This window comes from Pantoea sp. SGAir0183 (genome assembly GCF_043545505.1).
Window position 1 is genome coordinate 3847493 of record NZ_CP028053.1, and the last position, 57001, is coordinate 3904493.

A 57001-nucleotide genomic window follows, 5' to 3' on the forward strand; every position below is an offset into this window, starting at 1 on the left:
CGGACGGTCAATCAGACGTGAAATCAGCGTTTCACCTTCGCTTGGACGACCTTCGCGACGGAAGAAGCTGCCCGGGATACGACCAGCAGCGTAAGTACGCTCCTGATAGTTAACGGTCAGTGGGAAGAAGTCCTGGCCTGGTTTGGTTTTTTTCTGGCCAACAACGGTGACAAAAACAGCGGTGTCATCCATGCTCACCATAACGGCGGCAGTCGCCTGGCGAGCCATCATGCCGGTTTCCAGCGTGACGGTATGTTGACCATATTGGAATTTGCGTACGATCGGATTAAGCAAAATCAAAGTCCTTAACATCGGGGCAGTGCTATCTTGAGCCTGCCATTAATTACCGATCTCCGTTGCATCCTCGCGACTAATGACAACCCTTAACCGCCCCTGCGGTAAAGCCTCTCATTAGCCGCGCGAACCTCTGCAAACAAAGATCACACCCAACAACAATACATGAGTTTGCTCAGGATTGCTGCGCATTGCTCGAAAAAAGGGGCCATAAAGGCCCCCTTTTCATGAAACTCGCACAAATCTGATCGCCAAAGGGGTTTTAGCACACATTTGTGGCATCCCAGACGATCCGATTTTAAGACTTAGCGACGCAGACCGAGGCTTTCGATCAGGCTGCTGTAGCGTGCAACGTCTTTACGCTTCAGGTAGTCCAGCAGCTTACGACGCTGAGATACCATGCGCAGCAGACCGCGGCGGCTGTGGTGGTCTTTTTTGTGCTCAGAGAAGTGGCCCTGCAGATGGCTGATCTGCGCGGTCAACAGTGCAACCTGAACTTCAGTTGAACCGCTGTCGTTAGCACCACGACCATATTTAGCAACGATCTCTGCTTTAGCTTCTACGCTTAGAGACATAATAAACTCCAGTTAAATGAATGTATGGGCGCCGATCTCTAATTCAGCATCCCGCTTTAAAGCCGCGCTATTCTACTCTTCGCCAGAAGGCAACGCAAATGCCCTTAATGAAAAGCGCACGACTTAATTCTGATACTCAACCACTAAACGGCGTGGAGCAATCCGGCCATCGTCGGCCACTTCTGCCATACCGATAAACTTGCGAGTTTCACCTTCGGTGACGCGAACCAGCCCCTGGTCAGGTGCCTGACTTGCATGCACCGGCTGGCCCTGTTTAAAGTAGGCCGCCACATCCGCTGACAGGTTGACCGCAGGAAAATCCGCAGCCGGACTGTCCATGGGCAGCAGCAGAGGATCGAGCTGTAACGCCAGATCGTCGCCTGAGGCGTTCGCCTCTGCCTGCAACGCCTGAAGCTGCTCCAGCGTGACCATTCTTTCGAAGGGATAGCGTGCTACCTGCAAACGACGCAGCATGATGACATGCGCACCGCAGCCCAGCTTTTCACCCAAATCGTCAATAATGGTACGGATGTACGTACCTTTAGAGCAGTGAATTTCCAGCTCAAGCTCACTGCCCTGCCAGCGAATAAACTGCAAGTCATACACGGTGATCGGCCGGGGCTCACGTTCGATAGTGATGCCTTCGCGGGCATATTCATACAGTTTCCGGCCCTGATGTTTTAATGCTGAAAACATCGATGGCACCTGCATAATGTCACCACGAAAACTGTCCAGTGCGGTATCCAGATCGGCCTGGGTAAAGGTCACGGGACGGGTTTGTACCCGGTTCCCGTCCGCATCGGAGGTATCGGTACGTTCACCTAACCGGGCAATCACGCGATAACGCTTATCGGAATCCAGCAGATACTGCGAGAACTTGGTGGCTTCACCCAGACAGATCGGCAACATGCCGGTTGCCAGCGGATCAAGTGCACCGGTGTGTCCTGCACGGTTAGCGTTAAAAATGCGCTTCACCTTCTGCAGAACATCGTTAGACGACATGCCTTGTGGCTTATCCAGCAACAAAACGCCATGGACGTCGCGACCGCGACGACGAGGACGACTCATTACGCCTCCTCGTCATCATCCGTGGTTTCTGGACCACGACGCTCAACGTCTTTTTTCACCACGTTAGTCACGAGGTTGGACATGCGCATCCCTTCAATCAACGAGTTATCGTAGAAGAAGGTCAGTTCAGGCACGATACGCAGGCGCATGGCTTTACCCAGCAGCGTACGGATATAACCCGAGGCTTCTTTCAACGCTTTCAGGCCATTTTTTACGGCTTCTTCATCTTGATCGTTGAGGAATGTCACAAACACTTTGGCGTAAGCGAGGTCACGTGATACCTCAACACCCGAAACGGTCACCATCATGCCAAGGCGTGGATCTTTAATCTCACGCTGCAGAATCATCGCAATCTCTTTTTGCAGCTCCTGTGATACACGCTGCGGACGGCCAAATTCTTTCGCCATTTTTATTTCTCCCAAATAATTCGGGAGGCCAGCGGCCTCCCAAATTGCATCATCAACGCCAGGACTTAAGCGATGGTGCGTTTAACTTCAATCACTTCGAAGACTTCGATCATATCGCCGACACGAACGTCATTATAGTTCTTCACGCCGATACCGCACTCCATGCCGTTACGCACTTCGTTAACGTCATCTTTAAAGCGACGCAGTGATTCAAGCTCACCTTCGTAGATCACCACGTTATCGCGCAGTACGCGGATTGGATTGTGACGCTTGATGTTACCTTCCGTCACCATACAACCTGCGATAGCACCAAATTTCGGTGATTTGAACACGTCACGCACTTCAGCCAGACCGATGATCTGCTGTTTGTACTCTGGTGCCAGCATACCGCTCATTGCGGCTTTCACTTCGTCAATCAGGTTATAGATGACGGAGTAGTAACGCAGATCCAGGCTTTCAGCGTCGATGACGCGACGCGCAGATGCGTCCGCACGGACGTTAAAGCCAAGGATAATCGCGTTAGATGCGGCTGCCAGCGTCGCGTCGGTTTCGGTGATACCACCTACGCCTGAACCCACAATCTTCACCTTCACTTCGTCGGTGGAGAGTTTGAGCAGGGAGTCGGAGATCGCTTCCACAGAGCCCTGAACGTCGGCTTTCAGCACGATGTTCAGTTCAGATACTTCGCCTTCGGTCATGTTAGCAAACATGTTTTCCAGCTTAGATTTCTGCTGACGTGCCAGTTTCACTTCGCGGAATTTGCCCTGACGATACAGTGCCACTTCACGGGCTTTCTTCTCGTCACGCACCACGGTCGCTTCATCACCTGCCGCCGGAACACCGGACAAGCCGAGGATCTCAACCGGGATAGACGGACCCGCTTCCATGACTTCACGTCCCAGTTCGTCACGCATTGCACGAACACGGCCGTATTCGAAGCCACACAGAACGATATCGCCTTTGTTCAGCGTACCTTCGCGTACCAGAACGGTCGCAACCGGACCACGACCTTTGTCGAGGAACGATTCGATCACAACGCCGCTGGCCATACCGGCACGAATGGCCGTCAGCTCAAGCACTTCTGCCTGCAGCAGAATCGCGTTCAGCAGATCGTCAATACCGGTACCCGCTTTCGCAGAGACGTTGACGAACATGTTTTCGCCGCCCCACTCTTCCGGAATGATGCCGTACTGTGTCAGTTCATTTTTAACACGATCCGGATCGGCTTCTGGCTTATCGCACTTGTTGACAGCAACCACAACCGGCACTTTCGCGGCTTTGGCGTGCTGAATCGCTTCGATGGTTTGTGGCATCACACCATCATCTGCCGCCACCACGAGGATAACGATATCCGTTGCCTGCGCACCACGTGCACGCATCGCGGTAAACGCGGCGTGGCCCGGGGTATCCAGGAAGGTGATCATACCGTTGTCGGTTTCGACGTGGTATGCACCGATGTGCTGTGTAATCCCGCCCGCTTCGCCAGAGGCGATTTTGGTCGAGCGGATGTAATCCAGCAGTGAGGTTTTACCGTGGTCAACGTGGCCCATAATGGTCACAACCGGCGCACGCGCTTCCTGCGCTGCATCGGTATCACGATCGTCCATTACCGCTTCTTCCAGCTCGTTTTCACGACGAAGGGTCACCTTGTGGCCCATTTCTTCGGCAACCAGCTGTGCGGTTTCCTGGTCGATAACCTGGTTGATGGTCGCCATAGCGCCCATTTTCATCATCGCTTTGATGACCAGTGAACCTTTAACGGCCATTTTGTTAGCCAGTTCAGCAACGGTGATGGTTTCGCCAATCACCACATCGCGGTTAACCGCCTGTGCTGGCTTGTTGAAGCCCTGCTGCAGAGCGCTTGGCTTACGATGCTTACCACCTTTACCACCACGAACCTGCGCACGGGCTTCTTCGCGGTCGGTTTTGGCTTCTGAATGCTTGTTGCCTTTTTTCACCGGACGCGCGGCTTTAGCACTGCGCGTGCGGGCACGACCCGCTTCGACCTGACGATCGTTCTCGTCTTCGGCCTGACGGGCATGTGTTGAGGTGGTGACGTGATAGTCGCCCTTATCCTCTTCTTCAGGCTTTTCCCATTCAGCCGCTTTTTCTTCGGCTAAACGGCGGGCTTCTTCCGCGGCGAGGCGGGCAGCCTCTTCCAGCTTACGACGCGCTTCTTCTTCCGCTTTACGCTTCAGTTCAGCGGCTTCAGCTTCACGACGTGCTTTATCGGACTGGGCGGCCTTGGTCACTTCGTCGGTAGGTTGATTAGTCACTTTCTCATTTTCCGCTGCTGCACGCTTAGCCTTTTCAGCGGCTTCGCGCCTGGCTTTCTCTTCGGCTTCACGTTGCGCTTTTTGTTCCGCTTCACGACGCGCCTGTTCAGCGGCCTCGCGTTGCGCCTGCTCTTCCGCTTCACGCTGCGCCTCGGCTTCTGCTTCTGCCTGGGCTTGCTCAGACTCTGCATCACCTTTTACATACGTGCGCTTTTTGCGGACTTCGATTTGCACCGATTTACTTTTACCCCCGGTGCCAGGAATATTCAAGGTACTACGCGTTTTGCGCTGCAGGGTCAGTTTGCCTGAACCGGCCTGACCATGCTTCAGGTGAGACAGTAAGGTTTCTTTCTCATGCTGGGTCACCGCATCATTTTCAGACTTTGGGATCCCCGCATCAGCAAACTGCTGTACCAGGCGATCGACCGAAGTCTGAATTTCTGCTGCCAGCGATTTTACGGTTACATCTGTCATGCTGTTCCTTCCTGTTATTACGCGTCATCGCCGAACCAGCAGATATTGCGTGCGGCCATAATCAGCGCGCCAGCTTGCTCATCAGTCAGCCCTTCAATATCAGTCAGATCGTCAACACCTTGCTCAGCAAGGTCTTCCAGCGTGCAAACGCCTTTGGATGCCAGGCGGAAAGCCAGTGCACGATCCAGACCCTCAAGATTCAAGAGGTCTTCTGCAGGTTCCTGATTCCCCAGGCTCTCTTCTTTAGCCAGTGCCAGGGTGGTTAACGCATTTTTTGCTCGTTCACGCAGGGCTTCAATGGTCTCTTCGTCGAGGCCGTCGATTTCCAACAGCTCGTTAATTGGCACATAGGCCAGTTCTTCCAACGATGAGAAGCCCTCTTCCACCAGAATGGTGGCGAACTCTTCGTCGATGTCGAGATGTTTAGTGAACATATCGATCGCTGCATGGGCTTCAGCCTGATGCTTCGCCTGCAGGTCATCGACGGTCATCACGTTCAGCTCCCAGCCACTCAGCTGTGAAGCCAGACGCACGTTTTGGCCATTACGGCCGATCGCCTGGGCTAGATTGCCAGCCTCAACGGCGATATCCATCGTGTGGTTGTCTTCATCAACCACGATTGACGCCACATCAGCCGGAGCCATGGCGTTAATAACAAACTGTGCCGGGTTGTCGTCCCACAGCACGATATCGATACGCTCGCCGCCCAGTTCACTGGACACGGCCTGAACACGCGCACCGCGCATACCGACGCAGGCACCCACCGGATCAATACGTTTGTCGTTCGTTTTTACTGCAATTTTAGCGCGTGAACCCGGATCGCGGGCTGCGGCTTTAATTTCAAGCACTTCTTCGCCAATTTCTGGTACTTCAATGCGGAACAGTTCGATCAGCATTTCTGGCTTTGAACGGGTCACAAACAGCTGTGCACCACGCGCTTCCGGGCGAACGGCATACAGAACACCACGAATACGGTCACCAGGGCGGAAGTTTTCGCGCGGCAGCATATCCTCACGCAGGATTACCGCTTCAGCATTGTTGCCCAGATCCAGTGAAATATTGTCACGATTAACTTTTTTCACCACGCCGGTGATGATTTCGCCTTCCTGCTCACGGAACTGATCCACGACCATTGCGCGCTCGGCTTCACGTACTTTTTGCACGATAACCTGTTTTGCGGTCTGGGTAGTAATGCGGTCAAAGGTGACAGATTCAATCTGATCTTCAACGTAGTCGCCCAGATTGAGGGACTCATCTTCGTAGCGAGCCGCATCCAGCGTGATCTCACGCGTTGGCTGAGTGACCTGCTCTACGATTTCCCAACGGCGGAACGTATCAAAGTCGCCACTTCTGCGGTCGATGCTGACGCGGACGTCAATTTCCTGCTCGTACTTTTTCTTGGTCGCAGTCGCCAGCGCGCTCTCCAGCGCTTCGAAGATTTTCTCACGCGGCAGGGCTTTTTCGTTAGAAACGGCTTCTACAACAGCTAAGATCTCTTTGTTCATCCTGGTTAGCCTCAATCCGGACTTTTAAAAGTGGGGGACCAGGTTCGCTTTCTGAATATTACTCAGCGCGAACACCTCGTCATTACCCTCAACGTTTACCGTTATCATCTCGCCTTCTACAGACTTGATGATTCCCTGCCATTTACGGCGGTTTTGAACGGCCATACGCAGCACCAGGCTCACCTCATCGCCGGTAAAGCGTGCATAATGTTCTGCAGTGAACAGAGGACGGTCGAGCCCCGGTGAGGACACTTCAAGGTGGTAAGGGACGGTGATGGGATCTTCCACATCCATCACGGCACTCACCTGGTGGCTGACGTCCGCGCAATCGTCAACATTGATGCCATCTTCACTGTCAATATAGATGCGCAGGGTTGATGTGCGACCACGAACGAATTCAATTCCGACCAGTTCGTAGCCGAGCGCTTCTACCGGAGCAGATACCAACTCTGTCAATTTTTGCTCTAATGTGGACAAGCCCACCCCCAAGACATAAAAAAAGGGCCTATAGCCCAGTATTACGATTCGCTAATAACAAAAAACCCCGAATAGTCGGGGCTTTTTATCACTGGACCCTGTATGCCGCATTGCGGCCCGGACGCCCATCCAAAAGAATTTTTTTCAAAATTCGCTGCTAATGCGCCCGTCGATGCATACAGTATATTTGAAAAAGAACTCTAAGGGAAAGTGGTTGCGGGGGCCGGATTTGAACCGACGACCTTCGGGTTATGAGCCCGACGAGCTACCAGGCTGCTCCACCCCGCGTCCGAAAACGTGGCGAATGTTACGCCGATCATGCATAAAATGCAAGTCTAACTAAGATTTGGTACCGAGGACGGGACTTGAACCCGTAAGCCCTTTCGAGCACTACCACCTCAAGGTAGCGTGTCTACCAATTTCACCACCTCGGTACTGCACTGACTGCGACGCTGAACTGCCGCTTATGACGCTTAACGCTATTAATGCGGGATATCGTTGCCCGGCGTAGCCGGTTTAGCTGGCTGAGTCTGCTGTTGAGACTGAGCTGGCGCAGTGAGGTTATCCCACTCACTTCCTTTGGCTGTTTTATTACTGTTCAGGTTACCCAGAATCAAGCTGATGACGAAAAACAGCGTAGCCAGTACGGCGGTCATACGAGTCATGAAATTACCTGACCCTGTTGAACCGAACAGCGTACCTGACGCGCCTGCACCGAATGATGCACCCATATCAGCGCCTTTGCCTTGCTGCAGCATGATAAGACCTACCAGGCCAATTGCTACAATAAGGAAAACAACCAACAGAGCTTCGTACATAATCAACCTGTTTCCTTGCGCGTAATCCGCACAGTTAAAGCTTCAACCAATTTGACGGGGAGTTTCTTCATCACCCATCAGAAGCGGGTGTGAATACTAACCAATGGCGCATACCTCTGCAAGTGCAATTTACATGCGGCACGCTGATTGCAGAAAAAAGCGCCAGTGCGATGATTTTGCAGGCAGGTTCACTGCGATGTCCCCGCCTGCCAGCTGCCTCAGACGGCTTTAACCGCATCGGCAATTCGATTCGCCAGCGCCGTCACCTGGGTTTCATCCTCACCCTCTACCATTACGCGGATTAGCGGTTCCGTGCCCGATTTACGCAGCAGCACGCGTCCTTTTCCGGCCAGGGTTTTTTCCACGTCCTCGGCTACCGCTTTAACGGCATCGCTTTCCAGCGGATCGTGCTCGCCGGCGAAGCGGACATTTACCAGCACCTGAGGCAGCATTTTCATGCCGGTGCAGAGATCGTGCAGGCTCATATGGTTACGAACCATAGCTGTAAGTACTTGCAAACTTGCAACGATGCCGTCACCCGTAGCGATCTTATCCAGCAGGATCACATGACCGGAGTTTTCCGCCCCCAGGCGCCAGCCTTTTTCCTGCATTTTTTCCAGTACATAGCGGTCGCCCACTTTTGCACGAACAAACGGAATACCCAGCTGTTTCAGCGCCAGCTCCAGCCCCATGTTGCTCATCAGCGTGCCGACCACACCACCGCGCAACTGCCCCTGACGCAGACCTTCGCGGGCGATGATATACAGAATCTGGTCCCCATCCACTTTCTTGCCAAGGTGGTCGACCATCATGATGCGATCGCCGTCACCGTCATAGGCCAGACCGATGTCCGCTTTTTCAGCCAGTACGCGTTCCTGCAGCATCCTGAGATCGGTCGCACCGCATGCTTTATTAATGTTCATACCATCAGGCTGGACGCCAACTGCAATCACCGTCGCACCGAGTTCACGCAGGACATTAGGCGCAATGTGATAAGTGGCACCGTTTGCACAGTCGACGACAATTTTCAGGCCACTGAGGCTGAGTTCGCTGGGGAACGTACCCTTACAAAATTCAATGTAACGCCCGGCCGCGTCAACAATACGGCTGGCACGCCCCAACTGGGCGGATTCCACACAGGTAAGCGGTTTTTCCATTTCCTGTTCGATCGCCTCTTCCACGTCATCGGGCAGTTTCGTCCCTTCGGCGGAGAAAAACTTAATGCCGTTATCATCAAACGGATTGTGCGACGCGGAAATCACGATGCCGGCTTCGGCACGGAACGTGCGGGTCAGATAGGCAATAGCGGGCGTGGGCATTGGGCCGGTAAACGCCGCGGACAACCCTGCGGCTGCGAGACCGGCTTCCAGCGCGGATTCCAGCATATAGCCTGAAATGCGCGTGTCTTTACCAATGATAATTTTTTTGGAGCCGTGACGGGCCAGCACTTTACCCGCCGCCCAGCCGAGCTTTAATACAAAGTCAGGGGTAATCGGTGACTCACCGACTTTGCCGCGAATCCCATCAGTACCGAAATATTTACGTTCGCTCATGCTCTGTCATCCTTTTGCTCTTTGTGTCGCTTCAACCACCCGCATCGCTTCGACGGTTTCTTTCACATCGTGGGCGCGAATAATGTGCGCGCCCTGCATGGCGGCAATAACCGCACAGGCCAGGCTGCCCGTCAGGCGCTGGGAAGGCCCCACATTCAGCAGTTGTCCAATCATTGATTTGCGTGACATGCCAACCAACAGCGGCAGCGCAAAACGGTGAAATTTACTGAGGTGGGCCAGCAGTTCATAATTGTGGCTGAGATTCTTACCGAAACCGAAGCCCGGGTCGAGTAACAGATTCTCTTTTTTTATGCCTGCGGCTTCGCAGCGGGCCAGTTGTTCAACGAAGTAAGTGTCCACTTCGCTTACAATATCCTTATAGGCTGGTGCCTGCTGCATCGTACGCGGTTCGCCCTGCATGTGCATCAGACAAACCGGTAAGCCCGCTGCCGCTGCCGCTGCCAACGCGCCAGGCTCAGACAGTGAGCGCACATCATTGATAATGTGAGCCCCTGCGCTGGCGGCTGCACGAATCACGTCGGCTTTGGACGTATCGACTGATATCCATACCTCAAAGCGTTGAGCGATAGCTTCGACCACCGGAATCACCCGTTCCAGCTCCTCCTCAACGCTCACTTCATCAGCGCCCGGACGCGTGGACTCGCCCCCCACGTCAATGATTGTTGCGCCAGCGTTCACCATCTCGTTAGTGTGCGTTAACGCATCGACCAGCGCATTGTGTTTACCACCATCGGAAAAAGAGTCCGGCGTGACGTTGAGAATGCCCATCACATGTGGAAATGACAAATCGAGATGGGAATCACGGGCGAACAGTTTCATGGTGAAAAACTCCTTGTGGCTCAATGTATAGATGTAAAAAACCCCGGACCAGCCGGGGTTTTATTAAAAGACCTGACGTCTTATTTGTCGAACTGTTCTGACATGGTATTGCCTGGATTCGGCGTACGCGGTTCATCGACCGGACGCGGGGCCTTTGGCGTACCGTTACTGTCTGAATTGCTGCTGCCCGGATCTTCCCAGCCTGCTGGCGGACGCACTTCACGGCGTGCCATCAGGTCGTCAATCTGCGGTGCATCAATGGTTTCATACTTCATCAGCGCATCTTTCATCGCGTGAAGAATGTCCATGTTTTCGCCCAGGATCTGGCGAGCGCGCTGATAGTTCGTATCGATCAGGTGTTTAACTTCCTGGTCGATAATACGGGCAGTTTCATCTGACATATGCTTGGCTTTTGCCACTGAACGGCCCAGGAACACTTCACCGTCTTCTTCAGCATACAGCAGCGGGCCCAGTTTCTCAGAGAAGCCCCACTGGGTAACCATGTTACGGGCCAGGTTGGTTGCCACTTTGATATCGTTAGAGGCACCGGTAGAGACATGTTCTGCACCGTAGATGATCTCTTCCGCCAGACGACCGCCGTACAGGGTCGAAATCTGACTTTCCAGCTTCTGACGGCTTGCGCTAATCGCATCGCCTTCAGGCAGGAAGAAGGTCACACCTAATGCACGACCGCGCGGAATAATGGTCACTTTGTGCACCGGATCGTGTTCCGGTACCAGACGACCAATAATCGCGTGGCCGGCCTCATGGTAAGCCGTAGACTCTTTCTGTGCTTCGGTCATCACCATGGAACGGCGCTCTGCACCCATCATGATTTTGTCTTTGGCTTTTTCGAATTCCACCATTGACACAACGCGTTTATTGCTGCGTGCAGCAAACAGCGCCGCTTCGTTCACCAGGTTCGCCAGATCGGCACCGGAGAAGCCTGGCGTACCGCGCGCAATGATGGCCGCATCAATGTCGGTTGCCAGGGGTACACGACGCATATGCACTTTCAGAATCTGCTCACGACCACGTACGTCTGGCAAGCCCACGACAACCTGACGGTCAAAGCGGCCCGGACGCAGCAGCGCAGGGTCAAGTACGTCTGGACGGTTGGTCGCGGCAATCACGATGATGCCTTCGTTACCTTCAAAGCCATCCATTTCAACCAGCATCTGGTTCAGAGTTTGTTCACGCTCATCGTGCCCTCCCCCTAAACCGGCACCACGCTGGCGACCAACGGCATCGATCTCATCGATGAAGATAATGCACGGTGCCGCTTTCTTAGCCTGTTCAAACATGTCACGGACGCGAGACGCACCCACACCGACGAACATTTCAACAAAGTCAGAACCTGAAATGGTAAAGAACGGTACTTTCGCCTCACCGGCAATGGCTTTCGCCAGCAGGGTTTTACCGGTACCCGGCGGGCCGACCATCAGAACGCCTTTCGGGATTTTACCCCCCAGCTTCTGGAAACGGCTCGGTTCACGCAGGTATTCGACCAGCTCACCGACTTCCTCTTTCGCTTCGTCACAGCCTGCTACGTCAGCAAAAGTGGTTTTAATCTGATCTTCCGTTAGCATGCGGGCTTTGCTCTTACCAAAGGACATTGCGCCTTTGCCGCCACCGCCCTGCATTTGCCGCATGAAGAAAATCCACACACCAATCAGCAGTAACATTGGGAACCAGGAAATGAAGATCGACGCCAGCAGGCTTGGCTCTTCAGGCGGCTCACCAACCACTTTAACGTTCTTGGTCAACAGGTTATCGAGTAACTTGGGATCATTGACAGGAATGTAGGTGGTGTATTTATTACTGTCTTTTTTGGTTACGTTAATTTCACGCCCGTTAATACGTGCCTCGCGGACCTGATCCTGGTTCACTTCCGACAGGAAGGTTGAATAATCAACCCTACGGCCATTTGACTCGCTGGGCCCAAAGCTCTGGAAGACTGACATCAGTACAACCGCGATGACTAGCCAGAGAATCAGGTTTTTCGCCATGTCACTCAAGGGATTAACCTCATATTACAACGGTGTTAACAGATAGCGTAGGGTACTATAGATCCTTCGTACATGGAATCGCAGCGGGAAGGCTGGATGATCCACCACGTTGGCTACAGCTTGCGCCCAGTCGCCACAATATAAACTTCACGTGAACGTGAACGTGAAGCGTCAGGCTTACGTATTTTCACTTTCGTGAACAGGGATCGAATTTCCCGCAGGTATTCATCAAAGCCATCCCCCTGGAACACTTTCACTACAAAACTCCCGCCGGGAGCCAAAATGTCACGACACATCTCTAACGCCAGCTCAACCAAATACATCGACCGGGGAATATCTACGGCAGGTGTACCACTCATATTCGGTGCCATATCAGACATGACGACCTGGACTTTCTGATCGCCCACACGCTCAAGCAACGCGTTAATCACCGATTCTTCACGAAAATCGCCTTGAAGAAAATCGACACCAACAATAGGATCCATAGGCAGGATATCACATGCAATGACACGCCCTTTGGACCCAATTTGCTGTACCACATATTGCGACCAGCCACCGGGTGCAGCACCCAGATCTACCACGGTCATACCGGGTTTGAAAAGCTTGTCACCCTGTTGTATTTCATCAAGTTTAAACCAGGCGCGCGAACGCAACCCTTTTTTCTGTGCCTGGAGCACGTATTTATCGCTAAAGTGTTCCTGTAGCCAGCGGCTGGAGCTGGCTGAACGCTTTTTACCGGTCATAAAATTTCCAACTAAATCGTCATCGTAGCGATAAATCTGCACGCAGTAGGTTGCGTCGATTTGGCGATATACCCGAGATGGCGGTAGAATGAACCGTTTTCAATCCCCGAGTAAGTAAATAATACGATGAATCTAAGTACCAAACAAAAACAGCACCTGAAAAGCCTCGCCCATCCGCTCAAGCCAGTCGTCATGCTCGGAGGCAATGGCCTGACCGAAGGTGTGCTGGCAGAGATCGAACACGCGCTGGGACACCACGAGTTAATCAAGGTGAAAGTCGCCTCTGAAGATCGTGAGACCCGGCAGCTGATCGTCGACGCTATCGTACGTGAAACTGGCGCCGTCAACGTTCAGTTGATAGGTAAAACGCTGGTGCTGTATCGCCCCGCTAAAGAGAGCAAGATTTCTCTGCCACGTTAAGTGGGCAAAGAAAGTGCCATGCTCTTACATGGGATAAAAGGCCGCAGCGCGGCCTTTTTCCTTTCTTTACATTGTACTGCAACCCGTTACAAAAGGTTGCCACCTGTCAGATGTATTCCACCTTCAGGATTTCGTACTCCACATCGCCGCCCGGCGTTTTGATAATCGCCACGTCATCGGCTTCTTTACCCACCAGGCCACGCGCCATTGGCGAGTTAACAGAAATCAGATTTTGCTTAAAGTCTGCTTCGTCATCACCTACGATGCGGTACGTAAACTCTTCATCCGTATCCACATTCAGGACCGTCACCGTCGCGCCAAAAATGACGCGGCCGGTTTTAGGCATTTGGGTGACGTCGATAACCTGCGCATTAGAGAGTTTGGCCTCAATCTCCTGAATACGTCCCTCACAGAACCCCTGTTCTTCACGCGCAGCGTGGTATTCGGCATTCTCTTTCAAATCGCCGTGCTCGCGGGCCTCCGCGATGGAGGCAATAATGCGCGGGCGTTTCACCGTTTTCAGCTCATGCAGCTCTTCGCGCAGCCTTTCAGCGCCTCTTAACGTCATCGGAATCTGGTTCATTTTAGCTCCTCGTCATCAATCCTGTTTCACGGTGCATCCTGACCGGTGACTGCAGAAAAAAGCGTTCTGCGGCGCCATGCCTCATTTTGCAAATAAAAGAAGACTGACCCGGAAATGTTCCAGGCCAGAAAAGGTTTTGCAATTTGATACGTATTTTACCCCAGAGTTCCCTGCGGGTCATCGTTTACTTTGCACCGTCCAGGGACGTAGTATTGTCGCCTTCACCTGTCAGTTGCCGCGAGATTATGCGATTTTCACGACTTGTTACCGGATTAACCTGTGCGTTTATGCTGCAGGCACAAGCAGCACCCGTTGATGAATACATGCAGTATCTGCCAGATGGTGCCAACCTGGCTTTACTGGTGCAAAAAGTGGGCGCAACTACGCCGATCATTGATTACCACGGGAAACAGATGGCGCTTCCCGCCAGTACCATGAAAGTCATCACCGCGCTGGCGGCATTACTGGAACTGGGCGGTGATTATCGTTTTCAAACGACCTTTGAGACCAAAGGTGCGCTGATCGATGGCACACTGAATGGCGATCTTGTTGCCCGTTTCGCTGGCGATCCCACGCTGGGCCGCCAGGATCTGCGTAATATGGTCGCAGCCTTAAAAAAACAAGGCATCACGCATATCAAAGGCAATCTGGTCATTGATACCTCGGTGTTTGCCAGCCATGATGCGGCGCCGGGTTGGCCGTGGAACGATATGACGCAGTGCTTTAGCGCACCGCCCGCTGCGGCTATCGTCGATAAAAACTGTTTCTCCGTGTCGCTCTACAGTGCGGATAAGCCCGGCGAAAACGCCTTCGTGCGCATCGCCTCTTATTATCCGGCGCACATGCTGAGCCAGGTGCGCACCATTGGGCGCAACAGTGGCGAGGGTCAGTATTGCGAACTGGATGTGGTGCCAGGTGAGCTGAACCGCTATACCCTGACCGGCTGTCTGCGTCAGCGTAGCGATCCCCTTCCGCTGGCCTTTGCCGTTCAGGATGGTGCCGCCTGGGCCGGCGAGATTCTGAAATCTGAACTGCGTTCCGCCGGTATTGATTACAGCGGACATCTCCTGCGCCAGACACAGGTCACTGAGCCGGGCACCGTGCTGGCCTCAACCCAGTCTGCGCCGCTGCATACGCTGCTGCATATGATGCTGAAGAAGTCCGACAATATGATCGCCGACACGGTGTTCCGCACCATTGGCCATCATTACTTTAATGTGCCGGGCACCTTCCGCGCCGGGTCAGACGCGGTGCGCCGTATCCTGCGTGAAAAAGCGAATATCGATTTGGGTAACAGTATTCAGGTTGATGGTTCCGGCTTGTCGCGCCACGATCTCATCTCTCCTGCCACCATGATGCAGGTGCTGCAGTACATTGCGCAAAATGACAGCAAGCTGGATTATATTTCCATGCTGCCCCTGGCGGGTCATGACGGCACGCTGCAATATCGCGGCGGCCTGCATGAAGCCGGTCTGGATGGCAAAGTCTCTGCCAAAACGGGTTCACTGCAGGGCGTTTACAACCTTGCCGGTTTTATCACCACGTCCAGCGGGGCGCGCGTCGCGTTTGTGCAGTTCCTGTCCGGCTATGCGGTACCGCCGGAAGATCAGCGCACGCGCCGTATTCCACTGGTGCGGTTCGAAAGTCGGCTCTATCGCGATATCAACAAGAACTACTAACTGATGTCGATAAAAGCGCAGTGGGATCAACGCCGCTGCGCTTTTTTATTGCCCTGACAGGCGTTCGCCCTTCCCCTTTCCCTCACTGTTTTATTCTTACTGCCATCGCGTTAGTGACGTTCCTCGGGCTGACGCCACGGGCCATTAAACACGCCGTGAGCCGCGATACGTTAGCCACGTAAGCGAACCTCAGGCTTTTATGCGAAGGAGGGAAAGCATGGTGAAATGTAGGCTGTATGAGGAAACTGGCAGACATACGCCAGGGCTGCGCGGGTGAACCCAGCGCCTGCCCGCTGGATTTCGGCGTATACGTCGAAGCGGGTAGCAGGCGGTTTGTCCACTGCCTGCGGCATTTGAGTTATCAACGGCAAGGCGTGTTAGCGGGCAAAGACAGGCCGGAAAGAAAACTGCCCCCATTCCGGCAGAAGGGGGCAGCAAAGTGTGTTAACGCTGATAAATGATTTCGACGCCTTCGTCGTCATCTTCATCCCAGTCGTCATCCCACTCTTCATCGTCTTCAACAGCCGCGTTCTCGAGGGCTTCTTTGTGGTAGTCGTCCCACATGAATTCCACTTTCTCAGGCTGTTTTTCTTCAACGTCCGCTTCTTTCGGATTGGCGTTGATAAAGCTCATCACATCCCAGCACAGGTCGGTCACGCCCTGACGGCTGGCCGCCGAAATAAGGTAGTACTTCTCTTCCCAGCCCAGCGCTTCAGCAATGGCTTTTGCGCGTGCCTGTGCTTCTTCTTCATCAATCAGATCGACTTTGTTAAACACCAGCCAGCGCGGCTTGTTGAATAACTTATCGCTGTATTTCTCCAGCTCACCCAGAATAATACGGGCGTTCTCAACCGGATCGCTCTCGTCAATCGGGGCAATGTCAATCAGGTGCAACAGAACACGGCAGCGTTCCAGATGTTTCAGGAAGCGAATCCCCAGACCGGCGCCTTCTGCAGCACCTTCAATCAACCCCGGAATATCGGCGACGACGAAGCTCTGCTCGCTGTCCATACGTACAACGCCCAGGCTGGGTACCAGGGTGGTAAAAGGATAATCAGCCACTTTCGGCTTGGCAGCGGAAACCGCACGGATAAAGGTGGATTTACCGGCATTCGGTAAGCCCAGCATGCCCACGTCAGCCAGCAGCATCAGCTCCAGTTGCAGGTCACGTTTCTCGCCTGCGGTGCCCATGGTTTTCTGCCGTGGGGTACGGTTGACCGAGGATTTAAAACGGGTGTTACCCAGACCGTGCCAGCCGCCTTTTGCCACCATCAGCGTCTGCTGGTGACGCGTCATATCGCCCAGTGTCTCGCCCGTTCCCTGGTCAATAACGCGGGTTCCGACGGGGACTTTAATCGTAATATCTTTGCCGCGTTTACCGGTACAGTCGCGACTCTGACCATTCTGACCACGCTCAGCGCGGAAAGATTTTTCGAAACGATAATCGATCAGGGTGTTAAGGTTTTCGTCAGCGACTAAGTATACGTCACCGCCATCACCACCATCACCGCCGTCCGGGCCGCCTTTTGGGATATATTTTTCACGGCGGAAACTGACACAGCCATTACCGCCATCACCTGCGACGACCAAAATTGTCGCTTCATCAACAAACTTCATTTTCTTTCTCCGTCACACAATCGTCTGCAACAGGCTGCAAACGGGTCCGCCAGGGTCGTTCTGCGCTGACCAGCGGCGGATAAATCAAAACTGGCTCTCGCCAGCATGTACATAAAGTGTACAACACGGAGCCAGGCTATGTCGCCTGTCTGGCGACAGGTCGCAGAATGTAAAAAGCCCCGCAAGAGTTGCGGGGCCTTCAATTCGTGCGTTCAGACGGTAACCGTCTGCGTCACGACAACCTTACTCAGCAACGATGCTGATGTATTTACGGTTGTTCGGACCTTTAACTTCGAATTTTACTTTGCCGTCTGCGGTAGCAAACAGAGTGTGGTCACGACCACAACCTACGTTGTTACCGGCGTGGAATTTGGTACCACGCTGACGAACGATGATGCTACCTGCCAGAACAGATTCACCACCGAAACGTTTTACACCCAGACGTTTTGCATTGGAGTCACGACCATTTCGAGTCGAACCACCAGCCTTTTTATGTGCCATTTGTCAGATCTCCTCTTACGCCGTGATACCAGTGATTTTCACATCAGTGAACCACTGGCGATGGCCAGCTTGCTTACGGTAGTGCTTACGACGACGAAACTTAACGATTTTAACTTTCTCGCCACGACCATGAGCAACAACTTCTGCCTTGATCACACCGCCTGAAACCAGTGGCGCGCCGATTTTCACGTCTTCGCCATTTGCAATCATCAGAACCTGGTCAAACTCGATGGTTTCACCGGTTGCGATGTCCAGCTTTTCCAGGCGAACGGTCTGACCTTCGCTTACTCGGTGTTGTTTACCACCACTTTGGAAAACCGCGTACATATAAAACTCCGCTTCTGCGCTTGCCTTTTAGTTCATCAGGCGGCGCGCTAAATATTCACAATAGGGCGCGAATTCTACGCAAAACTCAAACAGAAGACAAGAGCACTTTGCACACTCTTGCAGAAAAAAAACACAGGCTCAATGCAAACGTTTCTCAACCTGAAAATTCAAGTACAATCAGTAACAGATTACTGAACGCTGGCTGGGTAAAACCGCTTACCATGGCAGAGAAACGAGTCATAGCTGAAAAGACGAATGAACTTAGAACAGATTAACGAATTAACCGCACAGGACATGGCTGCCGTTAACCAGACCATACTCGACCAGCTGAATTCAGATGTCTCGCTCATCAACCAGCTGGGTTATTACATCATCAGTGGCGGCGGTAAACGCATCCGGCCCATGATTGCCGTGCTGTCTGCTCGCGCCATGGGTTACCAGGGCGATTTACATGTGACCAACGCGGCGCTGATCGAATTTATCCACACCGCCACGCTGTTGCATGACGATGTCGTGGATGAATCCGATATGCGCCGTGGAAAAGCCACCGCGAACGCCGCATTTGGTAACGCGGCCAGCGTACTGGTCGGTGATTTTATTTATACCCGCGCTTTCCAGATGATGACCAGCATGGGCTCGTTGCGCATTCTGGCGCTGATGTCCGAGGCGGTGAACGTGATCGCCGAAGGAGAAGTGCTCCAGCTGATGAACGTCAACGATCCCGACATCACCGAAGAGAGCTATATGCGGGTGATATACAGCAAAACCGCGCGCTTATTTGAAGCCGCCTCTCAGGCCTCGGCGATTCTGGCGGAAGCGACGCCAGCGCAGGAAAAAGCGCTGCAGGATTACGGACGTTATTTGGGAACGGCTTTCCAGTTAATCGATGATTTACTGGACTACAGTGCCGATGGTGAAACCCTGGGCAAAAATACCGGTGACGATCTCAGCGAAGGTAAACCCACGCTGCCTCTGCTTCATGCCATGAACAACGGATCGCCTGAACAGGCTAAAATGATCCGTGAGGCGATTGAACAGGGGAACGGCCGCCATCTACTGGCTCCCGTTCTGGAAGCGATGAACCAGTGCGGCTCTCTGGAATGGACGCGTAAGCGTGCTGAGCAGGAAGCGGATAAAGCCATCGCGGCATTACAAATCCTGCCTGAAACCCCATGGCGCACGGCGCTGGAATCACTGGCTCACATGTCGGTTCAACGCGATTTCTAATCGCTGACGGGGCCTGACGGCCTCGTCTTCTTTCTTTCCCCCGCCGCTGTTGCAGTCATTACCATCCTTTTGCGTCAGGCCGCGCAGTTCTGTCTGCTTACGGAAATATTACTGGAACCTTATGGAAATTTTCTGATATAAACCACCATAAGTTTCCAGATGTATTTTAAAGCACGTCAGAATCCCCCCGCGCGCTTCGCACTGACAAGGAGAAAACAGTAATGCAAAAAAGGACAGAGGACTGGCATCCTGCCGATATTATTGCCGCACTGCGCAAACGTGGTACGACGCTGGCGGCATTGTCCCGCCAGGCAGGATTAAGCTCATCAACACTGGCTAACGCCCTTTCACGGCCATGGCCAAAAGGGGAATGGCTGATTGCTGATGCGATCAATGTCCACCCATCAGAGATATGGCCAAGCCGCTATTACGATCCTGAAACGAACAGCCTGCTGGATCGAAAAAAACGTGTGCGATCGTCCGTTCAGACGACCAAAAACTAACATCGGGTTAGTGCCAGACGAAAAAAAACCAGCCCGTATGCAGGCTGGTTTTTTACAGGCCTGTCCGAAACATTATTCGCCGCTGACGCGCTCGATGTTTGCGCCCATCGCTTTTAGCTTATCTTCGATATGCTCATAACCCCGATCGATGTGGTAAATGCGATCGACCAGCGTTGTGCCTTCCGCAATACACCCTGCCAGCACCAGGCTTGCCGATGCACGGAGATCCGTCGCCATCACCTGCGCGCCCGATAAGGTTTCCACACCGTGACAGATTGCGGTATTGCTCTCAATTTCTGCGTGAGCACCCATACGAATCAGTTCAGGGATGTGCATAAAACGGTTTTCAAAAATGGTTTCGGTGATTAGCCCCGTGCCTTCCGCGACCAGATTCAGCAGGGTGAACTGCGCCTGCATATCGGTCGGGAAACCCGGATGAGGAGCGGTACGCACGTTGACCGCTTTAGGGCGCTTACCGTGCATATCCAGGCTGATCCAGTCTTCACCGGTTTCAATGTCTGCACCAGCATCACGCAGTTTCGCCAGCACTGCGTCCAGGGTGTCAGGCTGCGCATTGCGGCACAGCACTTTCCCCCCCGAAATAGCAGCCGCCACCAGGAAGGTGCCGGTCTCGATTCGGTCTGGCAGGACGCGATAAACCCCACCGCCCAGACGCTCAACGCCTTCAATGGTGATTTTATCCGTGCCTGCGCCCGAAATTTTTGCACCCAGCGTATTAAGGAAATTGGCGGTATCCACGATTTCAGGTTCACGCGCCGCGTTCTCAATCACCGTGGTCCCGGTTGCCAGCGTCGCGGCACTCATAATGGTCACCGTCGCGCCTACGCTGACTTTATCCATCACGATCAGCGCCCCTTTCAGGCGACCGTTAACTGAGGCTTTTACATAGCCTTCTTCCAGCTTAATCTCCGCACCCAACTGCTCAAGACCCGAGATATGCAGGTCTACCGGGCGCGCACCGATGGCGCAACCACCAGGCAGTGAGACTTCGCCCTGACCGAAACGGGCCACTAACGGACCAAGCGCCCAAATAGAGGCACGCATAGTTTTCACAAGGTCATAGGGTGCACAAAAAACGTCTACGCCGCTGGCATCGACGTGAACGGAACCGTTGCGCTCAACCTTCGCACCTAACTGGGTTAACAGCTTCATAGTGGTGTCGATGTCACGCAGCTTCGGCACATTCGTAATCTCAACCGGCTCTTCGGCCAGTAAAGCTGCAAACAGAATTGGCAGTGCGGCGTTCTTCGCCCCGGAAATGGTGACTTCACCACTTAAACGGGTGGGGCCTTGCACACGAAATTTATCCATTAACACGGTTCTCAATTAACTGGCTATTAAACGGTCGCGCAGGTGGCGCAGCCCTTGCGGGGATCAGAAACCGTTCAGTTTACGGTCACGCGCCCACTCTGCAGGCGTGTAGGTTTTGATGGATACCGCATGAATGCGGTTATCCGCAATGAATTCCATCAGCGGCGCATAAACAGCCTGCTGTTTCTTAACGCGGCTTAACTCACCAAACAGTTCGCCCACGGCGATCACCTGGAAATGGCTGCCATCGTTGCTCATGACATGAACTTCTTCTAAAGGCAGTGCTGCCATCAGCACAGCCTGAATTTCACTGTTTTCCATTGCTCTTAACTTCACTTAATAATAATAAGGCTGACATAGTAGAGGAAAGTGCCTGATTCTTAAATACGCAAAAGCCCCTGTCGGCGACCGGGGCTAAGGCTGAGAAGGCGAATACAGGCGCTTTAATCCGCAGAAACAATAATTTGTTGCAGGTTGTAAAGGGTGATCAACGACTGCAGTTTGTCACCGATGCCAACAAACTGCAGCGCGCCGCCCTGCTGCGAGACGATTTCCCGCAGGTGGACCAACAGCGCCAGGCCTGAGGTATCCACCCGTTCCAGAGCCGAAACGTCGATCAGCGTCGCCCCGCTAATCAACGTTTCACGCTGCTCCCAGAGATCCAGCAGCGTGTCACGATCCAGCTCACCTTCCAGCCGTAGCGTGTTCGCCTCGCGGCTCCAGTGCAGTGAGGGCTGCATTATTTGTTTTGATCCAGTGTGATTGGCTGTTTCGCTGACGCTTCAAGTTGCGCAGTCAGTGCATCAATCCCTTTCGTACGTAACAGATCGCCCCACTCATTTTGTTTCGTGGTGATCATGCTGACCCCTTCTGCGATCATATCGAACGCCTGCCAGTTACCGGTCTGGCTGTTTTTACGCCACTGGAAATCCAGCCGCACTGGCGGACGGCCCTGAGGATCGATAATCGTCACACGGATGGCGACAATATTGGCATTGCCCAGCGGTTTCGCAGGCTCGATCTGGTAAGTCTGACCGTGATAAAGCGCTAACGCCTGGCCATAGGCCTGAGCCAGATAATCACCAAAAGCCTTAAAATAGGCTTCGCGCTGTGCCGGTGTGGCTTCCCGATAGAAACGGCCCAGGACTAACGCCCCCGCATATTTAATCTGCACATAAGGCAGCAGCTCCTGGCGGACAATATCACGCAGGTAGTTGGGATCCTGCTTGATTTTCGCCTGCTCGCTTTTCAGGCGGGTAAAAGTTTTATTAGCCGCTTCATTCATCAACGTATAAGGATTGCTTTGATCGGCTGCTGTCGCCGCCAATGGCGCGATCGCCAGCATGGCAATCATCAGAAAACGTTTAAACATCATGTTATCCCTCTGTTAAGGTTGAGCGGCTGCGGGAGCGGCAGTATCGCCGCCCTGCGCATCCTTACTGTCACCGGTTTGCTTGTTACCTTTGTTGTCGCCGCTTTTATACAGGAACTGGCCTATCAGGTCCTCCAGTACCATCGCCGACTTGGTATCGCGTATCGTGCCACCATCGTTTAACATCGCCGAGCCCAGCTCAGGATCGTCAAAGCCAACGTTTAACGACAGAAACTGCTCGCCCAGCAAGCCCTGAGTACGGATGGCCAGTGAACTGGTGTCCGGAATCTGGTTGGCATACTTGTCGCTGATATCCATCGTGACGCGTGGCAGTAATGTTTTCGGTTCAAGTGAAATATCTGTCACCCGACCAATCACGACACCACCAATTTTAACAGGCGAACTGACTTTCAGGCCGCCGATATTATCGAAGGTGGCATACAGCTTCCAGGTGGGTTCTGTCCCCAGCGATTTAAGATCCGCCACGCGCAGGCAAAGGAACAGCACCGCTAACAGTGCCATGATCATAAAAACGCCAACCCAAATTTCGCTTTTTTTGCTTTGCATCGCATCAATTCCCAAACATCAGTGCTGTCAGCACAAAATCTAAACCGAGGACCGCCAGTGATGCATGCACCACGGTGCGCGTCGTGGCGCGACTAATACCTTCAGAGGTCGGAATCGCATCGTAACCATTAAACAGCGCGATCCAGGTAACCGTGACGGCAAAAACGGCGCTTTTAATAATGCAGTTAACCACATCGCTACGAAAATCGACGGCATTTTGCATCGCCGACCAGAAGAAGCCAGGGTCAATACCTTTCCAGCTCACGCCCACCAGCGCGCCGCCGGTAATCCCTACGGCGGTGAAGATGAGTGCCAGCAGCGGCATGCTGATAAAGCCTGCCCAAAAACGTGGTGAGACAACACGGCGCAGAGGATCGACCGCCATCATCTCCATGCTGGACAGCTGTTCCGTGGCCTTCATCAGCCCAATCTCAGCCGTTAACGCCGACCCTGCCCGACCTGCAAACAGCAGGGCTGTGACAACCGGCCCCAGTTCACGTAGCAATGACAGTGCCACCAACATGCCCAGGCTGGTTTCTGCACCATAGGTGTTTAATACCAGATAGCCCTGCAACCCCAGCACCATGCCGATAAATAACCCGGAGACCACAATGATCACCAAAGACAGGACGCCAATGCTGTAGAGTTGTTTGACTAACAGCGGGGAGTGTTTGCGAAACGCGGGTTTACCGACCAGCGCATGAAAAAGCATCAATCCGGCACGCCCAAAGCTGGCGCAGGTTCCAATCCCCCGACGTCCTAATGACGCCAGTGCTTTTAACAACATCAGCTTAGCTTCTCCCTGACCCGGTTAAATCGGCCAAATAATCGCCCGCCGGAAAACGAAACGGTACGGGCCCGTCCGCGATGCCGTCGATAAACTGGCGCACGCGTGGGTCATTGTTGGCACGCAAATCGGGCGTGGTCCCGTGCGCGATAATTTTTTGTCCCGCCACGATATAAGCATAATCGGCAATACTTAACACTTCAGGCACGTCATGCGACACCACAATGCATGTCAGTCCCAGTGCATGGTTAAGCTCATCAATCAGTTTGACCAGTACGCCCATCGTAATAGGATCCTGACCCACAAACGGCTCATCGAACATAATTAACTCGGGCTCCAGAGCAATAGCCCGAGCCAGAGCCACTCTGCGCGCCATTCCGCCCGAAAGCTCCGCAGGTTTCAGCTGCGCGGCACCCCGTAAGCCCACGGCTTCCAGCTTCATCATGACTGTGCTGTGCAGAAGCGCCGCCGGCAACCGTGTATGTTCACGAAGCGGCCAGGCCACATTTTCGTAGACGGTTAAATCAGTAAAAAGTGCACCGGACTGAAACAGCATGCTCATCTTTTTACGCGCTTCATACAATCGGGTGCGCGACAATGTCGGAATGTTCTCGTCCCGGAACCAGATCTCGCCGCTGTCAGGCTGAAGTTGCCCGCCAATCAAGCGCAGCAGCGTTGTTTTCCCGATCCCTGACGGCCCCATGATCGCCGTCACTTTGCCTTTGGGTACCGTAAGGGAAATATCGTCGAAAATTTTGCGATCGCCACGTGAGAAACTCACGCCACGAACCTCAACCAGGTTCGTTTTTTGTTGGATCATTATCACCTCTATTACGGATCGGGCGTAAACATAGGGTACGATGGTAGCCTGTTAAGGTTAAACGCACGATAGCTTTACAGAAACTTAATGCAAAGATTTGGCGAAAACGGTCATAAAATTTACTTTTGTCGCTCGGACGGTCAAAATCAGCGCCTGTTTTGTCACATCGAACCTGAAGGCAAGCCAACAGGGGTTTTAAGCAAGGATTTTTCATGTTCGTCGCAACCGCACTGCTGATTATCGGACTGCTTTTACTGGCTTATGGTGCCGATCGTCTGGTGTTTAGTGCTGCAATACTTTGCCGATCGTTCGGGATCCCACCGTTAATCATCGGCATGACCGTCGTCAGTATCGGTACCTCGCTTCCGGAGATCATCCTTTCCTTCTCCGCTGCGCAGTATGGCCAAATGGATCTGGCGGTGGGCACCGCGCTTGGTTCGAACATCACCAATATACTTTTGATTCTCGGCGGCGCGGCGCTGTTGCATCCGCTCAGCATCCATTCCAACTTAATTCGCCGTGAACTGCCGCTGATGGTGCTGGTCTCATTACTGAGCGGTATTACGCTGTTTGATAACTATCTTAGTCGACTGGACGGTATCGCCCTGATTGCCATCGCCGCGATTTATCTGATTGTGACTATTCGCATCGCGCGTAAAGCAGAAAATGACAATAACGATACGCTGACGCGTGAACAACTGGCTGAGCTGCCACGCGAAGAGACGGGTAACACCGTGGCCTTTCTCTGGCTGGCTGTCGCCCTGATTATCCTGCCCATGTCAACACACATGGTGATTGATAATGCGACGGTCTTTGCCGACTACTTTGGCGTGAGTGAACTGGTTATGGGGCTGACGCTTATCGCCGTCGGCACCAGTCTGCCGGAGCTGGCCACGGTCATCGCCGGTGCGTTGAAAGGCGAAGATGATATTGCGATTGGCAACCTGATTGGGGCCAATATTTATAACCTCGCTATCGTGTTGGGCCTGCCGGCACTGATTCACCCCGGCAGCGTCGATTATCACGCTTTTGCACGCGATTACTGGATAATGCTTGGCGTAAGCGTACTGTTCGCCATGCTTTGTCTGTTGCGCCACCGCCGCATTGGCCGTACGGCGGGGACGCTTTTACTCTGTGGTTTCTTCGTCTGGGTAACGTTGCTGTGGCTACAGCCAGCGTTTATGGGCGGCTAAAAAGGACAGATTTGCCATGTCACATCAGCAACCAACGGTAGAGTTTGATTTTCAGCGAGCCGGTAAAACGGTTCTGCGCATTGAGCGTGAAGGCCTTGAGCAGCTTGACCAGTATATCAACGAGGCCTTTTCCGACGCCTGCGCCATGATTTATGCCTGTAAGGGCAAAGTGGTGGTTATGGGCATGGGCAAGTCAGGTCATATTGGTAAAAAAATGGCGGCGACCTTTGCCAGCACCGGCACGCCGGCTTTCTTTGTGCATCCAGCGGAAGCCAGCCACGGCGACCTGGGAATGGTGGGTAAAGACGACGTGGTGCTTGCCATTTCGAATAGCGGTGAATCCAGCGAGATTCTGGCGCTGATTCCGGTGGTGAAACGCCAGCAGATTAAACTGATCTGCCTGACCAGTCGACCTGAAAGCGCCATGGCCCGGGCGGCAGATATCCATCTTTGCGTCAAGGTGCCGCAGGAAGCCTGTCCGATGGGACTGGCCCCCACGACCAGTACCACCGCAGCTCTGGTGATGGGCGATGCACTGGCGGTCTCCCTGCTGGAGGCACGCGGCTTCACGCCTGAAGATTTCGCGCTGTCGCATCCGGGCGGTGCGCTGGGCCGTAAACTGCTGCTGCACGTGAGCGACATCATGCACAGCGGTGATGAGTTACCGCACGTCACGCGGGATGCATCATTGCGAGATGCGTTGCTGGAGATAACCCGTAAAAATCTGGGCCTGACAGTGATTGTTGACGATTTGATGAAGATTGAAGGCGTTTTTACTGATGGTGACCTGCGCCGCATCTTTGATATGGGCATCGATTTTCAAAAAGCGACCATTGCAGAAGTCATGACGCGTGGCGGCATCCGCGTACGTCCGAACGTGCTGGCCGTCGATGCACTGAATTTAATGCAAACCAAAAACATTACCTCCCTGCTGGTAGCCGATGACGACCATCTGCTGGGTGTGGTACATATGCATGACATGCTGCGCGCAGGCGTAGTGTAAACAGGAAGACACAATGCAGTCTGAGATTGCCACTATAGAAACATGTTACGGCCCGGTCAGTGCCGACATTATGGCCCGTGCCGGGCACATTCGCCTGCTGATTTGCGATGTGGACGGCGTGATGTCTGATGGCCTGATCTACATGGGTAACAGTGGAGAAGAACTGAAAACCTTTAATGTGCGCGACGGTTACGGCATTCGTTGCCTGCTGACCTCGGACATTGAAGTGGCTATTATTACCGGCCGCACCGCCCGGTTACTGGAAGACCGCTGCAAAACGCTGGGGATTCGCCATCTTTATCAGGGGCAATCAGATAAGCTTTTGGCCTATCGCGAACTTCTGGATACACTGTCGCTCTCTGACGAGCAGGTGGCTTATATTGGTGACGATCTGATCGACTGGCCAGTTATGGCAAAAGTAGGGCTCAGCGTAGCGGTGGCCGATGCGCACCCGCTGCTGTTAGCGCGAGCGCGTTACGTCACACGTATCGCCGGTGGGCGCGGCGCAGTGCGTGAACTGTGCGATCTCATTTTGATGGCGCAAAATAAATTTGAGGATGCCAAAGGGCAATCAGTATGAGTAAAAGCAGGCGTTGGATAACGTTGGGGCTGGCCTTGATTGCGCTGGTGCTCATTGGCTGGAATTTCACTAACCGGGACAGCGACGATGGCGCACCGGTAATGAATAATGATCAAACGCCAACCTACACCAGTGCCAATTCGCATACCGTAGTTTACAACCCTCAGGGTGGCCTGGCTTATAAGCTGATCTCGGACAAAGTTACGTATTTCGAAAATACGGGAACCAGCTGGTTTGATAATCCGGTCATGACAACCTACGACGAGAATAAAATGCCGACCTGGACGGTACGTTCAGATAAAGCAAAGCTCACTAAAGATCGTATGCTGTATTTATATGGTCATGTTGAGCTGAATGCGCTGGCGCCAGATTCTGAACTGGAGCGCATCAAAACGGATAACGCTCAGGTCAATCTTGTCACTCAGGACGTCGCCTCGGACGATCAGGTGACGTTATATGGCCGCAGTTTTAACTCTACCGGCATGAAAATGCGTGGAAATTTACGGACAAAGCAAGCCGAGTTACTCGAAAAGGTCAAAACCTCTTATGAAATTCAAAATGAACAAAAACAGCATTAAGTTTTTACTGGCCAGCCTGCTGCTTGCAGCCAGCCTGCCGGCGCTGGCGCTGACCGGTGACTCGGACAAACCCGTTAATATCGACTCTGAAAATCAGTCGCTGGACCTGCAAGGCAACGTCGCGACCTTTACCGGTAATGTGGTCGTAACTCAGGGGTCGATCAAGATTACGGCAGATAAAGTCGTGGTGACCCGTCCGGGCGGCGACAGCAAAAAAACTATCGTTGATGCCTACGGCAATCCGGCGACCTTCTATCAGATGCAGGACAACGGTAAACCGGTACAGGGACACGCGTCCAAACTGCATTACGAGCTTGCTAATGACTTTGTTGAGCTGACGGGCAATGCGTACATTGAGCAGTTGGACAGCAATATTAAAGGCGACCGCATTACTTACCTGGTCAAAGAGCAAAAAATGCAGGCTTACAGCCAGGGCCAGAGCAAGCGCGTAACCACAGTTCTGGTGCCGTCGCAGTTGCAGGACAAGCCCGCGTCAACCAATAGCGAAAAAAAGAGTAACTGATCACTATGGCCACATTAATCGCAGAGAACCTGGCGAAGGCGTACAAAGGCCGTCGCGTGGTTGAAGACGTCAGTCTGCAGGTAAAATCCGGTGAAATCGTCGGCCTGCTCGGCCCAAACGGTGCCGGTAAAACCACCACCTTCTATATGGTGGTCGGGATTGTTCCGCGCGATGCGGGCCGCATTGTCATCGACGATGAAGACATCAGTATTCTGCCGCTCCACGCGCGTGCGCGTCGCGGTATCGGCTACCTGCCCCAGGAAGCGTCAATCTTCCGGCGTCTGAGCGTTTACGACAACCTGATGGCCGTGCTGCAAATTCGTGATGATTTAACCGAAGAACAGCGACAGGATCGGGCGAATGAGCTCATGGATGAGTTCCATATTGCACATCTGCGCGACAATATGGGACAGTCACTGTCGGGCGGTGAACGTCGCCGTGTGGAAATTGCCCGTGCGCTGGCCGCAAATCCCAAATTCATTCTGCTGGATGAGCCTTTTGCCGGTGTTGACCCGATTTCCGTTATTGATATCAAAAAGATTATTGAACATCTGCGCGACAGTGGGCTTGGCGTGTTAATCACTGACCACAACGTGCGTGAAACGCTGGCGGTCTGTGAACGGGCCTATATTGTCAGCCAGGGCAACCTGATTGCTCACGGTACGCCGAATGAAGTCCTTGCAGATGAGCAGGTTAAACGTGTTTATTTGGGTGAAGAGTTCAGACTCTGATAAGGTGTCGTTAATACTGATGGTTACCCGGGAATATTCATCCTGTCTATGAAGCAAGGTTTACAACTCCGGCTCAGCCAGCAACTGGCGATGACCCCACAACTGCAACAGGCGATACGTCTGTTGCAGCTTTCTACGCTTGAACTTCAGCAAGAGCTACAGCTGGCCCTGGAAAGTAATCCCCTGCTTGAACAGACTGAACAGCATGAAGAAATAGACGCAAAAGAGTATCAGGAAGGCGAAGCGGGACTTGATACGCGTGAAGCGCTGGAACAAAAGGATATGCCCGAAGAGCTGCCGCTCGACGCGACCTGGGATGAAATCTATACCGCGGGAACGCCATCAGGAACCGGTACGGACTATCAGGATGACGAACTGCCCATCTACCAGGGCGAAACCACCCAGTCGCTGCAAGATTATCTGATGTGGCAGGTTGAGCTGACGCCGTTTAGCGATACCGATCGGGCGATCGCGACGTCCATCGTCGATGCCATTGACGATACGGGTTATCTTACCGTTTCGCTTGAAGACATTCTCGACAGTATCGGCGACGATGAGCTGGAAATGGACGAAGTTGAGGCCGTTTTAAAGCGCATTCAACATTTTGATCCGATCGGCGTAGGTGCACGTGATTTGCGTGATTGCCTGCTGGTACAGTTGTCGCAGTATGCGCCTGAAACGCCAACGCTCTCTGAAGCCCGCCTGATCGTCAGCCATCATCTGGATCTGCTGGCCAACCATGATTTCCGCAGCCTGATGCGCGTCACGCGTTTAAAAGAAGACGTACTGAAAGAGGCAATGCTGCTGATTCAGTCGCTCGATCCACGTCCGGGCCAGTCGATCAATACTGGCGAACCTGAATACGTTATTCCTGATGTGCTGGTCCGTAAAGTTGCGACGCGCTGGACGGTGGAACTCAATACCGACAGTCTGCCGCGGCTTAAAATCAACCAGCACTATGCCGCCATGGGCGGTGCTGCGCGTAATGACAGTGACAGTCAGTTTATCCGCAGTAATTTGCAGGAGGCGCGCTGGCTGATCAAAAGTCTGGAAAGCCGCAATGAGACGCTGTTAAAAGTCTCACGCTGCATTGTTGAACAGCAACAGGCCTTTTTTGAGCAGGGCGAAGAGTTTATGCGTCCGATGGTGCTGGCCGATATTGCCCAGGCGGTGGATATGCATGAATCCACGATTTCCCGCGTCACCACGCAAAAATATCTTCACAGCCCGCGTGGCATTTTTGAACTGAAGTATTTTTTCTCCAGTCATGTTAATACTGAAGGAGGAGGCGAAGCCTCATCTACTGCGATACGGGCACTGGTAAAAAAATTAATCTCGGCGGAAAATCCCGCTAAGCCCTTGAGTGACAGTAAACTGACCTCCATGTTATCTGATCAAGGGATCATAGTGGCACGTCGTACCGTTGCAAAATATCGAGAGTCTTTGTCCATACCGCCTTCAAACCAACGTAAGCAGTTGGTTTAACAGAGAGAAGGAAGACCTATGCAGCTGAACCTTACCGGGCAAAATGTTGAAATCACCGAGCCACTGCGTGAATTCGTCACAGCGAAATTTGCCAAACTGGAACACTACTTTGATCATATCAACCAGGTATATGTTGTCCTGAACGTTGAGAAGGTGACACAGGTTGCTGATGCCACATTGCACGTTAACGGGGGCGAGCTGCACGCCACATCGGAAGCGGAAGATATGTATGCGGCAATTGACGGGCTGATTGACAAGCTGGCCCGTCAACTGACCAAATATAAAGACAAGTTAAAAAAACACTAACCTTCACGCTGGCAGGCGCGCCGGGCGCGCAGAGCTGAAAGGATGGGGCGGATTAACCGCCCCGTTTTGTCATCTGTGCCAGCGCCATGATTCCGCTACGTGATTACCGCGTACCGGTTTACTGGCTAAGTGAACTCGCAAGTGAAACGAAAATGAACAATGATTTAACACTGGAACTGAGCACAGTGCTTTCGCCAGACTGCACCCGCAGCAGCGTACACTGCCAAAGCAAAAAACGGGCGCTGGAAATTATCAGTGAACTGGCCGCTAAGCAGCTCAACCTGCCGCATCAAACGCTGTTTGAAGCGATACTGACCCGCGAGCGCATGGGAAGTACCGGTATTGGCAACGGTATTGCCATCCCGCATGGCAAGCTGGAGGAGGATACGTTACGTGCCGTCGGCGTCTTTATCAGCCTTGAGCAACCCATCGCATTTGATGCCGTGGATAATCAGCCTGTCGATCTCCTTTTTGCGCTCCTCGTGCCCGCTGACCAGTGTAAAACTCACTTACATACACTGTCGTTAGTCGCCAAACGGCTGGCGGATAAAACGGTTTGCCGCCGTCTGCGTGCTGCGCAGAGCGATGAAGAGCTGTATGCCATCATTACCGAAGAACAAACAGAGCAATAAAGCGCGTGATTTACCGGCGTGAGCCGGCTTTAAAACGGGAGAGAAGGTCATGGTGCTGATGATCGTCAGCGGTCGGTCAGGCTCAGGAAAATCAGTGGCGCTGCGCGCGCTGGAAGACATGGGTTTTTACTGCGTGGATAACCTGCCGGTCGTGTTGTTGCCTCAGCTGGCAGAATCACTGGTTGAGCGCAATATCTCAGCGGCGGTGAGTATCGATGTGCGTAACATGCCTGAGTCGCCTGAAATTTTTGAAACCGCGCTCAATAATCTGCCTTCCGGATTCTCGCCCCAGTTGCTGTTTCTTGATGCCGACCGCAATACGCTGATCCGCCGTTACAGTGATACGCGTCGCCTCCATCCCCTGTCCAGCAAAAATCTGTCGCTGGAAAGCGCGATTGATGAAGAGAGTGACCTGCTCGAGCCGCTGCGCTCGCGTGCCGATTTGATCATTGATACGTCAGAGATGTCGGTGCATGAACTGGCTGAGATGTTGCGTACCCGCTTACTGGGTAAACGCGAGCGGGAGCTGACTATGGTGTTTGAGTCGTTTGGCTTCAAACATGGTATTCCCATTGATGCGGACTACGTCTTTGACGTGCGTTTCCTGCCCAATCCACACTGGGATCCCAAACTGCGCCCGATGACGGGGCTGGATCGTCCCGTCGCGGCTTTTCTGGATCGTCATACCGAAGTCCATAACTTCATTTATCAGACGCGCAGTTATCTGGAACTCTGGCTGCCCATGCTGGAAACGAACAACCGCAGCTATCTCACCGTGGCGATTGGTTGCACCGGTGGCAAACACCGCTCGGTGTATATTGCTGAACAGCTCGCTGATTATTTCCGCTCGCGGGGTAAAAATGTACAGTCCCGTCATCGCACACTGGAAAAACGTAAATCATGACCGTTAAGCAAACCGTGGAAATCAGAAACAAGCTGGGCATGCATGCACGCCCCGCCATGAAGCTGTTTGAACTGGTGCAAAGTTTCGATGCCGAAGTGCTGTTACGCAACGAGGCCGGCACAGAAGCCGAAGCCAGCAGCGTTATCGCGTTGCTGATGCTGGATTCCGCCAAGGGCGGCCATATTGAGATCGAAGCCAGCGGCCCCCAGGAAACTGACGCGCTGGCCGCCGTCATTGAACTCTTCGAAGCCGGCTTCGACGAAGAGTAACATCAGTCCAGATGATTGCGCTGCAGGAAGCCCTCTCCTCCCAGTTGGCGCATCTGTCGGAGTATCCATTGCTGGCGCTGGCGCACATAGCCTGACGGCGCGTCGGCACGAAAGCGCAGCGGATTAGGTAAAACGGCCGCCAGTAACGCCGCTTCTGACATGGTTAAACGACTGGCAGGCTTATTGAAAAAACGCCGGGACGCCGCCTCAACACCAAAGGTCCCTTTACCAAACTCCGCGATATTCAGATAAACCGTTAAGATCCGGCGTTTAGTCCAAACGGTTTCCAGGCCGACCGTCAGACCCGCTTCCAGTCCTTTACGCACCCAGCTACGTCCATCCCACAAAAACAGATTTTTAGCCGTTTGCTGTGACAGCGTTGACGCACCGCGCATCCGGTTATCATCGCTGTCCAGTACAGACTGAATGGCTGCCACATCAAAGCCCCAGTGGTGAGGAAAGTTTTGATCTTCCGACGCGATAACGGCCAGCCTTATCCAGGGCGACATCGCCTGTGTCCCCACCCAATCCGAATGTGAGACATAGCTGAAATCGCCACGCAACCAGGCACCGATTTGGCGTTCAGCCATCACGGCAGAGAAAGGCACCGGGAGAAAGGAAAAAAGTAAAATACCTGCCAGCCACAGCCCTGCCCAAATCAGCAGAATGCGCAGCACAATGCGCTTTACACCCTGCCAAAGCTTCCCTTTATGCTTACTCATACAATCGTCTCATCATTATGTCGTTTTTTAATTAATTTCAGGTGTAATCACCCCTGATGATAAAAAGCGTTCCTGAAAAATTCGCCGTCCGGGCCTGTAACCTTTATGATATGGCAAAGAAAATGCATCTGCGATGCAACAATAGTATGAATGAGTTCAATAAGTTCCCTCAAAAAGGAATCGGTTCCATTTACGAAGTCTCACACCATTCCTTGCAGGGCGATGATAATAATTCGTGATAATTGCAGCCATCAATGTTTCACAAAACTTATATTTTATTTCGGGCGCGCCTGAACACAGGTTGCAGCAATGCGGCAGGCATTAACGTACTTATGGCATTTCTTCACCGCAATACATGTTTTTTTATTAATACGTTTCCCCAAACATTACAAACTTTTCTATTGATAAAACCTTTTAAGCACCAGGGCGGATGACGTTTTCCGAAACGTTTTGGACCTTCCTGACCCGATCCTTTCATTATTCTTTATTATCATAAGCTTATAGCCAATTTAGTTCGCATCAGTGACGAATCATTTGTGTTAAGAGGCTTAACACAGGCTTTGTTAACAAATTTGGGTTAAACCCGTACAAAAAACAGAACTTTTGTTCAAAAAACAACCAATGTAACGGTAAAATTGATTCCTTTCTTGACTATGTTGGCAAATTAATGTTTCCTGTATTTAAACGCTGTTCAACATCACAAATTTTAATGAATCTTGTCACAAGCTAATTCGAATTTGATAAGGTGTTGCATGTGTTAACCAATACCCGTTGTTGCCTTGAAAAACACTAAGCATAGCAGCAGCGACTTTTTCCCTGGTGTTGGCGCAGTATTAGCGCACCCCGGCCTCGGCTGGGGTCATTTTTTTTGGATCACCGCTGTTTCTCAGCCACCCACTCGCGCAATATCTGCACATCGTGCCGCCATTCACGCTTCAGCTCTTCCACCCATTCGCCCACGTTATCCCACCAGGCCGGTAATTCTGGGCTTTGAATTTGTTTCGCGATCTGTTGCAGATGCTGCAGACCGACAGAACCCGCCGCTCCCTTAATTTTGTGGCCCTCTTCAGCAATGCCTTTTTCGTCGCGTGCCATCAGGTTGGAGTCCAGTACATCGAGGTAGCCTGGCATCATCTGTTCGAAGATGGTCAGGCTTTGCGTAATCAGACCGGGTCCCACCAGCTCCAGATACTGTTCAAGCATTGGAATGTCCAGCAAGGTATCGGACTGAAGACTGCCCGTCGTCATAACGGCCTGATCATCGTTTCCGGGTTGGTCATCCCAAAACTTTTTGATGATGGCCGTTAACGCAGGTACGGCAAGCGGTTTACTGAGCACATCGTCCATGCCCGCATCAAAATACTCTTTTTTGTCTTTCAATACGTTGGCGGTTAAGGCAACCAGCGGCGGCAAATGTGCATCAGGATACCGTTGACGAATGGCACGCGACACGTCCATGCCAGTCATGTCTGGTAACTGAATATCCAGCAGCACCAAATCGAACTCCAGCGGGTCAAACATCTCAAGCGCTGCTTGCCCCGTCATGGCAACGTCCACGCTGCATCCCAGTTTTTCCAGAACCGAGCGTGCCACAATGACGTTCAGCTCAATGTCTTCCACCAACAGCACGTGCAGGGCCGGAAGCGGCAGCGTATCGTCAACGCCTTCATCTTCTACTTCCTCGGCAATACGCGGCGCTTTAATCACCACGGTAAAACAGGAGCCCTGGCCCGGTGCACTACTGACGCTGATATCTCCGCCCATCGCCTGCGCCAGACGGCGGGAGACCGCCAGGCCGATACCGGTTCCGGTTGCCGGTTTGCCGCCATGCTGATCGGTAACCTGATAATACATGGCAAAAATTTTGTCCTGCTCTTCCTCGCGAATGCCCTGCCCGGAATCCTGTACCTCAAAGCGCAGCGTTTCATCCTGTTCATAGGCGATACGCACGATGATTTCACCCTGCTGAGTAAACTTCACGGCATTACCGATCAGGTTCCACAGGATCTGCCGTAGTCGTGTACCATCCGTTGAGATTTTATGGGGCAGCGGTAACTGCGGGGCCATGACAAACTTCAGGCCTTTTGGCTGCGCCAGCAAGCCAGAGAGATTCTCCAGATCGGCCAGGAAACTGGTGAAATCCAGCGGCTGGTTGTCCAGCTGTACCTTGCGTCGCTCGATTTTGTCTACTTCGATGACGTCGTTAAAGATATTGCCCAGGGTGATGGCAGAGACATGGATGGTTTTCAGGTACTTGAGCTGCTCCTGATTCAGATCGGTATCCAGCAAAATGCGGCTCAGACCGACAATGCCGTTAAGCGGCGTACGAAGCTCGTGGCTGATCGTAGAGATAAAGGTGGTCTTTTCCCGGCTCGCGTTCTCCAGCGCGTCCTGATAGCGTTTACGTTCGGTTATATCGCGGCCAAAGCCCATCAGGCCGCTGCGCTTACCGACCCGGTCGTAATAGGGCACTTTACGAATTTCAAAACAGGCTTTCCGCCCATCGGGATACTGCAGCCACTGCTCATAGGTGAGCGAGACGTTATGACGAAAGACTTTTTCATCGGTTTCCAACACTTTAGTCGCCGTGTCATTGTCATAAATATCATGTGGTGTGAGCCCGATAAGCTGTTTTTCACTTTTACCGGTCAGCAGCTCCATGGCGCGGTTACAGCCTGAGAACTGCTTGTCGATATTGCGATAAAAGACCAGATCTGGCGATGCATCCAGAAAAGAGCGCAGGAAAGACGACTGTTGTTCCAGCTCTATTTGCGCCTGCTCGCGCCGCGCCACCTCTTCGCGTAGCTTAGCCATGACCTGCTCACGTGCCTGCTCCGCTTTTTTACGATCGGCAATTTCCTGATTGAGTCGGGAAATGGTCTCTTTCATCTGCTGATTCAGCTCAAGATCGCGCGTACGCATTTCTTCCAGCTTATCCACCAGCCTGGCAAGACGCTGGCGTGACTCTTCCAGCTGATCGACCACCACGGAAAGAAAATAAACCGCCCAGGGCGTGATCAACAGACCGAAAAAGACCGAGCGCACCATATCAATACTTTCGACATGACCACGCAGTACCATGGTCACCGCCATCTGCACAATCATGGCCAGCACGACCAGTGCAGACGCCAGCAGCAGCGAAAAACGGATCAGGCCAAGCTTGACCATTAAATCAACATAATATTGCGCCAGCAGGCGAATCTGTTTCATAAACACTCCCTGGGTGAGAACAGCCACATGATAGCGTATTTACGTCACCGTCGTCTTAGTGCATCCGGCGAGATCGCGACCGTCATGCACTTATATGGTGCAAAACGCCATTGCTTCGCCGACGTTTGCCCCATTATTGCTAAAACCCTTGACTAATTGTGCTAACTCAATGAATCTGTAGGGCCGTCTGGTAAACAGGCGCGCGTATCCAACCTCTTCTTTTCCGTCTGACAAGGCTTTATTGTCACGACGCCCTGTTTTTCATGCATAGTCATTCACATTATTCGAAGTTTTAAGCAACGCGACCTGATTAATTTTACTAATCACATGCCCCTAATTGATTCAAATTTGCTGCTATAAGAAAAACAGATACATCCTGCGCTTCCACTGCCTGTAGCAGCATTTGATGCTGTTTAGTACCCTGTCGCCAGCATACTTCAGCGATTTCACGCCACTGGCACAGTGATAGAGTTCACATTTCCCTCTCTGCCGCTTAATGAAAAACTGACACAATTTAGACACAAAAGCATAATAAATTCATTTGGTTATCGACATAAAGACGTGATTAAACTGTGTCAGGCTCGCTATTTGACCTTGATTCGCTTTCCCGATAAGTTGGAATTCCGCTGAAAGCTTTCATGATGGGCAAGCGTCACGGCATATCTATGCAACATGACGCCCGCATGGTTTGAGTCATCTCCTTTCGAGAACGGAAACACCACGCGCTACACATCCACGGACTTATCCTCCTGCCGATGAAAAGTGCGTAAAACGAAATCGCGCAGGCTGTCAGGCGCGGAAATAAAAGAATGCGCGCTGGGAAGAGTGTTTAACCAAGCTCAGTGCCTGAAACAATGCAGGTAATGTCAAAAGCAGTTTAAGGAGACCCTCAATGTCCACTAAAAAACCTGAATCCTATGGCTTATATAACCCAGCAGCAGGAAGTGACAGCTGTGGTGTAGGTTTCATTACCCGTAAGGACGGCGAGCAGACCCACGACATTCTGCGTATGGCGCACAGTGCACTCTGCACGGTTCCGCACCGTGGTGGCATGTCCGCTGAAGGCGTGGGTGATGGCGCGGGTGTCAACGTCGATCTTTCACTGCACTTTTTCCGTAAAATTACTGGTCAGGCGCTGGAAGCCGGTCGCTTTGGCGTGGGTAACTTCTTCGTTCCTAAAGATGCTGAACTGCGTGCCAATGCGGAGCGCCTGGTAGAAGAGACGCTGCGTCATTTTAATCTGCCGGTGATCATGAAACGCGAAATGCCGCTGGATAACAGCGTGACGCGTCCGGCCGCTGTCCAGTTTCAGTTGCCCATCGTGCAATGGATTTTTGCTGCGCCTCAGGATGTCAGCCACCAGAACGATTTTGAAAAACGGATTTATCGCGCCCTGCTGGCGATTGAGGCAGAGGCCTTTACGAAAAGTGAGTTTGGCGGTTTGTATCCGCTGTCGCTTTCGTCCCGTACCCAGGTATTCAAAGCCCGTCTGAATTCCAATGAGGTCATTCCTTATTTCAAAGATCTGACCGATCCCGATCATCAGGTCCGTGGGCTGTTTTTCCATACCCGCTTCTCAACCAATACCGATCCGCACACCACTATGGCGCAACCTTTCCGGTTAATGGCCCATAACGGTGAGCTGAATACCGATCGTAAAAACCGGATTGCTGAATCCGCGCTGGCCTCTGCGCGTGGAAAAACTATCGTTCGCCCGAAAGGTCAGTCAGACAGTTCCCGTCTTGACCAGAGCATTCACAGCCGCCTGATGGAAGACGATCTCGACTTAATCACCGCCGTAGTGTCGATGATGCCACCTGCATGGGAAAATGACACCGCGCTCTCTCCGGCGGTGCGTGACATGCTGGAATATTTCTCACTCTATGAAGAGAAGAACGACGGCCCTGCGGCGTTGATCTTTGGTAATGGGGAAGTGATTGGCGCACGTCTTGACCGTCTGGGTCTTCGTCCACTGCGTTCGGTTGAAACCGCCGAGTATATTGGTGCCATGTCGGAAGCCGGCCAGATTGCCTTTCCCCCGGAAAGCGTACTGCGCCGTGGTCGTATCGAAGCCGGCGGCATGCTCTATTTTGATCATCGCGAAAAACGCAGCTATACCACGCATGAAGCGCTGGAAAAGCTGGCTGCGGAAAAAGATTACGCTGCACTGCTCGGCAAATCTCGTGTCGATCTCAATGAGTTGCCTGTCATCCCTGCTGAGAAACAAGGGTCGCCTCTGCGCTATCGCGGCGATCTGAAAACCTATCAGCGCTTTGTGGCTTACTACTATAACCAGGAAAGCTTCAAATTCATGATGGACCCGATGCTGAACACCGGGGCCGAGAAAATCTCTGCTATGGGTTACGGCAACGCGATCAATGGTCTGTCCGATCATGAAGGCGGCATGGCGCACTACTTTTCGCAGCGTTTTGCACAGGTCACTAACCCACCGCTGGACTCCATCCGTGAAGCAGACGGTATGACGCTGCGCGTGGCACTGGGAGCCAAACCGCACCTGGGGCGCAGTAAAGGCCGTCAGATTATTGTGCCGACGCCTATTCTGACGCACCTGGACATGCTACAGCTGCGCGAACAGAACGTCGCACCTTATGCCCGTTTTGACATGCTGTATGAACCTGTCACCGGCAAAGACCTGCTCAGCCGTACGGCCAACGCCACTGCGCTGGAGAAGGCGATTGACGATCTGGCTCAGCAGGTCGTGGATTTCGCGCGTTCCCAGGGCGGGATCGCCGTCCTTACCGACCGTCACATCTCGTCCACCCATGCCGCCCTGCCCATGCTGTTGGTGGTTTCTGCGGTGAACCAGCGCCTGGTCCAGGAAGGATTACGTCTTGACGTGTCCCTGGTGGTGGAGAGTGGGCAGATTATCTCGTCGCATCACATTGCCGCGACGCTGGGCTTTGGTGCCTCTGCGGTCTATCCGCTCGGCGTACAGATGCGTGCCGAAGAGAAATTCGGTGAAGGTGAAGAAGGCAATAAAGCCTTTAAACGCTATGCCAAAGCCGCCGAAAAGGCCCTGATGAAGACCATGGGTAAAGTGGGCCTGTGTACCGTTGAAAGCTACAGTAGCGGTGAGTTCTTTGAACCTAACTTCCTTAACACTGACGATCCGGTGCTGAAGAAGTATTTCCCGAATATCAAAACGCCTGTTGGTGGCGCGGGCTTTGCCACCATCGCGCAAATGGCAGTGGACTGGCATCAAAGCGCGCTGAAAATTCAGGGCGAATCAGAAGTGCCATTGCTGGGGCTGTTTAAAGAGCGCGCAGAGGGCGCAGGCCACTCCTACGGCACCATTGCCGTGCGTACCTTTATTGATATGACGGAAGAGCCGATTCGCTTTGCGGACAAAGCGCGCGAAGAGGACAATTTCATTCGTCTGATGACGCTGGCCCGTCTGGATAATGCGTTTGGCATCAAGCCTGACACGTTCAAGGACAGCAGCTTTGAGCGCATTCCTGATGACGTGATGAATAACTTTGCCATCACAGCCGATTACCGTCAGTTCTCCAGCCTGATGTATGAAGAGCGTAAACGCCGCCCTGCTGCGCTGCGTGACATTCTGGCCTTCCCGGCCGATCTGACGCACATCGACAGCGAAGCGGAATTCCGCCGTAAACTGGGCCGTTATTCGCTGACCAACAACGGATTTGCTACTCGCGGCCTGGAATGCGAGGCCATCGAAGGCAGCCCGAACACCTTTATGCTGCGGCTGACCGATGCCATCGCCGGGCTGAAGCCGGAAAGCGAACGTCTGCTGAATCTGTCACGGGCGCTGAAAGCCCGCTTCAGTGACGAAATAGAATCGGCGGACGTGGTCGCAGGCGGCCTGAAAATCACCGCCGTAGGTAAAGCTGCCGACTATCTGTCGCGCATTTTTACTGCGCTGCCCTCACTGCCGTTAAGCGAAATTCAGCCTGCCTGTGAAATCACTCGTACTTTCGCCTCCGGGGCGATGAGTCACGGCGCGCTGGTGGCACCGGCACATGAAGCTGTCGCACATGGCACCAACATGGTCGGCGGCATGAGCAACTGCGGGGAAGGCGGCGAGCACTATTCCCGTCATGGCACTATCCGTGCGTCCCGTATCAAGCAGCTGGCGTCAGGTCGTTTCGGCGTCTGGGCGGCGTACCTGGCCGATCCGATGCTGGAAGAGCTGGAGATCAAAATTGGTCAGGGTGCAAAACCTGGCGAAGGTGGCCAGTTACCTGCGGCGAAAGTCACCGTCGAAATCGCGGCGGCACGTGGCGGCACACCGGGCGTTGAGCTGGTCTCGCCACCACCGCACCACGACACCTACTCTATCGAAGATTTGGCCCAGCTGATTCACGACTGCAAAGCGGCGCGTGTTCGCGTCATTGTGAAGCTGGTGTCCTCTGAAGGGATTGGCACCATTGCCGTGGGCGTAGCGAAAGCCGGTGCTGACGTTATTAACGTCGCCGGTAACACGGGCGGTACGGGCGCCGCCTCGGTGACCAGTCTGAAATATACCGGTCGCGTCGCGGAAATCGGCATTGCCGAAGTCCATCAGGCGCTGTGTGCGAACGGCCTGCGCGACAAAGTCCTGCTGCGCTGTTCAGGTGCACAGCAGACAGGCAGCGACGTGGTGAAATCCGCGCTGCTGGGCGGTGACAGCTTCGAATTCGGTACGACTGCGCTGATGATGCTGAAATGCGTGATGGCGAAGAACTGTAACGTCAAATGCCCGGCAGGGTTAACCACGAACGCTGAAGCCTTTGATGGCGATCCGCGTCAGCTCGCACAGTATTTTCTGAATGTGGCACACGAAGTCCGCGAAATCCTGGCGCGTATGGGCCTGCGCTCGCTGCGTGAAGCCCGTGGGCGCGCTGACCTGCTCCATTTGATGGATCACCCGCTGGAAGTCGGCAAGCTGGATCTGCGCGCCATGCTCACCGTGGTGCCAGAGCTGAAAATCGACAAGCCGGTTTATCTGGAGAAAGATTTTGAGCTGGATGATGGCTGGGTGGAAGAACTCAACCAGCAACTGGTGACAGCGGGCAAGACATCGCTGCAATTAGGTCACGATGTCGTCCTGAACAACCGCAATAAAAGCGTGGGCGGTCAGTTGGCGATCGATATCGAGCGCATGCTGAATCATACCCTGACAGCAGAGCAACTGCAGGCGATGCCCTCTGTGCTGCAGGACGATCGCGGTCGTCGCTATCTGGCGCCGGCCACGGTGCATATTACAACCACCGGCTCAGCCGGTCAGTCCTTCGGTGCCTTCTGCAATGACGGCATGCTGATGCAACATCGTGGCACCTGCAACGATGGCGTGGGCAAAGGCCAGTGCGGCGGCGAGCTGGTGGTGTTATCACCGGGCGGCGGCGCACAGGACAGCGATGGCAACGTCCTGATCGGTAACTTTGCTCTGTTCGGCGCAACGGGCGGCCGCCTGTTCGTGCAGGGCCAGGCGGGTGACCGCTTCGCAGTGCGTAACTCTGGCGCCACTGCGGTAGTGGAAGGCGTCGGTGACTTCTGTTGCGAATACATGACCAACGGTGCCGTGTTGAATCTGGGCACCTTTGGTAAAGGCTTCGGTAACGGCATGAGCGGCGGCTTTGCTTACCAGTACGATCCGTACGGCTCCCTGGCTAACCATGCAGCGGGCGATTCCGTTCTGTTTGGTTCCATTGCCGATGCCGATGAGCTGGCACAGATTCATAAGCAGGCCGTGCTGACCATGCTGTACTGGCATCTGGACGCCACGCAGTCACCACGTGCGGCCTGGCTGCTGGAGCACTGGGAAACCGAATGTCAGCACTTCGTGTATGTGATGCCGCGCTCTCTGCTGCTGTATCAGGATGGCGGTGAGATCCTGAAGGCGAAATCCCGTAAGGATTTGCTGGAAGAACTCTCAACCGCGCTGGCAGCGCATCAGGTGGCGAAATTCAAAGCCGCGTGGCGTGAAGGCAAAACCATTGCAGACGGTGCCGTACCGGCTTATGGCGCGACAGATACGGTCGAGATGTTTGTATTGCTCAATAACTACACCGTATTGAGCTTCGCGCAGCAGCTGGCTCTCGGCAAGTTACCGAAAGGCACCCACGTTGAGGATCCGGCGGTCGAGAAAGCGGTTCGTAATTTACTAATGACAGAGGACTTTTCGCTGGTCAGTAAACTGCAGCGCCATGCGCGGGCAGCCATTGAGAACTACAGCGACAGCGAATTAGCCAGCCTGATCGGTTCAAAACGCATGTCCGATTACAAAGCGGCACTGACGCAACGCAACATCCGTTCCATGGACAGCCTGGCCACCTATGGCTGGATCATGTATCAGGATGCCTGCAACCGTGAAATCCTTGGTCGTCTGCCTGATTTTGAAGAGTTGTTTGCACGTGCGGCATTACCTGAAATTGCGGCGGCGGTAGGGAAACTGGCCTGACAGCCGCGTCTGTAAACTGAACTGTGTTTAATCATGATTACCCGGAGGGTTTCGCGGTACCGGGCGGAGGTCAATCCCGAGCCTCTCTGTGGCAGACGGCCGCTGAGAGGACGGGTTTCGCCACACTCACGGCGGTGCGAAACATGATGGTTAAGAGCGGGATTGAGTAAAGGTATCCATGAAAATTCCATACATTCCTGAAGATGCACCTTTCAATGGTGATCAGAAATACTGGCTGGCGGGCTTTCTGGCTGGCCTGCACTCCCGTTTGCTGGTGTTAGAAGACAAACAGCAACCTGCCGCGGGCAACGCCGCCGCTGCAACGACCCAACTGCACATTCTTTATGGTTCGCAGACCGGTAACGCTGAAGCTCTGGCCCAGTCTGCGGCTAAATCGGCCCGTGCTAAAGGCCTGGTGCCTGTCGTTCAGGCGCTGGGCGATGTGGATCTCGACGTGTTTGCCACAATGCGCCACGTGCTGATCGTCACCTCGACCTACGGTGAAGGTGAAATGCCGGACAATGCCCAGTTATTCTGGGACGCCATCTCCGCCAGTACCGCACCGCGTCTGGAGCAGATGCACTTTGCCGTTCTGGCTATCGGCGACACCGGCTATGACGGTTTCTGCCAGGCCGGTAAATTCCTGGATATGCGCCTGGAACAGCTGGGTGCCAAACGTGTTGTTGATCGTATTGACTGCGATATTGATTATGAAGAGCCTTCGCATGCGTGGCTGAACAGCACGATGCCACAGTTCGCCAGCAGCGCAGGCAGCAGCGGCACGGTTCTGGAGAGCGCACCGGAAGCTCCGGTCATCCCCGGCAGCAACAAATCCAATCCCTATGCCGCAGCACTCATCACCAACAAGCGCCTGTCGAGTGAGCAGTCTGCGAAAGACATTCGCCATTTCGAATTTGATCTGACTGACAGCGGTCTGAAGTACGAAGCGGGCGATGCGCTGGGTGTGATCCCGGTGAACGAACCGTCGCTGGTCAGCCTGCTGCTGACACAACTGAACGCCGATTATCAGACGCCCGTCCCCGGCTTCGACAGAAGTCTTGGCGATCTGCTGACCTACCAGTTTGAAATTTCTGAGCCTTCACGCAAGCTGATTGAGTGGGTTGGACAGAACACCACGAACCAGGAACTGCGTCACGTACTTCAGCACGATGATAAAGATGCCCTGGGTGTCTGGCTGTGGGGCAAAGATACGCTGGACCTGCTGCAACTTGAGCTGACCCGCAGCCTGAGCGTGCCTGAGTTCGTCGCCCTGCTGCGTCCGCTGCAGCACCGTGCCTACTCCATTTCGTCCAGTTCCAAAGCGCATCCTAACCAGGTTCACCTGACGATTGCGGCTGTGCGCTATCACAGTGGCGGCCGCAACCGTAGCGGAGTCTGTTCAACCTACCTGTCCGAGCGCGTGCGTCGTGGCGAAAAGCCGGCGATCTTTATTTCGCCGAATAAATCCTTCCGGGTTCCGGCCAACGGCAATGCGCCCATGATCATGGTCGGCCCGGGTACCGGCATCGCCCCTTTCCGTGCGTTCCTGCAGGAACGTCAGGTGACCGGTGCGCAAGGCAAAAACTGGCTGTTCTTTGGCGATCAGCATCAGGAGCATGACTTCATTTACCGTGAAGAACTGACGGCCTGGCATGAGAGCGGTTTGCTGACGCGTCTCGATCTGGCGTTCTCACGCGACCAGGACAAAAAAGTCTACGTGCAAAACCGTATGCTGGAACAGGGCGCAGAACTGTACGCCTGGTTGCAGGAAGGTGGGTATTTCTACGTCTGTGGTGATGCCTCACGCATGGCGAAAGACGTGGATAATGCACTGTATGAAATCGTACGCCAGTTTGGTGGTCTGTCCAGCGAGCGCGCGGCGGACTACATCGATCAGTTGAAGAAAGAAAAACGCTACCTGCGCGACGTGTACTAATCTCAGCCGCAGAAAGCAAAAATCCGGGTACGCTGTGCGCCCGGATTTTTTTCGCTCATCATTCTGACGATCAAAAAAATGCCTGTCGGCTGACAGGCATTCTGAGTTATTTCACCACACGCAGTGCGGGACGACCGCCGCGCGGTGGCGGATCGTCATCAGGTGAGTTGTCGTCATCGCTGGCATCGTGAGGGCGATCGCCATCAATCACTGACATGACCGTCTCTTCCTGATTTTCCGGGAACGCCTGGGATGCCCCTTCATAAGCCGGTTCAGGCTCAAACATGGTCCCCGCACCGTTTTCACGCGCATAGATGGCCAGAATGGCCGCCATCGGCACGTTCACCTGGCGCGGCACGCCACCAAAGCGGGCATTAAACGAGACTTCCTCGTTACCCAGCTCAAGATTGCCTACAGCGCGCGGCGCAATGTTGAGGACGATCTGACCGTCCCGTGCATATTCCAGCGGAACCTGAACGCCCGGCAGGTTGATATCGACCACCAGATGCGGCGTCAGCTGGTTATCCAGGAGCCAGTCATAAAAAGCCCGCAGCAAGTAGGGGCGACGGGCCGTAAGTTGCGACATTTCCATAAATCAGCCCCGGGCTTGCAGGCGCATTTCACGTTCAGCTTCAGTCAGTGAAGCAAGGAAGGAGTCACGTTCAAATACGCGGTTCATATAGCCTTTCAGCTCTTTTGAGCCCGATCCCAGCAGATCGATGCCCATTGACGGTAAGCGCCACAGCAGCGGTGCCAGATAGCAGTCAACCAGGCTGAACTCGTCGCTCATAAAGAAAGGTGAACGTCCAAACAGGGGGGCAATCGCCAGTAACTCTTCACGCAGCTGCTTACGCGCCGCTTCGGCTTCCTGACCGCTGCTGTTCTCGACCTTTCTCATCAGGCTATACCAGTCTTGCTCGATACGGTGCATCATCAAACGGCTTTCGCCACGCGCAACCGGATAAACCGGCATCAAAGGCGGGTGTGGGAAACGCTCATCAAGGTATTCCATGATGATGCGTGATTCATACAGTGTCAGTTCGCGATCCACCAGCGTCGGCACAGTACGGTACGGATTGAGGTCAATCAGATCCTGCGGCAGGTTATCCATTTCGACCTGCTCGATCTCTACGCTGACACCTTTCTCGGCCAGCACAATACGCACCTGATGGCTAAAAATGTCAGTAGGACCAGAAAACAGCGTCATTACCGAACGTTTGTTGGCAGCGACAGCCATGAAAACCTCCCAGTTTGTTCACAAAAAGTTACTGCGAATGGCCAACCACACGGCGACTCACCTGCTCATAGAACTCGCTCGCAATCCGCGCTAACCACTCCCGACTGATGCCAGGCGCATAACGCGCCAGCTTGCGGGCGCAAAGTGACAGGGAGTTTACCAGATTTTAGGCAGCTTGTGGGCGGGGGAATGCATTTTTGCGGGTAAAATGCGAACAGCATTGTTGTTTTCTGTGACTGCGCCGCCTGGCATGAAAAGCAAAAAACCCGCCGAAGCGGGTTTTTTGTGCCAACTGTGACTGCCGAAGCAGCAACAATTAACGTTTGGAGAACTGAGGACGACGACGTGCTTTACGCAGGCCGACTTTCTTACGTTCAACCTGACGAGCATCGCGAGTAACGAAGCCTGCTTTACGCAGTTCGCCACGCAGTGACTCATCATACTCCATCAGAGCGCGGGTGATACCGTGACGGATCGCGCCTGCCTGACCAGAGATACCACCACCTTTAACGGTGATGTACAGGTCCAGTTTGCCAACCATATCAACCAGTTCCAGAGGCTGACGCACGACCATGCGTGCAGTCTCACGACCGAAATACTGCTCCAGAGAGCGTTGGTTGATGACGATGTTACCGCTACCCGGCTTGATGAAGACGCGTGCGGATGAGCTTTTGCGGCGACCAGTGCCGTAGTTTTGAGTTTCAGCCATTGCCTTTAATCCCGATTAAATGTCAAGAACTTGCGGTTGCTGTGCCGCATGGTTGTGCTCGTTACCTGCGTAAACTTTCAGTTTACGGTACATAGCACGACCCAGCGGGCCCTTCGGCAGCATGCCTTTAACCGCGATCTCAATCACGCGCTCAGGACGGCGAGCAATCATCTCTTCAAAGGTCGCCTGTTTGATACCACCGATGTGACCAGTGTGGTGATAGTAAATCTTGTCAGAACGCTTGTTGCCGGTGACAGCAACTTTCTCAGCGTTCAGAACGATGATGTAATCACCTGTATCAACGTGCGGAGTGTATTCCGCTTTATGCTTACCACGCAGACGGCGTGCCAGTTCAGTCGCCAGGCGACCCAAGGTTTTGCCAGTTGCGTCAACAACATACCAGTCACGTTGGACGGTTTCTGGTTTAGCTGTAAAAGTTTTCATCGAAAAGCTTACCCAAATTAAGTTACACGTTGGTGAAATCCCAAACGCTTAAGTAAACGAATGAGGCTCACACGACCATTTTGACCAGCAAGCCACCCCTTCGGATAGCGTTACCGGCGCGCAGAGGATTTGGGAAAAAAATCCAGTGCCGTAACGTGGGGTCGCAAGATTATAGAGAAGTCGATTACAAAAATCGAACTCTATTTTCATTTATTACCCGGAATCTCAGGGTAAATGCGCCAGCCGCAGATACTCTTCGCTCTGCATTTCCTGCAAACGCGACAGGCAGCGCTGGTATTCAAATTTCAGGCGCGTGCCCTGATAAATTTCGAACAACGAGGTTTCCGCGGCGACGACCAGTTTGACATGGCGCTCGTAAAACTCATCCACCAGCGCCAGAAAACGCCGCGCCTGATCTTCCGTTTTATAAATCATGACCGGCACATCAAACAGCAGCACGCTGTGAAAGCGGCGCGACAGTTCGATGTAATCGTGCTGGCTGCGCCCTTCCCCACACAGGGTTTTGAAGTCGATTGCCACCACGCCTTCACTGACACCCAGCGTGGGCATTTTGCGATGGTTGATCTCCAGCACCGGTGCGCTGTCGCGTTTTTCCCCTGACAGCGCCTGGAACATGCGGTCCATATCGGCGTAGGTTTCTGGCCCTAAAGGAAACTTCCACAGATGCGCCGACGTCAGCGTGCGCAGACGGTAATCAATGCCCGCATCAACGTTCATGACGTCACAATGTTGCTTGATCTGCTCAATGGCCGGCAGGAAACGCGCGCGCTGTAAACCGTTTTTATAGAGGTTATCGGGCGGAATATTCGAGGTGGCGACCAGGCTGATGCCCCGTTCGAACAACGCTTCCATTAACGTGCCCAGCAACATGGCATCCGTAATATCGGACACAAAAAATTCGTCAAAGCACAGAATATCGGTTTCGGCTTTGAAGCGATCGGCGATGATCAGCAGCGGATCGCTGTGCCCCTGCAGTTCGGTCAGCTCTTCGTGCACGCGCAGCATAAAGCGGTGAAAGTGTAAGCGCAGCTTGCGGTTGCCAGGAATAGACTGAAAAAACAGATCCATGACCCAGGTTTTCCCGCGCCCCACGCCGCCCCACATATACAAGCCACGTACCGGCGTTTTGACCTGGGATTTCTCTTTACCCATCAGCTTCGACAGACGACCAAACAACCCCTGCGAGGCAGGTTCAGTCGTCTGCTGGCGGGCGATGAGCCCTTGCTGGATAGCATCTAAGCGGGTGATCGCTTCACGTTGTACATCGTCGGGCTTAAAATCGCCCTGCGATAGCGCCTGCTCATAGCGGGCAAGCGGAGATGAGGTTTGCATGGTTCGCTCAGTGTCCCTGAATGTTGTCTTATTCACACATCGTTTGTCGAAAAAAAGGCCGCTCTACACTAAGGCATGGCGCTCCAGAGTTCCACATCCATAAGATTAACGGGTATAGTGACTATTATTAAGTGGTGCAACGCCCTACGGAACAACGGAAATAACACGGGAGTCATTATGACCTGGGAATACGGGCTAATTGGTTTAGTGGTAGGTATCATTGTCGGCGCAGTAGCTATGCGTTTTGGCAACAGGAAACTGCGCGAGCAGCGCAGCATGCAGTATGAGCTGGATAAAACGAAAGCCGAACTGGCTGATTATCGTGAAGAGCTGACCAACCACTTTGCGCAAAGCGCCGAGCTGCTTGACAACATGGCACGCGATTACCGTCAGCTTTACCAGCATATGGCGAAAGGATCTAATGACCTGCTGCCAAACATGCCTGGCGACAAAAATCCCTTTGCCTGGCAACTAACCGAAGCGGAAGCCGATAACGATCAGGCACCGGTTCAGATGCCACGCGATTACTCAGAAGGCGCTTCCGGTTTACTGCGCGGTGAACGCGCCGTGCGCGACTAAGCGTATCGGGCGCAGCCACGCTGTGCCCGCTGTTTTTGCGAACCCCGGCCGCAAACGGCTGTCTCACTGATTTATCCCCCCCACTTTTTGCAGCGAGAGCGTTGTAGCAATGAAAAAACAAGCACGACTGTTAAGCGCGTTAGCCTTGAGTATTGGAATGAGTCTTGCCGCTGCGCCCGACGCAATGGCGACGCTACCTGCACAGATTCAGGGGCAGCCACTGCCCAGCCTGGCACCGATGCTGGAAAAAGTGTTACCTGCCGTGGTCAGTGTGCATGTTGAAGGCACGCAGTCTGATTCACAGGCCCAGGATATTCCTGAACCCTTAAAGCGTTTCTTTGGCCAACTGCCTGGCGGCGGTCAGTCTCAGCCGCAACCGTTTGAAGGCCTGGGTTCCGGCGTCATTATCGACGCCGCGAAGGGCTACGTGTTAACGAACAACCACGTGGTCAACGGCGCCGATAAAATCAATGTCCAGTTGGGCGACGGCAGTGAATATGACGCCAAACTCATCGGTCACGATGAACAAACGGATATTGCCCTGATTCAGATCCAGGGCGCTAAGAACCTGACGCAGATTAAAGTCGCGGATTCCGACCAACTTAAGGTGGGCGATTTTGCCGTCGCTATTGGTAATCCCTTTGGGCTGGGCCAGACGGCTACGTCCGGGATTATTTCGGCACTGGGCCGCAGCGGACTGAATCTTGAGGGGCTGGAGAACTTTATCCAGACGGATGCCGCCATCAACCGCGGTAACTCCGGCGGTGCGCTGGTGAATTTAAACGGCGAACTGATTGGTATTAACACCGCCATCCTCGCCTCCAGCGGCGGTAATATCGGCATTGGCTTTGCGATTCCAAGCGATATGGCAATCAACCTGGCCGATCAGTTGATTAAGTATGGCGAAGTCAAACGCGGTCAGCTTGGCATTAAAGGCACGGAAATGACGGCGGATATGGCCAAGGCGTTTAACGTCGATGCCCAGCGCGGTGCTTTCGTGTCTGAAGTTCTGCCGCAGTCGGCGGCACAGAAAGCCGGTATTAAGTCGGGAGATATCATTGTTTCTGTGAATGATAAACCCATCACCAGTTTTGCTGAGTTGCGCGTAAAAATCGGCACCACGGCACCCGGCGAGAAAGTGAAGCTGGGCCTGCTGCGTGAAGGCAAACCCGTCAGCGTTGAGGTCACTCTTGAGCAGAGTGCTCAGACAACCGCCAGCGCACAACTGCTGTCACCGGCTCTTCAGGGTGCCACGCTGAGCGATGGTCAGACGAAAACCGGTGATAAAGGCGTGAAGATTGACGGCATCGAAAAAGGCACGCCGGCTGAACAAGTGGGCCTGCAAAAAGATGATGTCATCATTGGCGTTAACCGCACGCGCGTTCAGAATATTGCCGAAATGCGCAAAGTGCTGGAAGCCAAACCACCAGTGCTGGCGCTGAATGTCGTGCGCGGTCAGGAAAGCATCTATCTGTTATTGAGATAAACCACGCATAATGGCGGACACAAGCACGTGTGTGTCCGCCTCGCGCATGGTATTCTCCCCAACGTTCTCCCCTGACGTGATTTAACACCATGTTTCTTAAACTTTTGCGTTCAGTGGTGTTGGGACTGATTGTTGCGGGCATCTTGCTCGCAGCGTTGCCCGCACTGCGTTTGGGCGGTGCTGCCCTCTATAGTCAAAATGACAGTAACGATGAAACGCCCTTTGGCTTCAATCAAGGGGTGCGCCGCGCTGTGCCTGCCGTGGTCAACGTTTATAACCGCAGTACGCAAGGGAACAATAACCGTGGTATCACCACGCTGGGTTCCGGCGTGATCATGAATGCCAAAGGCTATATTCTGACCAACAAGCACGTCATTAATAATGCCGATCAAATCATCGTCGCCCTGCAGGATGGCCGCTTCTTTGAGGCGACGCTGGTTGGGTCGGATGCGATGACCGATTTAGCGGTGCTGAAAATCACCGCGCCGAATCTGCCGGTGATCCCCATTAATCCCAAACGTGTCGCACACATTGGCGATGTCGTGATGGCCATTGGTAACCCCTATAACCTTGGGCAAACGGTCACGCAGGGCATTATCAGCGCAACGGGTCGGGTCGGACTGAGCTCGTCAGGCCGCCAGAATTTCCTGCAGACCGATGCCTCCATTAACCAGGGCAACTCCGGTGGCGCGTTAATCAATTCGCTGGGCGAGCTGATGGGAATTAACACCCTGACCTTCGACAAAAGCAGCGACGGTGAAACGCCCGAGGGAATCGGTTTTGCCATTCCCACCGCACTTGCGTCGAAAATCATGGATAAGCTGATTCGCGATGGCCGGGTTATACGTGGCTACATCGGTATCACAGGGCGCGAAGTGCCCCCGCTGCACGGTCAGGGAAACAGTCTGGACAGAGTTCAGGGGATTATCGTCAGCGTCGTTACGCCCGGCGGCCCGGCGGATAAAGCCGGTATTGAGCCTAACGATGTGTTGCTGAGTGTGAACGGAAAACCGGCTATATCGGCACAGGAAACCATGGACCAGGTTGCCGAAATCCGTCCCGGCTCAGTGATTGATGTCCAGGTGCTGCGTAATGATAAGAAGCTGACCCTGCCGGTGACGATTCAGGAGTTTCCGGACAACAGTCAGTAGGCAAAATATTTTGACGGGAACGCCCGTCCCACGGAAAAAAACAGACAAGGCCGCGCATTGCGCGGCCTTGTCTGTTTCTGGCTCAGGTCAGTAGGCTTCTCAGCGTAAGCTGGCGCGAAGCCTTGACTAGCAGCGGTCTACCGGAAAGGCGATAACCTCACTCAGCGAGTCGGCCTTCAGTGCCAGCATAATCAACCGATCTATGCCCAGCGCCACGCCTGAACAGGCTGGCATGCCATGTTCCAGCGCCGCCAGCAGGTAATGATCAATCGGGTGCTGCGGCAGCCCGCGTGCTGCACGGCGGCGATTATCCTGTTCAAAACGCTGACGCTGTTCACGGCTGTCCGTCAGTTCACGGAAGCCGTTCGCCAGTTCAATGCCCTTGTAATAAACCTCAAAGCGTTCGGCAACGCGATGGTCTTCTGTGCTGATCTCCGCCAGTGCCGCCTGGCTGGCCGGAAAGTGATAGACAAAACAGGGCTTATCCTGACCAATTTTGGGTTCCACGCCCAACATAAACAGCAGCATCAGCAAGGTATCGCGATCCTCTTCCCGATTCGCCAGCTCGCCCTCACCCAGCTTTTCTGCGGCCTCCCGCAATTGCGTTTTATCCGCAGAAAGCGGGTCCAGATCAAGATGACGAATAAACGCCTGCTGATATGAGAGGGATTCCGCGCTGTCGCACTCCAGCACCTGCTGAAGCAAATCGTCCACTTCGTTCATCAGCCGGTACATATCATAATGGGGGCGATACCACTCCAGCATGGTGAATTCAGGATTGTGGTGCCGTCCGGCCTCTTCATTGCGGAAACAACGTCCCATCTGATAAATCGGCCCGCTACCGGCTGCCAGCAGGCGTTTCATATGGTATTCCGGGCTGGTCATCAGCCAGAGGTCGCATCCGTCGGACATGCCGGGGCCGACAAACCGCGTCTGGAAAGGCACCAGATGGATATCGGTGACGGTCGCCTGACTCATGGCTGGCGTATCCACTTCCAGTACGCCACGATCGGCAAAGAAACGACGCACTTCAGCCACAATGCCTGCGCGTTTAATTAAATTGGCAATGGACGCGCCCGGTTGCCAGCTTGCCGTTTCACTCATGGTGATGACTCCTGATACAAATAAGGGTGGGAAGTCTACTCGCAATGGCGGTGCCAGACAATCATGGCGCAAAACTGTCCAATAAACTGGCCGGGTCCTATAATTAACAGGTTAAATAACAAAGGAATCTTTTTATGTCTCCATGGAAAACACTGGTCGCCAGCCTGAGTACCTTCTTGTCCGTTGCCTGCTCAACCACACCGCCGAAGAATGTTACCGTCGTTGAACACTTCGACAGTGAGCGTTATCTCGGTCAATGGTATGAGATTGCCCGGCTGAATCACGGCTTTGAACGCGGTCTTGAACAGGTGACGGCAAACTACAGTCCTCGGGAAGACGGCGGCCTTAAGGTGGTTAACCGCGGCTATAACCCGAAAAAGCAGCGCTGGCAGGAGAGCGTGGGCAAAGCTTACTTTACCGGCGACAAACAACGCGCCGCGCTCAAAGTTTCTTTCTTTGGCCCCTTTTATGGTGGCTATAACGTTATTGCGCTGGATCCCGACTACCGCTATGCGCTGGTCTGCGGACCTAACCGCCACTATTTATGGATTCTGTCCCGCACGCCGCAGTTGGACAACGACGTGAAGCAAAAGCTGGTACAGCAGGCACGTCAGGCCGGTTTCCCGGTGGATGAGTTGATTTGGGTAAAACAGGGATAGAAGAGAAAATAAAGCCGGTACGAAAGACGTTCGTACCGGTTTTTGGAGCTTACTGCGCGCTACGTTGAATCGCCTGACCGCCTGCTTCAACGTCTTCGCCAACGCCACGCGTGGTATTACAGCCTGACAACAATGCCGATAACATCACCACAGAAAAAATCGCAACAATACTTTTCTTTAACATAAGCCAGTTCCTTTTTTACGTTGCATTAAAAGTACAGCTTTTAAAGCATAGACCGATTACGCCACGCTGCGAGCCTAACCCGCTGAAAAAAGGAAATTCTGCCGTGTTACTTCGCGGCGCGAGAAATAGCCCCACCCAGGTGAGAGACATCCTCGCCAAAACCGTGAAAGGTATTACAGGCGCTCAGTCCAGAAGAGACCAGCAACGCCAGCGCGATAAGTTTTGCCAGTTTTTTCATTGTTGAAACTCACATAAAAAAGGCGCATCACAGGATGCGCCTCTCAGGATTATTTTACGCGTGAAACGTATTCGCCAGAGCGGGTGTCCACTTTCACCACCTCGCCAATCTGAACGAATAAAGGCACTTTAATGACGGCGCCGGTAGACAGCGTGGCAGGCTTGCCGCCTGTACCCGCGGTATCGCCTTTCAGGCCTGGGTCAGTTTCAATCACTTCCGCTTCGATAAAGTTCGGTGGCTGAACTGCAATCGGTTTATCGTTCCACAAGGTTACGATACACTCCGCATTGTCCTGCAACCACTTCTGTACTTCATCCAGCACTTTAGCTTCAACCTGGTACTGCTCAAAGCTTTCCGGGTGCATGAAGTAGTAGAAATCGCCGTCGTTGTAAGAGTACTGCAGCGTCATATCCTTCACGTCTGCGCCTTCGGCAGAATCGGTTGATTTGAAGGTTTTCTCAACGCGTGAACCGGTCAGCAGACGACGCATTTTTACACGTGCAAACGCCTGACCTTTACCCGGCTTAACAAACTCGCTTGATTCGATGGCATAAGGCTCGCCTTCGAACATGATTTTAAGACCGGTACGGAAATCGTTGCTAAGATAAGTCGCCATAAAGGCCCTCTGTAGATATTAACTGGTAATAGCCAAAAAAATGGCACACATTGTAACCCTAAATTCCCCTTCCAGAGAAGATTGGTTGCAGCAACTTGCTGATGTTGTCACTGATCCTCATGAATTACTGCAACTTTTAGCGCTCGATCATCTTCCGGATCTGGCTGCTGGTAGCGATGCACGTCGGCTTTTTGCCCTGCGCGTGCCGCGCGCATTTATCCAGCGGATGAAAAAAGGCGATGCGCAGGATCCCCTTTTGCTTCAGGTATTGACCAGCCGCCAGGAATTCATTGAAGCGCCAGGTTATAGCACCGATCCGTTAGATGAGCAAAACAGCGTGGTGCCGGGATTACTGCACAAATACCAAAACCGGGCCCTGCTGCTGGTCAAAGGTGGCTGCGCCGTGAATTGCCGTTACTGCTTCCGCCGTCATTTTCCTTATCAGGATAATCAGGGCAATAAGCGTAACTGGCAGGCAGCGCTTGATTATATTGCCGATCACCCTGAACTGGATGAGATCATCTTTTCTGGCGGCGATCCGTTAATGGCGAAAGATCATGAACTCGCCTGGCTGATTGAGGCGCTGGCTGCCATTCCCCATCTGAAACGGTTACGCATTCACAGCCGACTGCCGGTGGTGATCCCTGCGCGCATTACGCAGGCGCTCTGTCAGACGCTGGCGGGAACGCGCCTGCAGGTTCTGATGGTCACCCACATCAATCATGCCAACGAGATCGATGACGCCCTCTGCGACGCCATGACGCGCCTTAAGCGCGCTGGCGTAACGTTACTCAATCAGAGCGTGTTGCTGCGCGGCGTGAACGATCGGGCGCAATGCCTTGCGGCGTTGAGCAACGCACTGTTTGATGCGGGCATTCTGCCCTACTACCTGCACGTACTGGATAAAGTGCAGGGCGCGGCGCATTTCTATGTTTCGGATCAGGACGCGCGTGCCCTGATGCGCGATCTGCTGCCTTTGGTCTCCGGTTATCTGGTACCGAAGCTGGCGCGCGAAATCGGGGGGGAGCCCAGTAAAACCCCCCTGGATCTGCAACTTCGGCAGGAATAATCCGGCCCCGACAAGCCCTGTTTCGGCACTGAAGCAAAGCCTCGCGGAACGGTTGCACTTCAAGCAAATACAGCCTCTTTCATTTCATCCTCGCATAAAAAAACGACCGGCACGCGGGCCGGTCGTCTCAGAAATCTTGCCAGTTCATTGCCCGATCAGTTAGGGCACTTATAAACCTGGCCGGTCATTTTACTGTCGAGTGGTGCAAACGCTGAAAGCAGGTTTTGTGTCGGGCTGGTCGCACCGTAAATCACGTTACCGCCCATTTCTGCTGCACGGTTACGCAGATCGTTAGCCGCACCACGCAGTGCGCTGGTTTCACCACCGGCTCCGCTTAACCAGTTACTTTGTGAGCCGGTCAGGGTGCCCAGAAGCTGACACTGTTTGCCAGGCTGCTGATCGGTAAAGGTGACGCGCTGACCTGCAGAAGAGAGTTCGGTTGAGCTGCTGCAGCCCGCAAGCAATAACGCGCCAGCCGTCAGACCGAGCAAGAGGTTAATCCGCATTATAATCCCCATTTATTATCATCAGAGTCGGATGGCAGCGTAGCAGAAAAACACGCATTTTTTCTGCACATTCATTGCCCTAATCCGTGCCAACGTAACCGTTGCGCCACTACTTATACCTTTTCCTCAGCAAAAGAAAAACCCCCGACCGTTTCCGATCGGGGGTTCCTGTGACGCAAGGGTCAGGGGGCAATTACATCATGCCGCCCATTCCGCCCATGCCACCCATACCGCCAGCGCCTGCACCTAAATCTGGCGCATCGCTTTTCGGCAGGTCAGTGACCATACATTCGGTGGTGATCATCAGGCCAGCAACCGACGCCGCGTACTGCAGTGCAGAACGGGTCACTTTGGTTGGGTCCAGAATACCGAAGTCGATCATGTTGCCGTATTGTT

The 57001-nt window shown here is 53.4% G+C and carries 58 protein-coding genes and 2 tRNA genes (2 of these 60 cut by a window edge); 22 read left to right on the top strand and 38 right to left on the bottom strand.

Annotated features, from left to right (window positions below; all coding sequences use genetic code 11):
• From pnp to rlmE, 14 genes are all read right to left on the bottom strand, one after another.
• On the bottom strand, positions 1-294 hold the 5' portion of the coding sequence (pnp, locus tag C1N59_RS17855; RefSeq protein WP_394549991.1) for a polyribonucleotide nucleotidyltransferase. 1836 nt of this gene lie to the left of the window's left edge; the window shows 294 of its 2130 coding nt (coding positions 1-294); its start codon is at positions 292-294; its stop codon lies off the left edge, out of view.
• A 305-nt stretch (positions 295-599) separates the two neighbouring features.
• Positions 600-869 carry a 30S ribosomal protein S15 gene (gene rpsO, locus C1N59_RS17860; protein WP_006121766.1) on the bottom strand — a complete coding sequence of 90 codons (270 nt, stop codon included), beginning with the start codon at positions 867-869 and terminating at the stop codon, positions 600-602.
• Between the two features lie 123 nt (positions 870-992).
• On the bottom strand, positions 993-1937 hold the full coding sequence (gene truB / locus C1N59_RS17865; RefSeq protein WP_006121765.1) for a tRNA pseudouridine(55) synthase TruB: 945 nt from the start codon (positions 1935-1937) through the stop codon (positions 993-995).
• The gene (gene rbfA, locus C1N59_RS17870) at positions 1937-2344 is read right to left on the bottom strand and encodes a 30S ribosome-binding factor RbfA (RefSeq protein WP_006121764.1); all 408 of its coding nucleotides are present in this window, start codon (positions 2342-2344) and stop codon (positions 1937-1939) included. The genes truB and rbfA overlap by 1 nt, the downstream gene beginning before the upstream one ends.
• 65 nt (positions 2345-2409) lie before the next feature.
• Positions 2410-5094: a translation initiation factor IF-2 gene (infB, locus tag C1N59_RS17875; RefSeq protein WP_028723648.1), complete on the bottom strand. Its 2685-nt coding sequence runs from the start codon at positions 5092-5094 to the stop codon at positions 2410-2412.
• Positions 5095-5111: 17 nt separating this feature from the next.
• Positions 5112-6599, bottom strand: a complete 1488-nt coding sequence (gene nusA, locus C1N59_RS17880; RefSeq protein WP_006121762.1) for a transcription termination factor NusA — start codon at positions 6597-6599, stop codon at positions 5112-5114.
• Between the two features lie 24 nt (positions 6600-6623).
• Positions 6624-7076, bottom strand: a complete 453-nt coding sequence (gene rimP, locus C1N59_RS17885) for a ribosome maturation factor RimP (protein ID WP_006121761.1) — start codon at positions 7074-7076, stop codon at positions 6624-6626.
• A gap of 211 nt (positions 7077-7287) precedes the next feature.
• Positions 7288-7364: transfer RNA gene (locus tag C1N59_RS17890), tRNA-Met, on the bottom strand.
• Positions 7365-7423: 59 nt separating this feature from the next.
• Positions 7424-7510, bottom strand: a tRNA-Leu gene (locus tag C1N59_RS17895).
• Positions 7511-7558: 48 nt separating this feature from the next.
• A complete protein-coding gene (secG, locus tag C1N59_RS17900) occupies positions 7559-7894 on the bottom strand; it encodes a preprotein translocase subunit SecG (RefSeq protein ID WP_006121760.1) in 336 nt (111 codons plus the stop codon).
• 218 nt (positions 7895-8112) lie between these two features.
• A complete protein-coding gene (glmM, locus tag C1N59_RS17905) occupies positions 8113-9447 on the bottom strand; it encodes a phosphoglucosamine mutase (protein ID WP_394549992.1) in 1335 nt (444 codons plus the stop codon).
• A gap of 6 nt (positions 9448-9453) precedes the next feature.
• The gene (gene folP, locus C1N59_RS17910; RefSeq protein WP_054688240.1) at positions 9454-10287 is read right to left on the bottom strand and encodes a dihydropteroate synthase; all 834 of its coding nucleotides are present in this window, start codon (positions 10285-10287) and stop codon (positions 9454-9456) included.
• An 80-nt stretch (positions 10288-10367) separates the two neighbouring features.
• Positions 10368-12296: an ATP-dependent zinc metalloprotease FtsH gene (ftsH, locus tag C1N59_RS17915; RefSeq protein ID WP_033739186.1), complete on the bottom strand. Its 1929-nt coding sequence runs from the start codon at positions 12294-12296 to the stop codon at positions 10368-10370.
• Positions 12297-12409: 113 nt separating this feature from the next.
• Positions 12410-13039: a 23S rRNA (uridine(2552)-2'-O)-methyltransferase RlmE gene (gene rlmE, locus C1N59_RS17920; RefSeq protein WP_006121756.1), complete on the bottom strand. Its 630-nt coding sequence runs from the start codon at positions 13037-13039 to the stop codon at positions 12410-12412.
• A gap of 126 nt (positions 13040-13165) precedes the next feature.
• Here rlmE and yhbY point away from each other — a divergent pair, with 126 nt between their 5' ends.
• Positions 13166-13459 (top strand): ribosome assembly RNA-binding protein YhbY, encoded by a 294-nt coding sequence (gene yhbY / locus C1N59_RS17925; protein WP_006121755.1) that lies wholly within the window; start codon positions 13166-13168, stop codon positions 13457-13459.
• Between the two features lie 106 nt (positions 13460-13565).
• On the opposite strand, the gene greA is transcribed toward yhbY, so the two are convergent.
• Positions 13566-14042, bottom strand: a complete 477-nt coding sequence (greA, locus tag C1N59_RS17930) for a transcription elongation factor GreA (protein WP_006121754.1) — start codon at positions 14040-14042, stop codon at positions 13566-13568.
• A 245-nt stretch (positions 14043-14287) separates the two neighbouring features.
• Between greA and dacB the strand changes: the two genes are divergently transcribed.
• Positions 14288-15721, top strand: a complete 1434-nt coding sequence (dacB, locus tag C1N59_RS17935) for a serine-type D-Ala-D-Ala carboxypeptidase (protein WP_033739262.1) — start codon at positions 14288-14290, stop codon at positions 15719-15721.
• Positions 15722-16165: 444 nt separating this feature from the next.
• Here the strand turns inward: dacB and cgtA are convergent, their stop codons facing one another.
• The 3 genes from cgtA to rplU form a co-directional block, all read right to left on the bottom strand.
• A complete protein-coding gene (gene cgtA, locus C1N59_RS17940) occupies positions 16166-17338 on the bottom strand; it encodes an Obg family GTPase CgtA (RefSeq protein WP_033739183.1) in 1173 nt (390 codons plus the stop codon).
• Between the two features lie 243 nt (positions 17339-17581).
• A complete protein-coding gene (gene rpmA, locus C1N59_RS17945) occupies positions 17582-17839 on the bottom strand; it encodes a 50S ribosomal protein L27 (protein WP_006121751.1) in 258 nt (85 codons plus the stop codon).
• Between the two features lie 15 nt (positions 17840-17854).
• The gene (rplU, locus tag C1N59_RS17950; protein WP_006121750.1) at positions 17855-18166 is read right to left on the bottom strand and encodes a 50S ribosomal protein L21; all 312 of its coding nucleotides are present in this window, start codon (positions 18164-18166) and stop codon (positions 17855-17857) included.
• A 255-nt stretch (positions 18167-18421) separates the two neighbouring features.
• Here rplU and ispB point away from each other — a divergent pair, with 255 nt between their 5' ends.
• Both ispB and C1N59_RS17960 read left to right on the top strand, forming a co-directional pair.
• Positions 18422-19393 carry an octaprenyl diphosphate synthase gene (gene ispB, locus C1N59_RS17955; RefSeq protein WP_006121749.1) on the top strand — a complete coding sequence of 324 codons (972 nt, stop codon included), beginning with the start codon at positions 18422-18424 and terminating at the stop codon, positions 19391-19393.
• Between the two features lie 221 nt (positions 19394-19614).
• Positions 19615-19896 carry a helix-turn-helix domain-containing protein gene (locus C1N59_RS17960; RefSeq protein ID WP_394549993.1) on the top strand — a complete coding sequence of 94 codons (282 nt, stop codon included), beginning with the start codon at positions 19615-19617 and terminating at the stop codon, positions 19894-19896.
• Positions 19897-19968: 72 nt separating this feature from the next.
• Here the strand turns inward: C1N59_RS17960 and murA are convergent, their stop codons facing one another.
• The 7 genes from murA to mlaF all read right to left on the bottom strand — a co-directional run bounded on the left by murA (position 19969) and on the right by mlaF (position 24774).
• Positions 19969-21228 (bottom strand): UDP-N-acetylglucosamine 1-carboxyvinyltransferase, encoded by a 1260-nt coding sequence (murA, locus tag C1N59_RS17965; protein ID WP_006121747.1) that lies wholly within the window; start codon positions 21226-21228, stop codon positions 19969-19971.
• Between the two features lie 63 nt (positions 21229-21291).
• A complete protein-coding gene (gene ibaG, locus C1N59_RS17970; protein WP_006121746.1) occupies positions 21292-21549 on the bottom strand; it encodes a BolA family iron metabolism protein IbaG in 258 nt (85 codons plus the stop codon).
• A gap of 122 nt (positions 21550-21671) precedes the next feature.
• Positions 21672-21968, bottom strand: coding sequence for a lipid asymmetry maintenance protein MlaB (gene mlaB, locus C1N59_RS17975; RefSeq protein ID WP_006121745.1), 297 nt, complete (start codon positions 21966-21968; stop codon positions 21672-21674).
• Positions 21968-22600 (bottom strand): phospholipid-binding protein MlaC, encoded by a 633-nt coding sequence (gene mlaC / locus C1N59_RS17980; protein ID WP_006121744.1) that lies wholly within the window; start codon positions 22598-22600, stop codon positions 21968-21970. Before mlaC ends, mlaB begins: the two co-directional genes overlap by 1 nt.
• A gap of 15 nt (positions 22601-22615) precedes the next feature.
• Positions 22616-23167: an outer membrane lipid asymmetry maintenance protein MlaD gene (gene mlaD / locus C1N59_RS17985; protein WP_006121743.1), complete on the bottom strand. Its 552-nt coding sequence runs from the start codon at positions 23165-23167 to the stop codon at positions 22616-22618.
• A 4-nt stretch (positions 23168-23171) separates the two neighbouring features.
• On the bottom strand, positions 23172-23954 hold the full coding sequence (mlaE, locus tag C1N59_RS17990; RefSeq protein ID WP_394549994.1) for a lipid asymmetry maintenance ABC transporter permease subunit MlaE: 783 nt from the start codon (positions 23952-23954) through the stop codon (positions 23172-23174).
• 4 nt (positions 23955-23958) lie between these two features.
• Positions 23959-24774 (bottom strand): phospholipid ABC transporter ATP-binding protein MlaF, encoded by an 816-nt coding sequence (gene mlaF / locus C1N59_RS17995; RefSeq protein ID WP_006121741.1) that lies wholly within the window; start codon positions 24772-24774, stop codon positions 23959-23961.
• A gap of 212 nt (positions 24775-24986) precedes the next feature.
• Between mlaF and C1N59_RS18000 the strand changes: the two genes are divergently transcribed.
• The 11 genes from C1N59_RS18000 (at position 24987) to npr (ending at position 32978) form a co-directional block, all read left to right on the top strand.
• Entirely contained in the window at positions 24987-25967 is a 981-nt protein-coding gene (locus C1N59_RS18000) for a calcium/sodium antiporter (protein ID WP_006121740.1), read from the top strand.
• Between the two features lie 16 nt (positions 25968-25983).
• Complete coding sequence (kdsD, locus tag C1N59_RS18005) at positions 25984-26970, top strand: arabinose-5-phosphate isomerase KdsD (RefSeq protein ID WP_006121739.1); 987 nt, start codon at positions 25984-25986, stop codon at positions 26968-26970.
• A gap of 13 nt (positions 26971-26983) precedes the next feature.
• A complete protein-coding gene (gene kdsC / locus C1N59_RS18010; RefSeq protein ID WP_054634603.1) occupies positions 26984-27550 on the top strand; it encodes a 3-deoxy-manno-octulosonate-8-phosphatase KdsC in 567 nt (188 codons plus the stop codon).
• On the top strand, positions 27547-28128 hold the full coding sequence (lptC, locus tag C1N59_RS18015; protein ID WP_006121737.1) for an LPS export ABC transporter periplasmic protein LptC: 582 nt from the start codon (positions 27547-27549) through the stop codon (positions 28126-28128). Before kdsC ends, lptC begins: the two co-directional genes overlap by 4 nt.
• Positions 28097-28651 carry a lipopolysaccharide ABC transporter substrate-binding protein LptA gene (lptA, locus tag C1N59_RS18020; protein ID WP_033739170.1) on the top strand — a complete coding sequence of 185 codons (555 nt, stop codon included), beginning with the start codon at positions 28097-28099 and terminating at the stop codon, positions 28649-28651. The genes lptC and lptA overlap by 32 nt, the downstream gene beginning before the upstream one ends.
• A 5-nt stretch (positions 28652-28656) precedes the next feature.
• Entirely contained in the window at positions 28657-29382 is a 726-nt protein-coding gene (gene lptB / locus C1N59_RS18025) for an LPS export ABC transporter ATP-binding protein (protein ID WP_006121735.1), read from the top strand.
• A 48-nt stretch (positions 29383-29430) separates the two neighbouring features.
• Entirely contained in the window at positions 29431-30867 is a 1437-nt protein-coding gene (rpoN, locus tag C1N59_RS18030) for an RNA polymerase factor sigma-54 (RefSeq protein ID WP_033739167.1), read from the top strand.
• An 18-nt stretch (positions 30868-30885) separates the two neighbouring features.
• Positions 30886-31173 (top strand): ribosome hibernation promoting factor, encoded by a 288-nt coding sequence (gene hpf, locus C1N59_RS18035; RefSeq protein WP_006121733.1) that lies wholly within the window; start codon positions 30886-30888, stop codon positions 31171-31173.
• A 152-nt stretch (positions 31174-31325) separates the two neighbouring features.
• The gene (ptsN, locus tag C1N59_RS18040) at positions 31326-31805 is read left to right on the top strand and encodes a PTS IIA-like nitrogen regulatory protein PtsN (RefSeq protein WP_033739256.1); all 480 of its coding nucleotides are present in this window, start codon (positions 31326-31328) and stop codon (positions 31803-31805) included.
• Positions 31806-31854: 49 nt separating this feature from the next.
• A complete protein-coding gene (rapZ, locus tag C1N59_RS18045; RefSeq protein WP_006121731.1) occupies positions 31855-32709 on the top strand; it encodes an RNase adapter RapZ in 855 nt (284 codons plus the stop codon).
• The gene (npr, locus tag C1N59_RS18050) at positions 32706-32978 is read left to right on the top strand and encodes a PTS phosphocarrier protein NPr (protein WP_006121730.1); all 273 of its coding nucleotides are present in this window, start codon (positions 32706-32708) and stop codon (positions 32976-32978) included. The genes rapZ and npr overlap by 4 nt, the downstream gene beginning before the upstream one ends.
• Positions 32979-32980: 2 nt before the next feature.
• Here the strand turns inward: npr and mtgA are convergent, their stop codons facing one another.
• Both mtgA and arcB read right to left on the bottom strand, forming a co-directional pair.
• Positions 32981-33700 carry a monofunctional biosynthetic peptidoglycan transglycosylase gene (mtgA, locus tag C1N59_RS18055; protein ID WP_394549995.1) on the bottom strand — a complete coding sequence of 240 codons (720 nt, stop codon included), beginning with the start codon at positions 33698-33700 and terminating at the stop codon, positions 32981-32983.
• An 873-nt stretch (positions 33701-34573) separates the two neighbouring features.
• The gene (arcB, locus tag C1N59_RS18060) at positions 34574-36910 is read right to left on the bottom strand and encodes an aerobic respiration two-component sensor histidine kinase ArcB (protein ID WP_394549996.1); all 2337 of its coding nucleotides are present in this window, start codon (positions 36908-36910) and stop codon (positions 34574-34576) included.
• Between the two features lie 892 nt (positions 36911-37802).
• Between arcB and C1N59_RS18065 the strand changes: the two genes are divergently transcribed.
• Positions 37803-43334, top strand: a complete 5532-nt coding sequence (locus C1N59_RS18065) for a glutamate synthase-related protein (RefSeq protein ID WP_394549997.1) — start codon at positions 37803-37805, stop codon at positions 43332-43334.
• 178 nt (positions 43335-43512) lie between these two features.
• A complete protein-coding gene (locus C1N59_RS18070; protein WP_394549998.1) occupies positions 43513-45270 on the top strand; it encodes a sulfite reductase subunit alpha in 1758 nt (585 codons plus the stop codon).
• A gap of 106 nt (positions 45271-45376) precedes the next feature.
• Here the strand turns inward: C1N59_RS18070 and sspB are convergent, their stop codons facing one another.
• From sspB to zapE, 5 genes are all read right to left on the bottom strand, one after another.
• Positions 45377-45862: a ClpXP protease specificity-enhancing factor gene (gene sspB / locus C1N59_RS18075; RefSeq protein WP_394549999.1), complete on the bottom strand. Its 486-nt coding sequence runs from the start codon at positions 45860-45862 to the stop codon at positions 45377-45379.
• A gap of 3 nt (positions 45863-45865) precedes the next feature.
• On the bottom strand, positions 45866-46507 hold the full coding sequence (sspA, locus tag C1N59_RS18080; RefSeq protein WP_033739161.1) for a stringent starvation protein SspA: 642 nt from the start codon (positions 46505-46507) through the stop codon (positions 45866-45868).
• Positions 46508-46823: 316 nt separating this feature from the next.
• Positions 46824-47216, bottom strand: coding sequence for a 30S ribosomal protein S9 (gene rpsI / locus C1N59_RS18085; protein WP_006121723.1), 393 nt, complete (start codon positions 47214-47216; stop codon positions 46824-46826).
• A 15-nt stretch (positions 47217-47231) separates the two neighbouring features.
• Positions 47232-47660 carry a 50S ribosomal protein L13 gene (rplM, locus tag C1N59_RS18090; protein WP_006121722.1) on the bottom strand — a complete coding sequence of 143 codons (429 nt, stop codon included), beginning with the start codon at positions 47658-47660 and terminating at the stop codon, positions 47232-47234.
• Between the two features lie 225 nt (positions 47661-47885).
• Complete coding sequence (gene zapE / locus C1N59_RS18095) at positions 47886-49013, bottom strand: cell division protein ZapE (RefSeq protein WP_033739160.1); 1128 nt, start codon at positions 49011-49013, stop codon at positions 47886-47888.
• Between the two features lie 177 nt (positions 49014-49190).
• On the opposite strand from zapE, the gene zapG reads away from it, so the two are divergent.
• The 3 genes from zapG (at position 49191) to degS (ending at position 52229) form a co-directional block, all read left to right on the top strand.
• On the top strand, positions 49191-49592 hold the full coding sequence (gene zapG, locus C1N59_RS18100) for a Z-ring associated protein ZapG (RefSeq protein WP_006121720.1): 402 nt from the start codon (positions 49191-49193) through the stop codon (positions 49590-49592).
• 109 nt (positions 49593-49701) lie between these two features.
• Positions 49702-51078 carry a serine endoprotease DegQ gene (degQ, locus tag C1N59_RS18105; protein WP_394550000.1) on the top strand — a complete coding sequence of 459 codons (1377 nt, stop codon included), beginning with the start codon at positions 49702-49704 and terminating at the stop codon, positions 51076-51078.
• A gap of 89 nt (positions 51079-51167) precedes the next feature.
• Complete coding sequence (gene degS, locus C1N59_RS18110) at positions 51168-52229, top strand: outer membrane-stress sensor serine endopeptidase DegS (protein ID WP_033739158.1); 1062 nt, start codon at positions 51168-51170, stop codon at positions 52227-52229.
• A 126-nt stretch (positions 52230-52355) separates the two neighbouring features.
• On the opposite strand, the gene epmA is transcribed toward degS, so the two are convergent.
• Positions 52356-53333 (bottom strand): elongation factor P--(R)-beta-lysine ligase, encoded by a 978-nt coding sequence (epmA, locus tag C1N59_RS18115; protein ID WP_033739156.1) that lies wholly within the window; start codon positions 53331-53333, stop codon positions 52356-52358.
• 134 nt (positions 53334-53467) lie between these two features.
• On the opposite strand from epmA, the gene C1N59_RS18120 reads away from it, so the two are divergent.
• A complete protein-coding gene (locus C1N59_RS18120; RefSeq protein WP_054634606.1) occupies positions 53468-53992 on the top strand; it encodes a lipocalin family protein in 525 nt (174 codons plus the stop codon).
• Positions 53993-54041: 49 nt separating this feature from the next.
• Here C1N59_RS18120 and C1N59_RS18125 read toward each other — a convergent pair whose 3' ends face one another.
• The 3 genes from C1N59_RS18125 to efp all read right to left on the bottom strand — a co-directional run bounded on the left by C1N59_RS18125 (position 54042) and on the right by efp (position 55030).
• Positions 54042-54176: an entericidin A/B family lipoprotein gene (locus C1N59_RS18125; protein ID WP_006121715.1), complete on the bottom strand. Its 135-nt coding sequence runs from the start codon at positions 54174-54176 to the stop codon at positions 54042-54044.
• A gap of 106 nt (positions 54177-54282) precedes the next feature.
• Entirely contained in the window at positions 54283-54414 is a 132-nt protein-coding gene (locus C1N59_RS18130; protein WP_006121714.1) for an entericidin A/B family lipoprotein, read from the bottom strand.
• Between the two features lie 49 nt (positions 54415-54463).
• Positions 54464-55030 carry an elongation factor P gene (efp, locus tag C1N59_RS18135; RefSeq protein WP_006121713.1) on the bottom strand — a complete coding sequence of 189 codons (567 nt, stop codon included), beginning with the start codon at positions 55028-55030 and terminating at the stop codon, positions 54464-54466.
• A gap of 40 nt (positions 55031-55070) precedes the next feature.
• Here efp and epmB point away from each other — a divergent pair, with 40 nt between their 5' ends.
• Entirely contained in the window at positions 55071-56099 is a 1029-nt protein-coding gene (gene epmB / locus C1N59_RS18140; RefSeq protein ID WP_162286127.1) for an EF-P beta-lysylation protein EpmB, read from the top strand.
• Between the two features lie 155 nt (positions 56100-56254).
• Here the strand turns inward: epmB and C1N59_RS18145 are convergent, their stop codons facing one another.
• Together C1N59_RS18145 and groL are read right to left on the bottom strand one after the other, a co-directional pair.
• The gene (locus C1N59_RS18145; protein WP_006121711.1) at positions 56255-56605 is read right to left on the bottom strand and encodes a DUF4156 domain-containing protein; all 351 of its coding nucleotides are present in this window, start codon (positions 56603-56605) and stop codon (positions 56255-56257) included.
• A gap of 193 nt (positions 56606-56798) precedes the next feature.
• Positions 56799-57001 carry the 3' portion of a chaperonin GroEL gene (gene groL / locus C1N59_RS18150; RefSeq protein WP_394550001.1) on the bottom strand. Its footprint extends 1447 nt past the window's final position, so 203 of the gene's 1650 nt are visible here — the last part of the coding sequence; its start codon lies beyond the right edge, outside the window; the stop codon is at positions 56799-56801.

Coding starts and splice junctions, on each gene's coding strand:
- C1N59_RS18125 (WP_006121715.1), bottom strand. CDS start 54,176: ATGTTAAAGAAAAGTATTGTTGCGATTTTTTCTGTGGTGATGTTATCG.
- mlaB (WP_006121745.1), bottom strand. CDS start 21,968: ATGCAGCCCTCACTGCACTGGAGCCGCGAGGCGAACACGCTACGGCTG.
- efp (WP_006121713.1), bottom strand. CDS start 55,030: ATGGCGACTTATCTTAGCAACGATTTCCGTACCGGTCTTAAAATCATG.
- glmM (WP_394549992.1), bottom strand. CDS start 9,447: ATGAGCGAACGTAAATATTTCGGTACTGATGGGATTCGCGGCAAAGTC.
- C1N59_RS18065 (WP_394549997.1), top strand. CDS start 37,803: ATGTCCACTAAAAAACCTGAATCCTATGGCTTATATAACCCAGCAGCA.
- rpsI (WP_006121723.1), bottom strand. CDS start 47,216: ATGGCTGAAACTCAAAACTACGGCACTGGTCGCCGCAAAAGCTCATCC.
- ibaG (WP_006121746.1), bottom strand. CDS start 21,549: ATGGAAAACAGTGAAATTCAGGCTGTGCTGATGGCAGCACTGCCTTTA.
- lptB (WP_006121735.1), top strand. CDS start 28,657: ATGGCCACATTAATCGCAGAGAACCTGGCGAAGGCGTACAAAGGCCGT.
- nusA (WP_006121762.1), bottom strand. CDS start 6,599: ATGAACAAAGAGATCTTAGCTGTTGTAGAAGCCGTTTCTAACGAAAAA.
- mlaE (WP_394549994.1), bottom strand. CDS start 23,954: ATGTTGTTAAAAGCACTGGCGTCATTAGGACGTCGGGGGATTGGAACC.
- C1N59_RS18130 (WP_006121714.1), bottom strand. CDS start 54,414: ATGAAAAAACTGGCAAAACTTATCGCGCTGGCGTTGCTGGTCTCTTCT.
- folP (WP_054688240.1), bottom strand. CDS start 10,287: ATGAAACTGTTCGCCCGTGATTCCCATCTCGATTTGTCATTTCCACAT.
- zapE (WP_033739160.1), bottom strand. CDS start 49,013: ATGCAAACCTCATCTCCGCTTGCCCGCTATGAGCAGGCGCTATCGCAG.
- lptA (WP_033739170.1), top strand. CDS start 28,097: ATGAAATTCAAAATGAACAAAAACAGCATTAAGTTTTTACTGGCCAGC.
- arcB (WP_394549996.1), bottom strand. CDS start 36,910: ATGAAACAGATTCGCCTGCTGGCGCAATATTATGTTGATTTAATGGTC.
- ftsH (WP_033739186.1), bottom strand. CDS start 12,296: ATGGCGAAAAACCTGATTCTCTGGCTAGTCATCGCGGTTGTACTGATG.
- yhbY (WP_006121755.1), top strand. CDS start 13,166: ATGAATCTAAGTACCAAACAAAAACAGCACCTGAAAAGCCTCGCCCAT.
- C1N59_RS18120 (WP_054634606.1), top strand. CDS start 53,468: ATGTCTCCATGGAAAACACTGGTCGCCAGCCTGAGTACCTTCTTGTCC.
- infB (WP_028723648.1), bottom strand. CDS start 5,094: ATGACAGATGTAACCGTAAAATCGCTGGCAGCAGAAATTCAGACTTCG.
- sspA (WP_033739161.1), bottom strand. CDS start 46,507: ATGGCTGTCGCTGCCAACAAACGTTCGGTAATGACGCTGTTTTCTGGT.
- rpmA (WP_006121751.1), bottom strand. CDS start 17,839: ATGGCACATAAAAAGGCTGGTGGTTCGACTCGAAATGGTCGTGACTCC.
- rlmE (WP_006121756.1), bottom strand. CDS start 13,039: ATGACCGGTAAAAAGCGTTCAGCCAGCTCCAGCCGCTGGCTACAGGAA.
- ptsN (WP_033739256.1), top strand. CDS start 31,326: ATGAACAATGATTTAACACTGGAACTGAGCACAGTGCTTTCGCCAGAC.
- greA (WP_006121754.1), bottom strand. CDS start 14,042: ATGAACCAGATTCCGATGACGTTAAGAGGCGCTGAAAGGCTGCGCGAA.
- C1N59_RS18145 (WP_006121711.1), bottom strand. CDS start 56,605: ATGCGGATTAACCTCTTGCTCGGTCTGACGGCTGGCGCGTTATTGCTT.
- cgtA (WP_033739183.1), bottom strand. CDS start 17,338: ATGAAGTTTGTTGATGAAGCGACAATTTTGGTCGTCGCAGGTGATGGC.
- C1N59_RS17960 (WP_394549993.1), top strand. CDS start 19,615: ATGCAAAAAAGGACAGAGGACTGGCATCCTGCCGATATTATTGCCGCA.
- mtgA (WP_394549995.1), bottom strand. CDS start 33,700: ATGAGTAAGCATAAAGGGAAGCTTTGGCAGGGTGTAAAGCGCATTGTG.
- rplM (WP_006121722.1), bottom strand. CDS start 47,660: ATGAAAACTTTTACAGCTAAACCAGAAACCGTCCAACGTGACTGGTAT.
- sspB (WP_394549999.1), bottom strand. CDS start 45,862: ATGGAAATGTCGCAACTTACGGCCCGTCGCCCCTACTTGCTGCGGGCT.
- C1N59_RS18070 (WP_394549998.1), top strand. CDS start 43,513: ATGAAAATTCCATACATTCCTGAAGATGCACCTTTCAATGGTGATCAG.
- dacB (WP_033739262.1), top strand. CDS start 14,288: ATGCGATTTTCACGACTTGTTACCGGATTAACCTGTGCGTTTATGCTG.
- rpoN (WP_033739167.1), top strand. CDS start 29,431: ATGAAGCAAGGTTTACAACTCCGGCTCAGCCAGCAACTGGCGATGACC.
- lptC (WP_006121737.1), top strand. CDS start 27,547: ATGAGTAAAAGCAGGCGTTGGATAACGTTGGGGCTGGCCTTGATTGCG.
- secG (WP_006121760.1), bottom strand. CDS start 7,894: ATGTACGAAGCTCTGTTGGTTGTTTTCCTTATTGTAGCAATTGGCCTG.
- mlaF (WP_006121741.1), bottom strand. CDS start 24,774: ATGATCCAACAAAAAACGAACCTGGTTGAGGTTCGTGGCGTGAGTTTC.
- degQ (WP_394550000.1), top strand. CDS start 49,702: ATGAAAAAACAAGCACGACTGTTAAGCGCGTTAGCCTTGAGTATTGGA.
- rapZ (WP_006121731.1), top strand. CDS start 31,855: ATGGTGCTGATGATCGTCAGCGGTCGGTCAGGCTCAGGAAAATCAGTG.
- npr (WP_006121730.1), top strand. CDS start 32,706: ATGACCGTTAAGCAAACCGTGGAAATCAGAAACAAGCTGGGCATGCAT.
- truB (WP_006121765.1), bottom strand. CDS start 1,937: ATGAGTCGTCCTCGTCGTCGCGGTCGCGACGTCCATGGCGTTTTGTTG.
- rpsO (WP_006121766.1), bottom strand. CDS start 869: ATGTCTCTAAGCGTAGAAGCTAAAGCAGAGATCGTTGCTAAATATGGT.
- C1N59_RS18000 (WP_006121740.1), top strand. CDS start 24,987: ATGTTCGTCGCAACCGCACTGCTGATTATCGGACTGCTTTTACTGGCT.
- epmA (WP_033739156.1), bottom strand. CDS start 53,333: ATGAGTGAAACGGCAAGCTGGCAACCGGGCGCGTCCATTGCCAATTTA.
- hpf (WP_006121733.1), top strand. CDS start 30,886: ATGCAGCTGAACCTTACCGGGCAAAATGTTGAAATCACCGAGCCACTG.
- zapG (WP_006121720.1), top strand. CDS start 49,191: ATGACCTGGGAATACGGGCTAATTGGTTTAGTGGTAGGTATCATTGTC.
- epmB (WP_162286127.1), top strand. CDS start 55,071: ATGGCACACATTGTAACCCTAAATTCCCCTTCCAGAGAAGATTGGTTG.
- rplU (WP_006121750.1), bottom strand. CDS start 18,166: ATGTACGCGGTTTTCCAAAGTGGTGGTAAACAACACCGAGTAAGCGAA.
- mlaD (WP_006121743.1), bottom strand. CDS start 23,167: ATGCAAAGCAAAAAAAGCGAAATTTGGGTTGGCGTTTTTATGATCATG.
- murA (WP_006121747.1), bottom strand. CDS start 21,228: ATGGATAAATTTCGTGTGCAAGGCCCCACCCGTTTAAGTGGTGAAGTC.
- kdsD (WP_006121739.1), top strand. CDS start 25,984: ATGTCACATCAGCAACCAACGGTAGAGTTTGATTTTCAGCGAGCCGGT.
- ispB (WP_006121749.1), top strand. CDS start 18,422: ATGAACTTAGAACAGATTAACGAATTAACCGCACAGGACATGGCTGCC.
- rbfA (WP_006121764.1), bottom strand. CDS start 2,344: ATGGCGAAAGAATTTGGCCGTCCGCAGCGTGTATCACAGGAGCTGCAA.
- kdsC (WP_054634603.1), top strand. CDS start 26,984: ATGCAGTCTGAGATTGCCACTATAGAAACATGTTACGGCCCGGTCAGT.
- mlaC (WP_006121744.1), bottom strand. CDS start 22,600: ATGTTTAAACGTTTTCTGATGATTGCCATGCTGGCGATCGCGCCATTG.
- degS (WP_033739158.1), top strand. CDS start 51,168: ATGTTTCTTAAACTTTTGCGTTCAGTGGTGTTGGGACTGATTGTTGCG.